Source organism: Acidimicrobiales bacterium (assembly GCA_040219515.1).
Taxonomy (GTDB): domain Bacteria; phylum Actinomycetota; class Acidimicrobiia; order Acidimicrobiales; family Aldehydirespiratoraceae; genus JAJRXC01.
In genome coordinates, this window is record JAVJSI010000005.1 from 284448 (window position 1) to 340734 (window position 56287).

Below are 56287 nucleotides of genomic sequence, written 5' to 3' on the forward strand. Positions count from 1 at the left end.
GCCGCGCCGGTGCCACTGAGCGATCACGGCGTCGGTGTCGTGGTGCGTCATGGCGGCCTGGAGTGCGGCGGCGGCTGCGTCGCCGTCCTTCGCCACGGAATCGCGGTTCTCGAGGCCGGACCGTTCGCGCCATTCGCGGTCGGCCAACTCGGCGTCGAGCTCGGCGCCGACGATGATCGCGAGCGCGGACAGCTGGAACCAGAGCAGGAGCACGATGATCGTGGCCAGCGGGCCGTAGGTCTCGCCGTAGCTGCCGAGATTGGCGGTGTAGAAACTGAACAGAATCGACAAGACGACGAAGAGCACGGTCGCGGTGAGACCACCGGCGGTGAAGAGCTTCGGCGACAGCGGCCGGTCGTTGCCGTCGTGGTCGGGCCCGACGCGGTAGAGCACCGACAGCGATGCCGCCATCACGAGTCCGAGCGCGGGATAACGAACGATGTTGACGAGCAGGCGCGTATTGTCGCCGAGCCCCCAATCACTGAGGAGGGGAGGGAGCGCGGCCATGAGGAACATGGTCACGGTGAGCACGACGACGCCGCCGAGCATCAGCAGGAGGGCAGTGCCCCGCAGCGTCCATGGCTTGCGGGTGTCCTCGATCTCGTAGGCGACGTTCAGCGACTTGAGCAGGTTCGCCACTGCCCCCGAGGCGCTGAAGAGCGCGATCGCCAGGCCGACGCCGACGCTCAGCCCGAGGGCACCGGAGCTGCCGGCCGCGATCTCGGTCATCTGTGTCGTGAGGAACTCCCGCGTGGAGTCGGGCGCCCCGGAGAGCGTGTTGGTGATCTGGCGAGTGACCTCGTCCGGGTCGGCGACCAGGCCGTAGACACCGATGACGGCGGTGAGTGCGGGAATGAGTGCCAGAAAGGCGAAAAAGGCAACGGCCGCTGCGAAAATCGTCACACGGTGGCGGGAGATCCGGTCCTTCAGGGCAAGGGCGAGGTCTTTCACATCGGTCATGAGGTCCCCTCCCCGCAGCGTAACGATGCGACTGTCATACCCGTGAGGTAGAACTACAAACATGCAACTCGATCCCGACGCCATCGGTCTCGCCGACCCGGTCGACCCGGCCGAGATCGATCTCGGCGATGGCGTGCGTGAGGTCGGTGTGCCCATGCCGCCGCCCCGGCTGTCGCCGTCGGGCGCCGGCACCTTCGAGCAGTGTCCCCGCCGGTGGCGGCATCGCTACGTCGATCGTCTGCCCGATCCGCCGGGTGAGGCCGCGCTGGCCGGGAGCTTCGCCCATCGAGTGCTCGAGCTCCTCATGCAGCGCCCCGGCGATCAGCGCACGCCCGAGGAGGCCAAGCTGATCGCACGCGAGGAGTGGCCCGAGACCGAGGCGACCGACGACTACGCGGCCATGGGCTACGACGAGGAGAAGGGCCGCCACTTCCGTTGGAAGGCGTGGCAGGCGATCGAGGGACTCTGGGCGCTCGAGGACCCCGCCACCGTCGACGTCGCTGCCACCGAGCAGGACATCGAAGCCGACCTGGCCGGGGTTCCCTTCCGGGGCATCGTCGACCGGCTCGAGCGGGAGGGCGATGGTCTGGTGATCACCGACTACAAGTCGGGCAAGGCACCGTCCCCACGGTTCCGGCGGCCCCGACTCGATCAGGTGTTGCTCTACGCCGCCGCCGTCGAGGCCGACTCCGGCGAGATGCCGGTGCGGGCGCGCCTGCTCTATCTCGGCCAACGCCCGGTCGGTATCGATGTCACCCGGAAGGAACTCGACGTCGTCACGGAGAAACTCGCGACCACCTGGGCCGACATCAACACCGCCTGCGAGACCGACGTGTTCGAGCCCCGCACCGGCCCACTCTGCGGCTGGTGCCCGTATCTCGACCGCTGCCCGGAAGGAGCAAAGGCCGTCGCGAAGCGAGCCGAGGGCAAGGCCGCCGAGGAAGCGGCGTATCTCCAGGCCGCCGGCTGAACGAGCGGTTCAGTCCTCGTTGGTGGTGGGGCGTCGACGTCGCCACAACTGGCGCAGCGTCACCAGGGCGATGAGCGCACCGATCGCCGTGGCCAGCCCGGAGCTGACCAGCAGCTTGTCCGACGGCGGGTCGGCGGGTTGCGGCGTGACGCCGGGCGCGGGCGGGGGATCGTCGGGCACGGATTTCGGCGCGAGCGGCGTGTGCCGATCGCCGAGGAGCGCATCGACGGGCGCCGCTTCGGCCGGGGCGGGCTTGGGCCGACGACGGCGGGCTTGGGGGTCATAGGCCATGGGCCACCTCCATCGGGAGGACCAGATCGAAGAGTCGGTCGAACTCGGCGGCGGCTTCCTGCGCCCCCGCCCGGGTGCCCAGCGCGTGGATCGGCAGGGAGCCGGCGGATGCCTCGGGCACGGCGGCGCGCAGGTGCACGGCGGGCAACACGATGTCGCCGTGATCGGCCCGCAGTTGCTCGTCCCAGTAGCGGGCGTCGCGGGTGCGGCCCAGTCGATTCACGGCGACACCGGCCACGGTCAGCGGGTCGGACCGGCGCGCCGCGATGCGTTCGACCGTTCGCAGGATCTGGCCGACGCCGTCCGATGCCCAGGCGCCGGGCTCGGTGACGATGAGTGCGCGGTCTGCCGCGAAGAGTCCGTTGACCGTCAGGAGTCCGAGCGACGGCGGACAGTCGATGATCACGACCTCGTGCTCGACACCCTCGAGGGCGATGGCAAGCCGATCGTTGGCACCGATCGGGTCGGTGAGCAGTTGGGGTTCGCGCGCGGCGAGTGCGGGGGTGGCCGGCACCACCGACGGCGGGCGGCCTCCTTCGGTCGGCCACCCCGAGGTCACCCGTAGACCGGCGATGGCGCCGGGGCGTTCCTCGGCGAGGGCCTGGTCGACACTGAACGGCGGGTCCCACACGCCCAGCCCCGTCGTGGCGTTGCCCTGTGGATCGAGGTCGATCACGAGAGCGTCGATCCCTCGTGACCAGGCCGTGGCCGCGAGGCCGAGTGCGACGGTCGTCTTGCCGACGCCGCCCTTCTGATTGACCACCGCGAGTACTGGCACGCCGACAACGTAGCCAACACCAGCGGTGCGGGGCCATGACCGGCGTCAGGTAAGGGACCCGCCGATGTGACGAACCACCCCGGAGGTGGTGCACTCGTGCGCGTGCTCCTCCCTCGCAACACCAGTTCGTGAGTCGCCGCGTTCTCGCCGGGCTCATCCTCGCGATGGCGTTGCCGGCGCTCGATCTCATGGCGCTGGGTGCCGCAGCCCCCGAAGTGGCCGACGATCTCGGTCGTCTCGACCAGGTCGCGTGGCTGTTCGTCTCGTACCACCTCGCGCTCGTCGTCTCGGTGCCGCTCTACGGAAAGTTGGGTGACCTCCGCGGGCGACGGGTGGTGTTCATGTCATCGGTCACCGCGTTCACGCTGGCATCGCTCCTCGCCGGCATCGCGTGGTCGTTCCCCGTGCTGGTCATCGCACGCGTCGCGCAGGGCCTCGGCGGCGGGGGGATCATCAGCCAGACCCACGCGGTGATCGCCGACCTCGTGCCCGCCCGCGAGCGGGGCCGCTACTCCTGGGTGACCCCGACGGTGTGGACGATCGCCTCCTTCCTCGGTCCGGTGTTCGGCGGGGCCCTGGCCGAGCACGCGAGCTGGCGTTGGATCTTCCTGCTCAATCTTCCCTTCGGTGTGTTGTCGATGTGGTTCGTGCGCGACGCGTTCCCGGCCATGCGCCCGAGCTTCGAACGGCGCACGTTCGACATGCCGGGCGCCGTGCTCCTCGTGGTCTCCTATGGCGCGCTCGTGTTCTCGGTCTCGGTGGCCGGCGACCTGTTCCAATGGCGGGACCCGATCGTGGTGATCGGCCTCCTCGGTGGCGCCGCCCTCCTGGTGGCGTTCGTCGCCCAGGAGTTGCGGTCATCCGACCCGGTCATGCCCCTCGCGATGTTGCGCATCGCGGTGGTGCGGTCCAGTGCGGCGACCACGTTCCTCATCGGCGCGGTGAACTTCATGACCGTGGCGTTCCTTCCCCTGATGCTGCAGGTGGTCCTGGGAATCGGCAGTACCCAGGCCGGTCTGGCGATCCTCCCGACCACCCTCGGCCTGGCGGTCGTCAGCACCATCGTCGGACGCATCATCGCCCGCACGGGCCACTATCGGATCTTTCCCGCGCTCGGGTGTGCGGTCTTCTCGGCCGGCTACTTCGTCCTGGCCGGACTCGGCCCCGACCCCCGGCTGCCCGTGGTGTGGCTGGGGAGTGCGCTCCTCGGCGTCGGCATGGGTGCCGGGTCACCGGTGTTCATGCTGGCGATGCAGAACGCCGTGCCCCATCGCGACGTCGGCGTGGTGAGCGCCATGGCGATGTTCGCCCGCAACTCCGGCCAGGTGTTCGGTGTGGCCCTCGCCGGGACGTTCTTCACAGCTCGACTGTCGCACCATCTCGGCCGGCTGGTGCCGTCGGATCGCCTCGCCGGGGTGAGCGTCGACGACTTGCGGTCGGACATCGACACCATTCGTGCGCTCGAACCCGACCTCGAAGCCCTTGCCGCCGACGCGTTCCGGCTGGCGGCCACCGATGTGTTCACGATCGCCGCGTGGGGCGCGGTTCTCGCAACGCTCGTGGCGATCACCATTCCGCAGATCCCGCTGCGCGAGACGATCGAGGACTGAGTCAGGCGGCGAGTGAACGCGTCGCGACCCGCACGATGTCGTCGAGCGCGTCGACGAGTTCGGGACATTGCTGGAACAGGGCGTCGACCTCGGCGCCCGACCAGGGTTCGCAGAGCTCGTCAGGTCGGAAGCCGGCGCGGATCCATGCCGTCGCGATACGGCGAATGGCGCTGTCGACGAGCGGGTCGGCCGCGGCGACCGATTGGCTGGCCCGCTGCTCGAGATCCCATGCGGTGCCATCGAGCAGCGGTCGACGAACGAGATTCAGCCGGTAGCGAAGTGCCTCGGTGGTGATTCTCGTGTGGTTCACTCGGGTGCCCTCCCCAGAAAGGCCCTGTGGACAACTCTGGGGATGAAGACTACGAACACCCGCGCGATGAGCGGTGGATACCTGCGCCGCCGTTGTCCTCAGGCCGGGGCGGGGGGCGGGCGCCGCCCCGATGGGCAGCAGCCGGCCGCGCACGGCGTCGGGCGGGCCGGAAGGGCGCTCAGCGCTCGGCGCGGACCGTCGGTGAGCTGTTCCTCGAGCAGCTCACGCCACATGGTCACGAACCGGGGATCGGGTGTCGTCCCCGGCGTGGGCGTGCGGATCATGGTCATTCCGAGCTCGTCGGCGGTGGCCTGAGCCTCGGTGTCGAGGTCCCAGATCACCTCCATGTGATCCGACACGAAGCCGATGGGGGCGACGACGACCGAGGAATGTCCCGCCCCTTCGAGGTCGCGCAGGTGGTCGCTGATGTCGGGTTCGAGCCAGGGCACGGTCGGTGGTCCCGACCGGCTCTGCCATGCAAGCGTCCACGGCGATGCTGGCGCGGCCTCCGCCACGAGGGCGGCCGTCGTCCTGAGCTGCTTCTCGTAGTCGGAGGCGTCGGCCATCGCCATCGGGATCGAGTGGGCGGTGAAGACGAGGGGGACCCCCGAGCCGAGTCGGGCGACGCCATCGCGGACGCCGTCGCGAAAGGGCTCGACGAACCCCGGATGATCGAAGTACTGCCTGATCTTGACGACCTCGGGCGCGGAGGGCCCGACCTGGGTCCGGGCGGCGTCGAGGTCCTCGAGGTACTGGCGGCAACCCGAGTACGAGCTGTAGGCGGACGTGACCACGACCAGGGCGCGGGTGATGCCGTCGTCGGCCATCTGCTGCACGGTGTCGACGAGGAACGGTCGCCAGTTCCGGTTGCCCCAGTACACGGGTAGGTCGTGGCCGGCCGCCGTCAGATCGTCGGCGAGGGACTGACGGAGACGTCGGCACTGCTCGTTGATCGGCGACACGCCGTCGAAGTGGGCGTAGTGGGCACCGACGGCGGCCAGGCGATCGTCGGGGATGTCGCGACCTCGTGTGACATTCCGCAGGAACGGGAGGACCTCCTCGGGGCCCTCGGGGCCGCCGAACGACAGGAGAAGCACGGCGTCGAATCTGGTCACGGACCCGAGACTACCGAGCGTGGTGGCGGCTTTCATCGGCGCCGGTGTTGTGGCTAGGGTCCACGGGTCCTCCGGGTGGAGTTCGGTCTCACGACCGCCGTGACGCGCACGCGTCGCCGCCCACGGGTCTTCTGCGATGCGTCTTCTTTCCTCCACTCCTGCCGACGGGTTCCTCTCCCGCCGCCCCGTGCTGCGCCGTTGCGGCGCGCTGCTCGTCGCGAGCGCGGTCGGGGCCGTGTTGATGTTCGGTCCCTTCGCCTCGGCCGACGAGATCGAGGAACTGCGCGACGGCATCCCCACCGGGGCAGTCGTGCGCGCCGAGATCTCTCGTCTGTCCGACGAGCGGGACTCGTTGTTGTCGCAGCTGAGCGCAGCGGAGTCGTTGCTGGCCGCGGAGCTCGAGGAACGGGATCGACTCGACGACAGTCAACGTCTGCTCGCGTCGCAGATCGAGGCCGCAGCAGACCATCTCCGCACGGTTGCGGTGCGGGCGTTCGTCTCCGGCGGGGAGCTCGGGGAACTCCAGTACCTCGTCAACGTCGAGTCGGCCTCCGAGTTGAGTTGGCGTCGACATCTCCTGCACAACCACGCGGACTCATCGCAGCTCGCGCTCGACCGGCTCGAGAGCCTCGAGGCTCTGGCGAGCGACGACGTGCGCGACAGCATCGCCACGGCCGACCGGCTTCGCAGTGACATCGCCGGCCTCGAGTCCGAGATCGCGCGGATCGACCCCCTGATCGCCGAGGAGCTCGCACTCCAACCGCTGGCCGACGCCTGGGATCGCGCCGCCATCGCGATCGAGGAAGGCCGCTACGGCATCGCTCCCGAGGACAAGTGGGAACAGCTCCGTTTCTGCGAGTCGTCCGACAACTACCAGGCCGTCTCGCCCGACGGAAACTATCGGGGTGCCTACCAGTTCGACTTCCCGACATGGCAGACCGTGGGTGGCACCGGTGATCCGGCCGCGGCGCCGCCCGCCGAGCAGGACGCGCGGGCGCGAGAACTCTACGCCCGTCGCGGGCACCAGCCATGGGAGTGCGGACACCACCTCCGATAGGGCGGTGTCCGGTGGTGGACTCAGCCGCCGAGAAGACGGCGGGCGGCCTGCCCCAACCGGCCGGGTTGGGGAGGTTCCCAGCCCTCGGGCACCAGATGGGGCGCTTTCCTGCTGAGGACGGCGAGGACGTCATCGGCGGAGGGGTTCACGAGACCGACGTCGTCGATCACCACCGTGGGAACGGTCTCGTTGCCGTTGGCCCACTCGCGAACCGTCGCGGCGTCGGCCGGGCTGTCCCAGATGTTGTGCTTTCGCAACGGCACGCCGGCCTTGGTGAGTCCCCGGTCGAGCGACGCGCAGAATCCGCAGCCCGGCCGCCAGTAGAAGTCGATGCCGGTGGGTGATGCGTCAGTCATGTCGTTTCGAACCGGTCGACCGTCGGGTTTCTTCCCGCTGACTCCCATGTCTCATACGGAGATCTTGACGGTGAGGGCGTCCATGTCGGCCTCGAGCGACGCCATCACCGTGTCGATCATGGCCCGACGGGCGTTGGCGCGGGTGATCCGGAAGCCGGAGGGACTGAGCGCCGCCGCGTGGGCCCTCGCCGTCTCCATGACGGTGTCCTCCAGCTCGGCAACGGGGACGATCCGGTCGAGATATCCGACGTCGAGCGCCTCATCGGGGGAGTAGACCGTGCCGAGCAGGGTCGCGGCGGTGAAGTGTCGGCGCGAGAGCCGATCCCGGGCCAGCTCGGTGGCGAAGACGGGCAGCGGCATGCCGATGGTCGTTTCGGGAAGCCCGATACGACCCGGGTTGTCCGATGCCACCCTCACATCGCAGGAGAGCAACAACAACGCGCCGGCAGCCAGCGCATGACCGTCGGAGCCGGCCACCACCGGTGCCGGGAAGCCGTAGAGACGCATGCAGAGTTCAGCGCCCTTCTTCATGAGCATCCGGGCGGCCTCCGGGCTCTCCTTCATCACGGCGAGGTCGAACCCGGCGCTGAACTTTCCCTCACGGCCGAATAGCACGACCGCTCTGGCGTCGCGGGCCTCGTCGAGCGCGGCATCGAGTCCGTCGATGGCGGCGTGGCCCAGTGCGTTGGCCTTGCCGTCGTCGATGCGGATGACGGCGATGTCGTCGGTGAGTTCGAGAGTGACGGAATCAGTGGTGCTCATCGCGTCGACGCTAGCTCCCGACCCTCAGCTCGCGGGTTCCCACTCGTCGGGGATCGATGCGAGATCGAGGTCGAGCGCGTCGCAGAACGCCATCACCCACGCGCGGTAGCCGAGGTCGCTCGGGTGGAAGCGGTCGGCCGCCCACCCCTTTCGGCCACCGATCAGATGTGGCACGACATCGGCCACCACCAGACCGCGACGTTCTGCGGATCGCCGCATCGAACGGTTCACCCATCGCCCGGAGGGGCTGGCCGACGGCGCGGGGAGCGTCGAGACGATCGCGTGCGTCGGCAACTCGTCGATCAGCTCGTTCAGCCGGGCCGCAACCGAGGGTGGGTGGGGGTTGCGCATGAGGTCGTTGGACCCGACGCCGCAGGTGATGAGGGCGGCGCGCCGTTCGACGTCGGCGAGAAGCGGCAGTTGTTCCTCGCGGACATGGTGGCTGCGGGCGCCCGACCGGCTGAGGTTCACGATGCCGTGGGGGCGACCGTCGGCCTCGAGCGCACCGGCGATGCGGGCGACCCAGCTCCTCGAGATGGAGCTGGCCCCCACGCCCTGGGCGATCGAGTCGCCGAGCACGACCCAGAGGGGCAGTTCGCCGGCGAGTGCGTCGGCCGCGATATCTCGCCAGTGCGCCTCGCGGGGGTTGACCTGCTCGGCGACCTGGCGCGTGCCGCGGCTCACGACGCTGATCGTGCGGGTGAAGGGTCGCGGTGTCCAGGGCTCGCGCTCGTGGAGCGCGGCGATCACCGGATGGTGATCGGGTTTCTGCGGAAGGGGCTTAGTCTGCGCCACGTGATCCTTGTCGACATCGAGCGTGTCAGCATGAGCCGTCCGAACCGGCCGCTCTTCAGCGACGTGTCGGTGACGGTGTCAGATGGCGACCGTTTGGGGGTCGTGGGCATCAACGGTACCGGCAAATCGACACTGCTCTCCGTCATCGCCGGCACCCGGGAACCGGAGTCGGGCACGATTCGACGTGGTCGCGAGGCCAGCATCGCCGTGGTCGATCAGGTGACGAAGCTGCCGGAGGGCTCCGTGCGCGACGCGGTCGGCGGCGGCTGGCGCGGCGAGGCCGCGCTCGACCGCCTCGGCGTGGGCGATCTCATGGACCGGTCCACCACCGAGTTGTCGGGTGGCCAGGAAAAGCGCGTCGCTCTGGCGCAGGCCGTGGTCGCCGATGCCGATCTGCTGGTGCTCGACGAGCCGACGAACCATCTCGACGTCGACGCGATCGAGTGGCTCGAGAGCGAGCTGCGGGGATTTCGGGGCGGCCTCGTTCTGGTCACCCACGATCGCAAGGTGCTCGACTCGCTCACGACCCGCATTCTCGAACTCGACCGCGGGTCGGCCTACGTGCACGACGGCGGCTACGCCGGCTATCTCGAGGGACGGGCGGCCCGCGAGGAGCGGGCGGCGGCCAGCGAGTCCACGCGTCGCAACCTCGCCCGACGGGAGCTGGCCTGGCTGCGCACGGGAGCAAAGGCCCGCACCCGCAAGAGCCGGTCCCGCATCAACCGGGCCAACGAACTGATTCAGGGCGGCCCGCAGGCCGCGGCCCGCGAAGGCGACCTCGATCTCAAGCGGCTCCACGAGGGCACCCCCCGTCTGGGCGACCAGGTGGTCGAGCTCCACGACGTCACCGTCGGCTTCGCGGGGGCCGCACCGCTCGTCACCGGACTCGATCTCCTGCTCGACCGTCGCGAACGGCTCGGCATCGTCGGTGCCAACGGCAGCGGCAAGTCCACCCTGCTCGACGTGATCGCCGGCCGCCGAGCGCCGCTGGCCGGCGAGGTCGTCGTCGGTCCGACGGCCGAGGTCGGTCTGCACGACCAGCGAGGCCGTGAGCTGCCGCCCACCGCGAAGGTGCGGGAGTTGATGGCGGGCGACGGGGCCGAGCCCGACTGGTGGGACATGGCGCTGCTCGAGCGCTTCTGGTTCGACAGCGACACGCAACACTCGCCGATCGAGCTCCTCTCGGGCGGCGAACGACGTCGCATCCAGCTGGTGTTGACGCTGGCCGACAAGCCGAATGTTCTCCTGCTCGACGAGCCGACCAACGATCTGGACCTCGACACGCTGCGGGCGTTGGAGGACTTCCTCGACGACTGGCCCGGCGCCGTCGTGGTCGTGAGCCACGATCGGACCTTCCTCGATCGCACCGTCGATGATGTGCTCGTGATCGATCACGGGCGGGCCCAGCGCTGGCCCGGCGGGTACGAGCAGTGGCTCGAGGACCGGTCCACCTCCGGGAACCGGGGCAGTGTGGCAACGACGACGTCGACGCCGTCGGTGAAGCCTCGAAAACCGGCGGTCCGCACCGGTGGGCGCAGCCACAGCACCATTCGTCACGACGTCAAAGCAGCCGAGAAGGCCATGGGTCGACTGCAGAAGCGGCGAGAGCAACTCGACGCCGAACTGGCGGACGCGGGCACCGATCATGTTCGACTGGCGGAGGTCGGCGAGGCCATCGCCGGCTGTGATGCGGAGCTGTCGGCGGCGGAGGAACGCTGGTTGGAGCTCTCCGAGGAGCTCGAGAACCGATGACCGGGACCACGTCGCTACCCTGAACGTCATGACTGACACCGTCACCACCGAGGCTGAATCCGGCGCCGACGAGGTGCTCATCGTCACCGATGCGGCCCGCGCCACCGTGCTCGAGATCCGGGCCAAGGAGGACGATGGCGAGAGCCTGGGCCTGCGGGTCGAGGTCACCGGCGCGTCGGGGGTCGACTACACCTACGACCTCTCGCTCGAACCGGTGGCCGAGGCGGCCGACGACGACCACGTCCGCGACGACGACGGGCTCTCCATCATCGTGCCCGCAGCCAGCGTTTCCGCCCTGACCGGGGCCACACTCGACCTGCCGGCGACCGCAGGTCAGGGCGGGCTGGTGATCCGCAACCCGAACCGGCCGAACCCGCTCGGTGAGCTCGGTCAGCTCGAACTCACCGGCGATGCGGCCAACAAGATCACGATCCTGCTGGCGGAGCGCATCAACCCCGCGCTCGCCTCGCACGGCGGATTCGCCGAACTCGTCGGGGTCGAGGGCGAGAAGGCCTTCGTCACCATGGGCGGCGGATGTCAGGGGTGCGCGATGAGTGCCGCCACGCTGCGCGAGGGCATCACCAAGGCGATCCTCGAGGCGATCCCCGAGATCACCGAAGTGGTCGACACGACCGACCATGACGAGGGCGAGAACCCCTACTACAGCTGATCTCGGTTCGTCTGCAGCGAGCGCCGGGCGCTCTCGGCGATACCCGCGGCGTCGAGACCGAAGCCGGCGTGGATGTCGTCGGGGTTGCCGTGGGGCACGTACTCGGTGGGCACACCGAGTACCCGGACCCGACAGTCGGCGTCTCGCTCACCCAGCGCGTCGCGCACTCCGGCGCCGGCCCCGCCGATACGGAGTCCGTCTTCGATGGTGACGACGGCGCGGTGGCCGGCGATGTCTTCGATCATGGCCGGGTCGAGCGGGGTGACGACGCGGGGGTCGTAGACCGTGGCATCGATGCCCTCGGCGGCGAGCAGGTCGGCGGCGCCCAACGTGGCACCGAGCATCTGGCCGAAGCCGACCAGAGCGACAGAACCGTCGCCGGCGCGGATCTTGCGGGCGTGGAGCCCGGCACCGACCTCGTGGTCGGGTACGTGGGCGGCCTTTCCCCGGGACCAGCGGATGGCGACGGGCCCATCGGTGAGGCCCATGGCGTCGTCCATCATCTGCTGGAGTTCCTGATAGCTCGACGGCGCGAAGACGGTCATCCCGGGGACCTTCGTGAGCAGGACGAGGTCGAGGATGCCGTGGTGGGATGCACCGTCGGGGCCGGTGATGCCGGCCCGGTCGAGACAGAAGATCACGGGCTGTCCGTGGAGGCCGACATCGAGGTTCACCTGGTCGAACGCCCGAGTGAGGAAGGTGGCGTAGACCGCGATCAGTGGCCGGAGACCGCCCATGGCCATGCCGGTCGCCGCAGTGACGGCATGCTGTTCGGCGATGCCGACGTCGATGCAGCGATCGGGGAAGCGCTCACGGAAGGGGATGAGACCAGTGGAGTCGGGCATCGCCGCGGTGATGGCCACGAGCTCGGGGTGCTGGTCGCCGAGCTTCACGAGGGCTTCGGAGAACGCGGCCGTGTAGCTGCCCTCCTTCATCTTGGAGCCGGTGTCGGCGAGGCCCGGCTTTGCGTCGTGCATGTTCTTGACGTCGTCCTGCTCGGCGGGCAGGTAGCCCCGCCCCTTCTGGGTGAGGACGTGGACGACGACCGGACCCTCGAACTCCTTCGCGTTCTGGAGGGCTTCCTCTACCGAGGCGATGTCGTGGCCGTCGAAAGGGCCCATGTAGCGCACGCCGAGATCCTCGAAGAACGCCGATGGCTCCCACATCTCGCGGATGGCCGCCTTTGACATCTTGACGCCTCGGCCGATCTGTTCGCCGACCCACGGGATGCGCTCGGCGATCTCCTCGATCTTGGCCTGACGGCGCATGTAGGTGGGGTTGTTGCGGATCTTCACGAGGCTCTCCGAGAGCTTCGAGACGGTCGGAGCGTAGGAACGGCCGTTGTCGTTGAGCACGACCACGACATCGCGTCCACTGTGGCCGAGATTGTTCAGTCCCTCGAACGCCATCCCGCCGGTGAGCGCGCCGTCGCCGATCACCGCCACCACTTCGCGTCGCGCGTCGGTGGCGTGGAACGCAGTGGCGAGGCCGTGGGCGTAGGACAGCACGGTGGATGCGTGGCTGTTCTCGATCCAGTCGTGCTCGGACTCGGCCCGCGAGGGGTAACCCGACAGGCCCCCGGCCTCGCGTAGGCCGGCGAAGTCGCGAACCCGTCCCGTGAGCATCTTGTGGACGTAGGTCTGGTGACCGGTGTCCCACAGGATGACGTCGTGAGGTGAGCGGAACACCCGGTGCAACGCGATCGTGAGTTCGACCGCACCCAGGTTCGAGCCGAGGTGGCCGCCGTGCTCGTTGACGGCTTCGATGACCTGGTGGCGGATCTGTTCGGCGAGATCGCCGAGTTCGGCGAAGCTGCGTCCTTGGAGATCTTCGGGGCCGTTGACGGCGTCGAGCAACATGAAGCCTCTGGCGAGAGATGGGCGAGGTGCCTCTGGCGAGACCCGGGCGGCGCGTGCCGCAGCCGTTACCCGGCGTCCAGGGTACCCGCAGGCTCGGGCTCATGGAGGACGCGGCCCGGGAGCAACCGCGACAGCGGTCGCGCGACCAGCAAGCCGAACCCCAGCGCGGCGAGTCCGCCGATGGCGTCGATCCAGTAGTGGTTGGCGGTGACGATGATGGCGAACAGGGTGATGAAGGGGTAGGCGGCGATCGAGAGCCGGGCCCATCGCCGCTTCAGCACCGGGTAGAGGCCGACCGCGCACCAGGTCGCCCAGGCGATGTGGAGGCTGGGCATCGCCGCGTACTGGTTGGAGATGGATTCCATGGTGCCGGACTCGAACGACCAGAGCCCCCCCGGGTCGACGAGCGTGTCGACATAAGCGTGGTCGAGTTCGCACGCGCCGTACGAGGACTGGGGTTGGCATGCCGACAACAGCCGGGGCGGCATCAGCGGGAAGAATGCGAAGCCGAAGAGGGCCACGGCTGTGGTGGCGGCGAGGGCCGAGCGCATGAACATGTAGCGCTGGGGAAACCGCAGGAAAAGGAAGACCATCACGAAGATGGTCACCACGAAATGGAACGAGCCGTAGAAGACGTTCCAGAACACGATGAAGGGGTCGATGTCGAGGAAGCGGGCCTGGATCCACTCCTCGTGGTAGAGGCCGAGTGCCTTCTCGAGATCGATGACCTTGATCGCGTTGTCGAACGACCGGTCGAGGATGTTGCCGCCGAGAGCCGAACCGAACTGGTTCCGGACCGCCGAATAGACCACGTAGAAGCCCAGCGTGATGAGGCCCTCGACCCACCACCGGATACCGGTGTCAGCCGTGGACGGCGCGGGGGTACTGGTCGGAGAAGGCATGACGGTGTCGACGGGGGTGGACACCTGTCTAGCCCGCAGTGCGCTCGAGAAACCGGTCGCGATCGACGAGGACCCGCACGACCCGACCCGCCGCCACGGTGCCCCGTCGGTCGGTCGCGTCGACCACGAAGGTCAGGCGGCGTCCTTCGACCCGTTCGATCTCGGCGGTGATGGTGACGATGCCGCCCACGGCGACCGGCTGGACGTGGTCGATCTGCATGCGCATCCCGACGGTGGTCTGGCCCGGCTCGAGCTCTTCCTGGATGGCTTCGATGCAGGCGGCCTCGGCCCACGCGAGCACTCGAGGGGTGGCGAGAACCTCGACATCACCGGACCCCAGCGCCACCGCGGTGTCGAGGTCGGTGACCTCTCGTTCGATACAGGCGGACAACCCGGCGTCGACGGACATCGGCGGTACCATACCCAACCCCGGACCAGGGAGGTCTCTGTGCTCGATCACGAGCTCGTCAACCGCACGCTCGGCACCGCACTGCGCACGGGCGGTGAGTTCGCCGAGGTCTTCGTCGAGGACAAGCGTTCGACGTCGGCCACGCTCGACGACGGCCGGGTCGAGGAGCTCACGAGTGGGCGTGATCGAGGCGCCGGGATCCGCGTCGTCGTGGGCGACACGACCGGTTTTGCGCACACCGCGGATCTGTCCGAGTCCGGACTCGCCACTGCGGCGACCGCTGCGGCCGCCGCCGCGCGCGGGGGCGGCGGGGGTGTGAAGGAGGTGGCGGTCCGGCCGTCCGCCGGACCTGCGCCCCGACCCGTGCGAATTTCTCCGGAGGATGTCGCGAAGGCCACCAAGGTCGAGTTGTTGTCGCTGGCCGATGCCGCGGCGCGTGGCGAGAGTGCATCGATCACCCAGGTGTCGGCCCGCTACGGCGACAGCCGGCGACGCATTCTCGTGGCGAACAGCGACGGGCTGCTGGCCGAGGACGACCAGGTCCGCACCCTGTTCTCGGTGTCCTGCGTGGCAACCGGCGACACCGGTTTGCAGACGGGGCGCGAGTCCACCGGGCGCACGGTGGGGTTCGAGCTGTTCGACGACGCCGATGTGGAGGCAATGGCGCGCCGCGCCGCAGGTCGCGCGATCACCAAGCTCGCCGCCCGCCCGGCGCCGTCCGGCGCCATGCCGGTGGTGGTCGGCCCCGGCGGGGGCGGAGTGCTCTTCCACGAGGCCTGTGGCCACGGTCTCGAGGCCGACCTGGTCGCCAAGTCCGCCAGCGTCTTCGCCGGTCGGGTCGGTGAGACGGTCGCCACCCCGCTCGTCACCCTCATCGACGACGGCACCATGGCCGGCGAATGGGGTCACTTCACGATCGATGACGAAGGACGCCCCGCCGGTCACAACGTGTTGATCCAGGACGGGGTCCTCACCGACTACATGTGGGACCACCTCCGGGCCCGCAAGGAAGGCCGCCCGAGCTCGGGCAACGGCCGCCGGCAGAGCTACCAGCACCTTCCCATGGTGCGCATGACCAACACCTTCATCTCCAACGGCACCGATGAACCCGACGACATCGTCGGCAGCACCGAGTCCGGTGTCTACGTGGCCCAGCTGGGCGGCGGTCAGGTCAACACCGCCACCGGCGACTTCGTGTTCGGCATGACCGAGGCCTACCTGATCGAGAACGGCGAGATCACCGAACCGATCCGAGAGGGCAACCTGATCGGCAACGGGCCCGAGGTGCTCACCCGCATCGATGCGCTGGGCAACGACTTCTCGATGGGGTCACCCGGCACCTGCGGCAAGGACGGTCAGGGGGTGCCCGTCGGGGATGGCACCCCGACGCTGCGGGTTACCAGCCTCACCATCGGTGGCACGGCGGCCTGAGGCGACCGGCATGTCCGAACTGATCGACATCGCCGCCCGCGTCGTCGGGTGGGCCCAGCGCGGCGAGCAGGTCGAGGCGTTCGTCGTCCACGCGAACGAATCCGAGATCCGCGCCTACGAGGGCGAGGTCGAGTCCCTCACGTCGGCGGAGAGCCGCGGCATCGGCGTGCGGGTCGTGGCCGACGGCCGTCAGGGCTACGCCTATGCCGGCACGCTCGACGAGGGCGCGCTGGCGGAGACCCTGCGCGAAGCACGCGACAACGCCACGTTCGCCGAACCCGACGAGTTCAACGGCGTCGCCGAGCCCGACGGACACACGCCGGCCGAGCTCGACCTCTTCGATCCGACGATGGCGTCCTTCAGCACCGACGCCAAGGTCGCGTTGGCCATCGAGCTCGAGCGGGCGACGAGGGCCGCCGATCCGCGCATCAGCGGCATCGAGTCGGCCGAGTACGTCGACACCGTCTTCGAGTCCGCGGTGGCGACCACCACCGGGATCGCGAGCACGACCCGCGAGACGGGCTGCTATCTGTCGGCCTATTCGCTGGCCGAGAACGGGGACGAGACCCAGACCGGCTTCGGGTTCTCGATCGGGCGCGGACCCTCGGCCCTCGATCCGGCCAAGGCCGCGGCCGACGCGGCCGAGCGGGCCACACGGCTGCTCGGCGCGGTCAAACCGGAGACCGGGCGGGTGACGGTCGTGCTCGATCCGTGGGTCACCGCGCAGATGCTCCAGATCATCGGCCACACGCTCACCGGCGACGCGATCCAGCGGGGACGATCGCTGTTCGTCGACCGACTCGGCGACGCGGTGGCGGTGCCGGCCTTCACCCTGATCGACGACGCGACCGACGCCGAGGCCTTCACCGCGTCGATGGTCGACGGCGAGGGACTGGCCACCCGCCCCACGCCGTTGATCGCCGATGGAGTCCTGCAGGGTTTCCTCCACAACAGCTACTCGGCGCGGCGGGGCGGTACCCGCTCGACCGGCAGCGCCGTTCGTGGCGGGTTCAAGGGCGCGCCGGGCGTCGGTGCCCAGGCGTTGGCGCTGCGGCCCGGCACCGCCACCCAGACCGAACTCATCGCCGGGATCGACGACGGCCTGCTCGTGCAGGGCGTGTCCGGTCTGCATTCGGGGGTCAACCCGGTTTCGGGCGATTTCTCGACGGGCGCCGAGGGTCTGCGCATCCGCCACGGTGAGATCGCCGAGCCGGTGCGCGAGTTCACCATCGCCTCGACGATCCAGCGGTTGCTGCTCGACATCCAGGGCGTCGGATCCGATCTCGAGTGGCTGCCCATGAGCGCCGCCGGTGTCAGCCTGGTCGTCGCCGATGTGATGATGTCGGGCGTCTGAGTCGATGGTCGAACTCGCGGAACTCGCCCGGAAGATCCTCGCGTCCGCCCCGCCGGGCGACGACGTCGAGGTGTGCGTGGGGCGCGCGGTCGAGACCTCGGTCCGGGTCCACGGGGGCCAGGTGGAGTCGCTGACCGTTGCGGAATCCCACGCCGTGGGCGTCCGTGTGGTGACGGGAAGTCGCGAAGGGCACGCCCATGCCGGCAGCTTCGATGCCGACGTGACCGAGGGTCTGGTGGGCGAGGCCCGCGACAACGCGTCCTTCGCCGAGGTCGACGAACGCGTCGGGTTGGCCGTGCCCGACGGTGTCGCCGCGGTTCCGGTCGACCGGTGGGACCCGACCGTCGAGTCGACCTCGGTCGACGACAAGATCGCCCTCGCCGTCGCGCTCGAAGCGGCCGTACTCGCCGCCGACCCCCGGGTGCGCGGTGTCCGGGCATCCGTCTACGGCGACACCCGCAGCGAGCGGGTGGTCATGAGCAGCACCGGCATCGACAGCCACACCGTGGGCACCATGGCGTCGTTGTCGACCAGCGTCATGGTGGACGACGTCGACGGTGGCACTCGCACGGGTGGGGCGGTCGATGCAGCCCGCGGGCCGGTCGGACTCGATGTCGACAAGGTGGCCGACCTCGCCGTCATCCGGGGCCTGCAGCTTCTCGGCGCCGTGGCACCGAGCACCGCCCGGCCGACCGTCGTGTTCGAGCCTCGGTTCGCGGCGACGGTCCTGGGCCTCGTGGCGTCGATGCTCTCGGGAGAACGGGTGGTCAAGGGACGCACCCCGTTCGCCGACCGGGTGGGTGCACCGATCGCCGCCGACCTCCTCACGATGTTCGACGACCCGACCGACCCGATGTCGCTCGCGGCGGCTGCATTCGACGGCGAAGGCCTCGCCTGCCGCCATGTGCCGCTGCTCAGCGACGGGGTTCTCGATGGATTCCTCCACGACACCCGCAGCGCGAGGGGCCTGGGTGTGCGCAGCACGGGCTCGGCGTCCCGCAGCGTCCGGGGTGCGCCGTCGCCCAGCCATCGGTCGTTGCACGTCGTTCCCGGCACGGGAGACCTGGCCTCGTTCATCGCGGGAATCGATGACGGGCTGCTCGTGGCCTCCCTGCAGGGTCTGCATTCTGGCGTCAACGCGGTCAGCGGCGATCTCTCCGTCGGGGTCGAGGGCATCCGGATCCGCAACGGCGAGCTCGCCGAGCCGATCAGGGAAGGCACACTCGCCGGCGCCATTCCTGCCATGTTGCGTCACATCGTGGGCGTCGGTGCCGATCTCGAACATCAACCGGGTGGGTCGATCGTGCCGACCGTGGTGGTCGACGGATTGACCCTCGGAGGTGGAGGCTGACATGGAGATCCTGCACGCGATCGTGCTGGGCGTGGTCCAAGGGCTCTCGGAGTTCCTGCCGATCTCGTCGAGCGGCCACCTCGAACTCACTCGCTGGCTGTTCGGCTGGGACGACCTGCCGGCCGAACTCGAAACGGCCTTCGACGTGTCCGTGCATCTGGGCACCCTGCTGGGTGCGATCGCCTACCTGCGGCACGATGTGGCGCGCTACATCGCCGCCGGATTCGCGCCCTTGCGACGACAGCGGCTGGAGACCGATGGCCGTATCGCCTGGTTCCTCGTCGCCTCCGCCGTTCCCGCCGGCCTCACGGGGGTCGTGTTGAAGGACCAGCTCGCCGATCTCGACAGCATCGCCTTGATCGCCGTGATGCTGATCGTGTTCGGCTTCGTGCTCATGGTCGCCGATCGGTTGCCGGAACGGCGTTCGCTCGACGAGTTCACCCTCCGCGACGCACTGATGATGGGGGTGGGTCAGGCCCTGGCGCTCCAGCCGGGGGTGTCGCGTTCGGGGGCGACCCTGACGGTGGCTCGCTTCGTCGGCTTCGAACGCGACGCGGCCGCCCGCCTCGTGTTCCTCATGAGCCTGCCGATCATCGCCGGGGCCGGCGTCTTCTCCCTCGCCGACGCGGACATTCCGAGCGACTTCTGGCCGCCCTTCCTCTGGGGAATGGCCGCATCCGCAGTCACCGGCTGGGTGGCCGTGTGGGGAACCCTGCGGATGGTGCGATCGCGGACGTTCCGGCCGTTCGTGATCTATCGCATCGGTCTGGGCGTGGTCGTGTTGGCGATTCTCGCCACGAACTGGCGCTGAGTTCAGCCGACCAGGACGGGTACGAGCTCGCCGACGGAGAGGGCGCCGATCACCGACGGCACGTACTCGTCGGCCACCGCGACGACCGCCAGCCCATCGACCACCGACAGCACTTCCGCGTCCGCTCCCACTCGGGCACCGGTGAACAGCGCGTAGAGGTCGACGCGATCACCGACCTGGAGGTGGGGGCTCGGCGTCGGGAGGCCGACCGCGCCGCGTCCCGGGCCGACGAGCGAACTGTTGGCGGTCGCGGCCGGGTCGCCGAGACGACCGTCGCGCAGGATCTCGCCCTCGCCCACGGCGTCGGCGAGATGGCGTCCGACCGGTGAATCCACGGTTGCGTCGCGGGGCAGCGCGCCGGCGGGAAGGGGACGGCGCACGACATCGCCCTCGGCGAGTCGGTGGCCCGCCGCCAGCTCGCCGGTCGTGACCCACGCGTCGAGGTGCGGTGTCCAGGCGGCGGCTGCGATCTCGCTCCGCTGCTGTGCAGACCTCACCGTCGACAGGCAGATCGCCACGAGCAGCACGGCCAGCAGCGGTCGGCTCCATCGGTGATGGCGAAGCGTCGCCGGCAACGCGCCCGGGTCGAACCGGGGCGGCCGCGTCGGACGTCGGATCTCCATGTACAGCACTCCCTCGAGGTCACCGGGGGGAAGTGGGGTCGGAGGAAGTCGGTCGGATCAGTCGGTGGCGCCGGACTTGTTCGACGCCGACGACGACTTCTTCTTCGGCGAGGACTTGCCCGACGACGTGTCGCTCGACGAGGTCGTGGTCGACGTGTCGCTGGTCGACGAACTGCTGCTCGACGAGGACTCCGACGAGCTGTTCGCGCCGGATTCCTTCGGCGGCTTCGACGAGCTGCCGTGGTCGTTCTTGTAGAAGCCATCGCCCTTGAACGCGATGCCGACCTTGCTGAAGACCTTCTTCACGGGCGCCTTGCAGATCTTCTTCTCGCCCTTGTGGGTCTGTGGGCATTCGGTGAGGGCGTCGTCGCTGAACGACTGCCACAGTTCGAACATCTCGCCGGTGCGTTCGCATCGGTAGTCGTAGGTCGGCACGGGAATGGAGGATACCGAGCGACCGCGAACCAGCCACCCCACCCGACCGACCGGCGCCAGCCTCTACCATGTGGCGGTGTCCCTCGCCGTCGTTCTCGTCATCGGTGCGTATGTCATCGGGATGTTCCCGACCGCACAGATCGTCGGGCGCCGACTGGGGGTCAATCCGACGGTCGAAGGCTCGCGGAACCCCGGCGCCAGCAACGTCTACCGGCTCGGGGGCAGGAGAGCCGGTCTGATCGTCGGTGTGATCGACATGCTCAAGGGCGCCATCCCTGCCGGTGTGGCCCTGCTGGTGGCGGGGGTCCCCGAGGCCCACGCGGTCTGGGTGGCGGCGGTCGCCGGTCATGTCTGGCCGGTCACTCGTGGCTTCCGTGGTGGCAAGGGCGTGGCCACCGCCGGCGGCGCCGGGCTCGTGATCAATCCCGCGATCGGACTCGCCTGCGCGCTCCTGTTTCTGGCGCTGGTGAAGGTGGGTCGGATCGCCGCCCTGGGTTCGCTCGGCATCGCAGTGGCCTACCCGGTCATCGCCGCGTTGGCCGGCCGTCCGGGCTACGAGGTCGCCGTTTCCGCCGGTGTCGCGGCGATTCTCGTGATCCGGCACCAGAGCAACATCCGCCGCATGATGCGACGCGACGAGAACCGTCTGGGCGAGTCGGGCTCGGCCGCCGCCTGAGATCGCTCAACTCGCTCGTCCCCACGCCGATCGAGACAGTGACCTCGGCTGCGGAAGCTCGAAAAACACCGTACGTTTGGCGGGGGTTCGGGACCTGCACGCGCACGAAGGGCAAGATGCTGATGGAAAACAAGGTTCGCACTGCCGTCATCCCCGCCGCGGGTCTCGGTACCCGCTTCCTCCCGGCCACGAAGTCACAGCCGAAGGAGATGCTGACCGTTGTCGACCGCCCGGCGATCCAGTGGGTCGTCGAAGAAGCGGTCGCCGCCGGCATCGAAGACGTGCTCATCATCACCAGCCCCACGAAGAAGGGCGTCGAAGACCACTTCGACCGGATGGCGGAGCTCGAATCGCTCCTCGAGGCCAAGGGCAAGGTCGAGATGCTGGCCAGCGTGCGTCGCATCACGGAGATGGCGACGTTCCACTTCACCCGCCAGGGTGCCCCGCTCGGCCTCGGCCACGCCGTGTCCATGGCCGCGCGTCACGTGCGCGACGAACCCTTCGCCGTGCTGCTGCCCGACGAACTCCTGCCCGACGGCGGCGTCACCCTGCGGCGCATGATCGACGAGTGTGAATCCTCGGGCTCGAGCGTCATCTCCCTGTTCGAGGTCGAAGGACCCGACATCTCGAACTACGGATGTGCCGGTTTCTCCCGTCGCGACGGCGACGTGGTCGAGATCGACGCCATCGTCGAGAAGCCCAGGTACGAGGACGCGCCGTCCAACCTGAAGGTGACCGGCCGCTACGTGTTCACCCCGGACATCTTCGCGAAGCTCGCGATCACCGAGCCGGGCAAGGGCGGTGAGATCCAGCTCACCGACGCGATGGCGATGCTCATCGGCGACCCCGGACTGCGCGGTCTCGTGATCAAGGACGCCGGCTACGACGCCGGTCAGAAACTCGACTGGCTGCGGGCCAACGTGGAGCTGTCACTCGACGACCCCGGCGGTGGGTCGAAGGTGGCGGAGATGCTCCTCGAGATCATGCGGACGCGCGGCCTCTCCTGAGTTCGCCGCGGCGATCGTTCGGCACAGGTCGTGCCCGGCGGCCGGCTCTGGCACGCTGACGGCATGATCTCGCTCGACGCTGCACGGTCCCACGTTCTCGAACGGGTGCGCCCCGCGGCGCCCAGATCCGTCGAGCTGTCCGAGGCCGCCGGACTGGTTCTCGCCAACGACGTGGTCGCGGCAGAGGCCGTGCCCCCGTTCGCCAACACGGCGATGGACGGTTTCGCGGTGGTCGCGGCGGACACCGATGCTGCACCTGTGACCCTCACCGTCGTCGGCACCGTGGCGGCAGGTTCGGCGGCGGAACACCCCATGCACGCCGGTCAGGCCATGCGGATCATGACGGGCGCGCCCATGCCGCCGGGGGCCGACGCGGTCGTGATGGTCGAGCGCACGACCTACGAGGAGGCCCGCGGCGAGGTGACGATCGAGATCACCGTGCCACCGGGCAACCACGTGCGTGGTGCGGGTGAGGACGTCCGGCCTGGCGATCCGCTGTTCGCCGCCGGTACGACGCTGACCGCCGGCCACCTCGGGGTGCTGGCGAGCGTCGGGATGTCGACGGTCGAGGTGCTGCCGCGTCCCGTGGTCGGCGTCCTCTCCACCGGCGACGAGTTGATCGACGATGGCGGTCCGCTCGCACCCGGCCAGATCCGTGATTCCAACCGGCTCACCCTGCTCACCCTGCTCGAGGAGTCCGGGTTCGAGGCCGTCGACCTCGGTCTCGTCCGCGACGACGAAGCCGCGATCGAAACCGCCTTCCTCGACGGCGCGGCCCGCTGCGATGCCGTGCTGTCCTCCGGTGGCGTCTCGATGGGGGCATTCGACTACGTGAAGGTCGTGCTCGACCGGGTCGGCGACATGCGGTGGATGCAGATCGAGATCAAGCCGGCCAAGCCGTTCGCCTTCGGCCTGATCGGCGAGACGCCGATCTTCGGACTTCCCGGCAACCCGGTGTCGTCCATGGTCAGTTTCGAGCTGCTCGCCCGACCGGCGTTGCGCAAGCTCGCGGGTCGTATGCCCTTCGACCGCCCCACTCGGCTCGCGATCACCGCCGACGACCTCGGCCGCCACGACGATGGAAAGACCCACTTCCTACGCGTCGAGGGTGGACCCGACGAGACCGGTCGGTGGCACGTGCGCAAGCTGAGCGGCCAGGGGTCGCACCAGCTGACCGCCATGGCCCGGGCAACCGCACTCGCGATCGTGCCCGATCAGGTCGATGTCGGCGCAGGCGACGAGGTCGAGATCATCCCCCTCGGTACTCTGGGACCATGACATCGCAGCTGGTCGACGGGTTCGGACGGGTGCACCGCGACCTCCGCATCTCGGTCACCGATCGCTGCAACTTCCGCTGCGCCTACTGCATGCCCGAGGAGGGGATGCAGTGGCAACGACGCGAAGATCTGCTCACCTTCGAGGAGATCGAGCGTGTGGCCCGCATCATGGTCGAGCGCTACGGCGTCGACGGCATCCGACTCACCGGTGGCGAACCCACGGTGCGAGCCAAGCTCCCGGTTCTCGTCGAGAAGCTCGCGGCGTTGGGCGTCGACCTCTCGATGACCACCAACGGGGTCAGTCTGGCGGTGTTGGCCGCCGACCTGAAGGCGGCGGGACTGCGGCGCGTCAACATCTCGCTCGATTCGTTGCGGGCCGATCGCTTCCTGGAGCTCACCCGGCGCGACGAACTCGATCGTGTCCTCGCCGGCATCGAGGCCGCCAAGGAAGCCGGATTCGATCCGGTGAAGATCAATGTCGTCGTGATGAAGGGCATCAACGACGACGAGGTGATCGACTTCGCCCACTTCGGGCGCACCCACGGGGTCGTCGTTCGTTTCATCGAGTTCATGCCCCTCGATGCCGACGAGATCTGGAACAACGATCGGGTGCTCACCCAGGACGAGATCCTCACCACGCTGCGTACCGAGTTCGAGTTGGAGCCCGTCGAACGAACTTCGGCGCCCGCCACACGATGGCGCTACGTCGATGGGGGAGCATCCGACGGCGGCGGCGAGATCGGCGTCGTCGCCAGCGTCAGCCAGTCGTTCTGCGACACCTGCGATCGGGTCCGCATCACCGCCGACGGCCAGTTTCGCAACTGCCTCTTCGCGACCGACGAGACCGACGTGCGGGCCCTGCTGCGCGACGGGTCCTCCGACGGCGTCGTGGCCGATGCGCTCGCCCGCTCGGTCGCATCGAAGTGGGCCGGTCACCAGATCAACCAGGTGCAGTTCATCCGCCCCCGACGGTCGATGTCGGAGATCGGCGGCTGAACCCTCCGGGTCTCTTAGACTCCGGAGATGTCTGACCACGGATTCACCCACCTCGACCCGCTCGGCCGGGCCCGGATGGTCGATGTCACTCCGAAGGAGCCGACTCATCGCCGCGCCATCGCTCGCGGACGGGTGACGATGACCGCCGACACCGCATCGGCGGTCGCCCAGGGCGCCATCAAGAAGGGCGACGTGCTGGCGGTCGCTCGCGTGGCGGGCATTCAGGCGGCCAAGCGTGCGTCCGACCTCCTGCCGCTCTGTCACCCGTTGCTGGTGGGAGCCGTGAGCGTGAACTTCGAGATCCTCGAGGAGAGCATCGAGATCGAGGCTGCCGTCGAGACCGTCGACCGCACGGGCGTCGAGATGGAAGCGCTCACCGCGTGCAGCGTGGCGGCACTCACCGTCTACGACATGTGCAAGTCCAAGGACCGGGCGATGGTCATCGGCGAGATCGCGCTCTGGGAGAAGACAGGCGGCCGCAGCGGCCACTTCAAGCGGTCCGAGGCGTGAGCCTCGTCGGCACCCGGTCCGCGAGGTTGACCTCACTGCCTGTGACTTTTGTCGCCGGTCGTTGCCCTCGCGTTGCATTCGTAGTACAACCGTAACTTGGAGTACGGGCCCCTCTCCCGAGGAGGCCTCATTCCGGTGCACCCGCACCGCACCCTGGAGGAGACCTCATCCGATGAAGGAATCGATCGTTCTCCTGATTCTCGGCGCTTGCTGGGCCGGATATCTCGGCTGGTACTGGCGTGAGAATCGGAAGACGTCGCACCGCCGTTCCGATGGCATCCGTTCGTTCTCGAGCGGACTCGGCTCACTCGGTGGCGCCCTCGGCGGGTCAGCTCCGCGATCGCTCGCGTTCGGCCCGTCGGTCTCCTCGTTCGCTCCTCGTTCCGTGGGCGAAGCGGCCCGACGTCGGCGTGAGGTACTGGTCGCCCTCTGTGGCGCGGCCGGCGTCACGTTCCTCGCGGCCGTCGCACTCGGCGGCATCGCCGTGCTGTTGCACGTCGTGATCGACATCGCGCTGGCGGCCTACGCCTACGCCCTCGTGCAGCGACGCAACGACGAAGCCGAGCGCGAGATCAAGGTGCACATGCTCTATCCCGAGCGCGCGCCCGAGCCCGCGCTCCGTCCCCAGCGGGTCGTCAACGGCTGAGTCGAATCGCCGGGTGAGCCGCTACCATGGCGGCTCCAACGGGGGTGTAGCTCAGTTGGTAGAGCGCCTCGGTCGCATCGAGGAGGCCAGGGGTTCAACTCCCCTCACCTCCACCCCGTGAAGTCTCAGGTTTCGGGTTCGCCCGGCCTGGGATTTCCTCGTTTTGGGCCCGCCGCCGCTCGGCGGCCTCGGGCAGATCGACCACGGCTCTCACCCGATTCGAGAACAACGTCGAGTTCCCCACTACGCCGACGACCCGGTATGGGATGTGTGCCCGAATCGAGGGTGCTCGCCGAGTTGCGATTGCTCGTCTTGGTGACGATCTCGACCCGCACGCGTACGCCGCGAGTGCAGGTCGAGGATGAAGAAGAATTCCATCGACGCAGCTTCCATCCGGACGCGAAGGATCCCGGCCCATCGGGCCGGGATCCCAGCTCACTGCGGCGGTGTGCGGGTCAGCGTGGTGCCGGCCGCCAGTCGCCGCGGCCGGTGATGCAGATCGGCTCGCCGCTGTCCCGCGTGAAGGGCAGCGGTTGCTCGCACGGGTACGCCCAGTCGAGTGTCTGGATGGCGTCGGCCGACTGGGTCTTGCCCGGGGTGATCGATGCCGGGGTCAACGTGTTGTTGTCGATCGGTCCCAGGTTCGCCAGCGAGGCCTGGATGTCGGCGATCGTCGGGTTGTCGCCCGCGTCGTAGACGGCTCGTGCCATCGCTCGCACGATGGCGCAGACGCTACCGACCATCGAGTAGCCGGTCTCGCCGGAGACGTCCCAGTCATGTGATGTGCCGCTCGGGCTGAACTCCGAGTAGATCCGGTTGCATTCGCTGATGAACGGATTCGGCACGTAGTCGGGATCGCGGAACTCACCCGTCGAACGGAAGTCGACGATGATCGCGCCGTCGTACAGCGCACCGGCGTCGGGGTTGTTGGCGATCTGACTCGACACCAGTTCACCGGACTGGGAGTTGAAGTCGGTGGCGTAGAACTGGACGTCGCCGGGCTCGAAGCCCCGGGTGACCATCTCGTTGATGTAGCCCGGCGCCGACAGGATGTTCAGCACGTTGAAGAACACGTCGACGTCGGCATCGATCATGTTCTGGACCGACTCCGGCACGCCGCCGACGCACGAGGTACCACCGGCGCAATCGAGTTCGTCGAAGACGACATCGAAACCGGCGTCGGTCAGCGTCTGCACGAGTCCGGTCTCCACGGCTTCGTACTGGCCGGGGGTGTTCGGCGCGGCAACGCCGAGGGACTTGCCCTCGAGGGCGCCCGTCGCGATGAGGTCTTCGGCCAGGAAGCGGAGGTTCTCCTCGAGCGTCGCGGACATCGAGATCAGGCGGTCTTCACCACGGGCCATGAACTCGTCGGTCTGGCCCTGGGTGGAGATGAAGGAGGTGTTCTGTTCCTCCACGATGCACAACGTGGCGGACCCCTGAAAGCCCGTGCTGTTCATCACGATCACGTTGTTCTGATCCTCGGTCATCTCGAGACAGGCGCGGTTGCGACTTGCCTCGACCTCGGCGCCCAGAAGGTCGGCCTCGGCGTAACCGAGGTTGAGCTGGCGTCCACGGATGCCGCCGCACTCGGTGTTGATGTAGTCGACGAGGACTTCGAACATCTCCTTCGGATCGCCGACCGGGATGCCGAAGCCGATCTCCACCGCATCCTCGAGACGGCTGCGCAGATGGCCGACGTTGATCGAGTCAGCCGTGATGCCGGTGTCGGTGTCGACGCGGTCAGCGGCTGCATCGTGCGAGAGGCAGAACTGGTCGACCTGGGTGAACGGGTGGTCGCCGCGGTCGTAGGTCTGCTGAAACTCGTCGAAGATCCCGTCGCGCGGGTCGTCGTAGATGTTGGCGTCACCGGTGTCGGTGTCACCGGTGTCGGTGTCGCCGTCATCGGTGTCGGTGTCGTCCGTGTCGGTGTCGGTATCGCCGCCGGTGTCGTCCGTGTCACCGGTGTCGGTGTCGGGGGTGTCGGCGGCATCGCCGTCAGAGCTCTCGCCGCCGCACGACGCGGCGAGGAAGCTGAATGCGAGCACGATGGCGAGCCAGCGAATGATGGGCTTTCTCATGGGATCCTCCAGGGTTCCGGCCGTTGTGGCAACGGCACCGCGACAGTGTGGTGCGCAACCGTCGTGTGACACAAGCCACGACCAAAAGATTGAGTCATTGGCGCGGGCGGCGGATTGGCGTAAGAATGTCGCCGCGCTCGACCGAGCCCGGGGGGATGATGACGGACGAGAATCACGAGGGCGTCGAGTCCGGTCCTGCGGCGGCGCTCGCCGCGGCCGTGCTGGACGAGGAAGCCAAGCGGCAGGAGGCACAGGCCGCGCGAGACCTGGCCGTCATCCTCCCCGACGACGTGCTCCCGGGTGTCGGCGTCGAACCGATGACGCTGCGCGAAGCGATGAAGGCCGGCGGCAAGACCACCGTCGTCCTGCTGTTCCTCCTGAACTTCATCGACGACCTACCCCGCGCCATCCGGGTCATCGGTCCCGACATCCAGGACACGCTCAGGATCTCCGACACCGTGTTGGCCGGCGTGCTCGGCTTCGGTGGTGTCGCCCTGGTACTCGGCGCGGTGCCCATGGCCTCGCTGGCCGACCGCGTCACCCGGGTCCGCATCATCCCGTTCGCGTCACTGTTCTGGGCAGCGACCCTGGCGCTGTCGGGTTTCATCGTCAATGCGTTCCAGCTGTTCTGGACCAACGCGGCGACGGGCTTCGGCCAGGCCTACCGGATCCCCGTCTCCAACTCGCTGCTCACCGACGCCTATCCGATCCCGGCCCGCTCTCGCGTCTTCGCGTTCGAGGGGCTCGGCCGTCCGCTGGGACAGCTGCTCGGCCCGCTGACGATCGGCCTCATCGCCACCACCGCCGGCGGCGACGAAGGTTGGCGGTGGGCGTTCTATCTGCTCGCCATCCCGCCGGTGATCGTCGGCCTGGCGTCCTTCATCATGAAGGAACCGGTCCGTGGCAAGAACGAGCAGGACGCGCTGCTCACCGAGGACGCCATCGAGGTCGACGAACTCGAGCCGTCGATGAGCACCGCGCTCGCCCGGCTGCGCAAGATCCGCACCTTCTACTTCTTCGCCACCGGCGTCGGAGTGCTCGGCTTCGCCCTGATCGCGGTGCCGGGTCAGTTCAACCTGCTGCTCGACGACAAGTACGGGCTCGATGCGCTCGACCGTGGCATCGTCGAAGCCCTGCTCTGGGTCCCCTCGCTCGCCGCGATCCCGCTGGCGGGGCGCGCCTTCGACAGGAAGTTCCGTGAAGATCCGGAAACCATGGTGCGTTTCACCGGCAGTCTGATCGCGGCTGCCGGCGCCATCTACCTGGTCGCGCTGCCGATGAAGCCGCTGTGGCTGCTGGTCCTGCTCGTCGGCCTGGCCCAGGCCTGCATCTCGGCGGCGTTCGTCGCCGCTCCGACCATCATCGCCGCGGTGGCCCCTTACCGGATTCGCGCCCAGGCCTTCGCCCTGCTCCCGGTGTTCATCTTCCTCATGGGAGGGTTCATCGGCGGCGTCGTGGCCGGTCAGATCTCCGATGCGTACAACAACCGCACGGCGATGCTCATCCTCGCTCCCTGGACCGCGATGCTCGGTGGCTGGCTCATCCGACGCGGCGCCTTCCACATTCGCCGGGACATCTCGCTCGCCGTGGAAGAGCTCCTCGAGGAGCAGGAGGAGGCCCGCAAGATCGCAGGCGGCGAGGAAGTCCCTGCGTTGCAGGTGCGCAACCTGGACTTCAGCTACGGCCCCGTGCAGGTGTTGTTCGACGTCGAGATCGAGGTCGCCAAGGGCGAGGTCGTGGCGCTGTTGGGCACCAATGGTGCGGGCAAGTCGACCCTCCTTCGTGCCATCTCCGGTCTGGGCATCCCCGACCGCGGCGTGGTGCGGCTCAACGGGCGCACGATCACCTACGCCGAGGCCGAGACCCGGTTCCGGGTCGGCATCGTGCAGTTGCGTGGTGGGTCCGGCATCTTCCCGAGCCTGTCGATCGGCGACAACCTCCGAGCCGCGTTGCTCGGCAGCACGATCGATCCGGCCGAGGTCGAGCCCCGTATCAAGAGGACCCTCGAGACCTTCCCGGCCCTCCAGGGCCGGTTGAGCGAGCCCGCCGGCGACCTGTCGGGTGGACAGCAGCAGATGCTGGCGCTGGCGATGGCGTTGCTGCACGATCCCGAGGTGCTGCTCATCGACGAGTTGAGTCTCGGTCTCGCGCCGGTCGTCGTGCAGGAGTTGTTGACGGTGATCGAGAACCTGAAGGCCCGAGGACAGACCATGGTCATCGTCGAGCAGTCGCTCAACGTCGCCCTCGCGTTCGCCGACCGGGCGATCTTCATGGAGAAGGGCATCGTGAGATTCGAAGGTCCGGCCAGAGAGTTGGCCGAGCGAGACGATCTCGCCCGGGCCGTGTTCCTCGGAGGTGAGGGCGGATGATCGAGTTCCTCGGCTTCCAATTCGGCCAACAGGACCTGGTGATCGGGCTGATCACCGGCCTGAGCTACGCCGCGCTCGCCGCGGGGTTCGTGCTGGTCTATCGATCGACGGGCGTACTCAACTTCGCGCACGGCGAGATCGGTTTCTTCGGCCTTGCCCTGTTCGTGATGATGGTCGTGAACTACGGCGTCAGCTGGTGGCTCGCCTTCTTCGTCGCTGTCATCGGCACCTCGGTCATCGGGATGTTGGTCGAACTGATCGTCGTGCGAAGACTCTTCACCTCGCCGCGGCTGGTCTTGCTGATCGCCACGATCGGCGTCGGCCAGATCCTGACGCTGGCGCGAGTGGCCTGGATCCCCGACATCACTGCCGGTGGTCCGATCCCGACGGCGTTCACCGCCAGCTGGAACCCGACCGATGACATCTCGCTGGCGGCCCGAGAGCTGGTCGTACTGCTCGTGGTCCCACTCCTGATCCTGTTGTTGGCGCTGTTCATGACGCGCACCAAGTTCGGCCTCGCAGTGAGGGCATCGGCCGACAACGCCGACACCGCTCGCGTCTACGGAACCTCGCCGCGGCGGGTCTCCACGATCGTCTGGACGATCGCCGCCGGCTTCGCCGCGGTCACGGCCATCCTCACGGCCCCGTTCACGATCTTCAGTGCGGCGGCCGTCGACGACACGGGCAACCTGCTCGTCGAACAGCTGTTGTTGCGGGTGCTGGTCGTCTCGCTACTGGCCCGGATGCGTTCGCTCCCCGGGGTGGTCGCCGCCGGCCTCGCCGTCGGCGTGGTGGAGAAGTTCGTCCGTGAGAACGTCGAGAACGGCGACATCGTCAACGCCTGGATGTTCGTCGCCGTCCTGGCCGCCGTGCTGTGGGTGGTTCGTGGTGAACGCCAGGACGGCTGGTCGCTCTCGCCCGCCAACCGACCGATTCCCGAACGCCTGCGCGGGGTGTGGTGGGTTCGCAACATCAACGGCCTCGGCCTCGCCGTGCTGTTCGCCGGTCTCGCCCTCGTGCCGGTGTTCGTCACGTCGTCGGGGGGCATCTCGATCTGGACCCAGATCGTGCTGTTCGCGATGGTGGCGCTCTCGTTGTCGATCCTCACCGGCTGGGCCGGCCAGCTGTCGCTCGGTCAGTTCGCGTTCGTGGGTGTCGGGGCGTTGTCCACCGTTGCCTTCACCAAGGGTCACGACATCCCCATCCCCTTCGACCTGTTCGACGCGAGTCTGACGGCGCCGTGGGGAGTGGCGCTGGTGCTCTCGGTTGCCATGGGGGTGATCGGTGCGTTGCTGATCGGCTTGCCCGCGTTGCGCGTCCGCGGCCTGTTCCTCGCGGTGACGACCCTGGCGTTCGCCGTCGCCGCGAGCTCCTGGCTGTTCGACCAGTCCTTCTTCAGTGGCGGCACCAGCTTCCCGCGGCCGCCCCGGCCCCCGTCGTTCCTCGGTCTCGACTTCGGCGCATCCCGCCGCAGCCTCTACCTGCTGTGCCTCGTCGCCCTGATCGTTGTCTCGTGGATCGCGAGCCGGGTGCGCGCGTCGGGCATCGGCCGCACGCTGATCGCCGTGCGCGACAACGAGGAGATGGCCGCCGCATCGACGGTGTCGCCGGCCCGGGCCAAGCTGTCGGCGTTCGCGATCTCCGGCGGTATCAGCGCGCTGGCCGGCTCGCTGTTCGTGATCTCCGCCGGTTCGTTGTCGCCGGGTACCGACTTCGCTCCCGCCCAGTCGCTCAAGGTCATCGTGATGGCGATCATCGGCGGACTCGGCTCCGTCGCCGGGCCGATCCTCGGCGCGTTGTGGATCCTCGGCATCGGTGAGATCACCCCCGAACGTCTCCGCAACCTCCAGCAGTTGCTCACCTCCAACATCGGCCTGCTGGTCCTGCTGATGTACTTCCCCGGCGGTCTGCTCCAGCTCGTCCACGCCGGCCGTGACGGCCTGCTGCGGGTCGCCGATCGGCGCTATACGGCGGCGGAGGATGCCGTCGGCGAGCCCGCGGTGCGAAAGACGGTGCCGGTGCCGACGACGGGGAAGGACAAGCCCGCGATCGACGGTCCTGCACTCTCCGTGCACAACATCACCGTTCGTTTCGGCGGAAACGTCGCCGTCGACAACGTCACATTCGACGTCGCCCCGGGAGAACTCGTCGGCCTCATCGGCACCAACGGCGCAGGCAAGTCGACGCTCATGAACGCGATCAGCGGATTCGTTCCGTCGGAGGGCGTCGTCGAGGTGCTCGGCGTCGACGTGTCGTCCAAGAGCGCCGCGGCCCGACATCGGCTCGGGCTCGGTCGCGGGTTCCAGGCGGCTCGCATCTATCCCGAGCTCACCGTCCGCGAAGCGTTGATGGTGGCGCTCGAGGCTCGTCAGCAGTCGCTGCTCGTGCCGTCGATGCTGGGCATGCCGCCGTCACCGGGCCACGAACGCACCAAGCGAACCGAAGCCGACGAGATCATCGATTATCTCGGGCTCGGCCGCTACGCCGACCAGGTGATCGGTGCGCTGTCGACCGGTACTCGTCGCATCGTCGAGTTGGGGTCGTTGCTGGCGGTCGACGCGCGGGTGCTGTTGCTCGACGAGCCGACCGGTGGTGTCGCTCAGCGGGAGACCGAGGCGTTCGGGCCGCTGATCAAGAAGATCCAGCAGGAGCTCGAAGCGTCGGTGGTCGTGATCGAGCACGACATGCCGCTGGTGATGTCGATCAGTGATCGTGTCTACTGCCTCGAGTCGGGAAGCGTGATCGCCGAGGGTGTGCCCGAGGATGTCCGCAACGACCCGCTGGTGATCGCCAGCTACCTCGGTACCGACGAGCGGGCGATCCAGCGGTCGGGCACGACCGACTGATCCCGACAGGCGATCGGCCGCGACAGTTCGCCGCGCAAACCTTCAGATCCCCGCCGTCGCGACCGACAGGACACCCACGATTCGTGTGGGCCTCTCGGCCGGGGAGCAACAGCAGTGTCAACTGGAGTCCAGAACGATCAGGGCCTTCGCTCGCCCAAGTCGCCCGAGGATCTCGGTGTGCCATACGCGCTCGTCGCCGATCTCGTCCTTCGCCGTTGCCTGCTCGAGGGGAAGACCAACGTCACCGGACTGTCGAATGCGCTCGCGCTCAACGCCGGTCTGGTCGACAAGATCGTCCAGGAACTCCGAGAGAAGAAGGAGATCGAGGTTCTCGGGATGGTGGGGCGTGACTACACGCTCGCGCTGACCAACCACGGCCAGAACCACGCCACCGATCGACTGACCCAGTCCCGCTACGCCGGCGCCTGCCCTGTCTCACTGGAGCAGTATCGAGCGGTCGTGGCCGCCCAGCGCCTTTCGGTCTACGTGAACCGTGAGATGCTGAAGACGGCGTTCTCCGATCTCGTGATCTCCGACGAACTGCTCGACGATCTCGGCCCTGCACTCAACGCCAACGGCGCGATGTTCCTCTACGGCCCCCCGGGCACCGGCAAGACCTCCATCGCCGAGCGCATCGTGCGGATCAGCCCGGACCATGTGCTGGTGCCGAAGGCGATCGAGGTCGATGGCCAGATCATCAGCGTCTACGACTCGACGGTGCACATCCCCGCCGACTCCCAGCCCGAGGACCTCGATCCGCGCTGGATCCTCTGTCATCGGCCGCGGGTGGTGGTCGGTGGTGAACTCGTCGGTTCGATGCTCGACCTGACGTTCGACAAGACCAGCGGCGTGTATCTCGCTCCTCTGCAGATGAAGGCCAACAACGGTGTGATGATCATCGACGACTTCGGTCGCCAGGTGCTCACTCCGGACCAGCTGCTCAACCGTTGGATCGTGCCGCTCGATCGGCGAGTCGACTATCTGTCGCTCGCCTACGGCGTCAGCTTCGAGGTGCCCTTCGACGTGAAAGTCGTGCTCTCGACCAACCTCGACCCCTCCGATCTCGGCGACGAGGCGTTCTTTCGTCGGATCCAGACGAAGATCTACATCGGCGCCATCACCGAGGATTCCTTCGACTGGATCCTGGCGCGGGTCGCCCATGCGATGGGCGTCGCCTGCGACGGCGAGTCGGCCAACTATCTCCGGACGCTGTGCATTGCCGAGGGCGGCGATCTCCGCCCCTACCTCCCGGCCGACGTGTGCAAGCTCGTCAAGGCACTGGCGCTCTACGAGGGCGTCGCGCCGGCCCTCGATCACCATTCGATCGACCGGGTGCTCAGCCTGTACTACACGCGCGGTCTCGGGGCGCCCGGTGGCTACGGCAAGGGCAGTGACGCATCGGTGGAAGAACTCGCCGAGTCGATGTTGCCGATGGACGCGCCGTCGGCGCAGGTCAGCACCTTCTGACATCTCGTCGGCCTGCGGGTCGGCCCGCCGCTACCGTGCGGCGATGGACTTCAGCTTCTGGCCCACGACCGCGCAACCGTGGCCATCCCTCCTGCGCGGGTGCCGATGGGCGGAGGCCCACGGTTGGCACGGGGTCTGGGTGCCGGACCATTTCATGGCCAACACGCCGCCGGGTGTGGAGGCCGACGAGGAACTGGCGCCATGGCTCGAGGCCTGGACGTCGTTGGCTGCTCTTGCCGCGCTCGTGCCCCGGGTTCGGATCGGCACGATGGTCGCCGGCAATCTCTACCGTCACCCTGCCGTGGTGGCGAACATGGCCGGCACGATCGACGAGATCTCGGGCGGTCGCGTGGTCCTCGGCCTCGGTGCCGGCTGGCAGGAGAACGAACACGCTCGCTACGGGATCGATCTGTCGACTCCGGCCGGACGTTCGGATCGCCTGGAAGAGGCCTGCGAGATGATCCGGGGTCTGCTCGACGCTCCCCGGACGGACTTCGCCGGGGCGCACTACGCCCTGGAGGGCGCGCCCTGTGAGCCCAGCGGTCACGGTCGCCGGATCCCGCTGCTGGTCGGCGGCAAGGGTGAGAAGCGCACGCTGCGCACGGTCGCTCGCCACGCCGACGAGTGGAACGTGTGGGCGACGCCCGATGAGGTCGTCCCGATGCGTGAGGTCATCGCCAAATGGTGCGACGAGGTCGACCGGGACCCGGCCGAGATCCGGGTCACCATCTCCGCCATGACGCGGTTCTGTGACACGGCTCGAGAACGTGAGCAGGTGATGGGTCGACTCGGCAACCATGGCGGACTCGTGGGCGCGAGCACACAGGAGATCGTCGACGCGGCCGGTGCCTACGTGGAGGCCGGTGTGGACGAGATGGTGGTCGCCGATTTCAACCTGCCGCTCGATCGTCGTGAGGAGATCCTCGGACGGCTCCAGACCGAGGTGCTCGACCGGTTTCGCTGAGCTGTCCGGTCGCGGTGTCGGATCAGGCGTCGGCGACGCGGTGGCGGGCGTCTTCGGCGTTGACCACCGGAGCCTCGGTCGACCACGGGAAGTTGATCCACTGGTCGGTGCGCTTCCACACGTAGTCGCACTTCACGAGCGAGTGGGACTTCTCGTAGAGCACGGCGGTGCGCACTTCCGCCACGCGGTCGACACAGAAGTCGTAGACCATCTTCAGCGTGTGGCCCGTGTCGGCGACGTCGTCGGCGATGAGGATGCGGGCGTCGTCCATGTCGACGAAGTCGACATAGGGCGGCAGCATCACCGGCACGGGGAGGCGTTCGTCGACGCCGGTGTAGTACTCGCAGTTCATCACGTAGATGTTCTTGACCGACAGGGCGTAGCCCATCGAGCCGGCGACGAAGAGACCGCCGCGGGCGATGGCGAGGATCATCTCGGGTCGGTAGCCGTCGTCGGCGACGGTCTGGGACAGCTCCCGCACGGCGGTGCCGTAGGCGGAGTAGTCGAGGATCTCGCGCTCTTCACTCATCGTCGGAATCTAGCTGGCAGGATGGTCGGATGATTCACGCGGTCATCGACAAGTGGCATGCCCACCTGAGAGGCGATCTCCCCGGCGGGCTCGACGAACTCCTCCACGACGACTGCGTCTTCTGGTCGCCGATCGTGTTCTCGGGCCAGCGGGGCAAGGACCTCACGAAGCTCTATCTGAACGCCGCCGGAAATGTTCTCCCCGGGGAGAGCGCAGGGTCGTCCGGGGCCGGGAAGTTCCGCTACGTCAAGGAGGTGCTCGACGGCAACCACGCAGTGCTGGAGTTCGAGACCACCACCGACGGCATCGCGGTGAACGGCGTCGACATCATCACGTGCGACGACGACGGCAGGATCATCGAGTTCAAGGTGATGATCCGACCGCTCAAGGCCATCAACAAGGTCCACGAGCAGATGGCCGCCATGCTCGAGAAGCTCTCCTGATCATCCGTCCGTTCTGTGAGCTTGAACGGGCATCAGCGTGCCGCTCAAGCTCACAGAAGCGGGGAGGGTCAGTCGCGGCCGTCGAGGAGGCCCGCGACGAGGGCGGCCACCTCGCTGCGTTCGCTACGGGTGAGGGTGACGTGGCCGAAGAGCGGGTGGCCACGGAGATGGTCGACGACCGCGCCGATGCCGTCGTAGCGACCGACCCGGAGGTTGTCGCGCTGGGCGACGTCGTGGGTGAGCACGACCTTGGTGTTCTCGCCGACCCGGGTGAGGGCGGTGAGGAGCACGTTGCGTTCGAGGTTCTGGGCCTCGTCGACGATCACGAAGGTGTCGGTGATCGAACGGCCGCGGATATGGGTGAGGGGGAGCACGTCGAGCAGTTCGCGGCGGATCACCTCGTCGACGACCTCGGGCCCGGCGATCGCCTCGAGCGCGTCGTGGACCGCGGCGGCCCATGGCGACATCTTCTCCGACTCGTTGCCCGGCAGGTAGCCGAGGTCCTGACCACCGACGGCGTAGAGCGGGCGGAAGATGATGATCTTCGAGTGCGAGCGCTGCTCGAGCACGGCGTCGAGGGCGGCGGCCAGGGCGAGCACACTCTTTCCTGTGCCGGCGCGACCGCCGAGTGACACGATGCCGACGCGGTCGTCGGTGAGCAGATCGAGCGCGACGTGCTGTTCGGCGGAACGGGCCCGGACGTCGAAGACGGGGTGATCGACGATGCGATGGATGCGCTTGTCGGCGTGGACCCGGCCGAGCCCGGACTGTGAACCGGCCACGAGGGCGACGCCGGTGTTGACCGGCAGGTCGCGTGCCTCGTCGAGGTCGCATACACCCTCGGCATAGAGATCGTCGATGATCGCGCCGTCGACGACCATGTCGGTGAAGCCCGTCCAGCCGTCGTCGGCCACGTCGTGGTCGCGGAACTCCTCGGCCTCGAGTCCGACCACGCCGGCCTTGAGTCGCAAGGGCAGGTCCTTCGACACCAGCACGACGTCGGCGCCCTCGGCGGCGAGGTTCGCGGCCACGCTGAGGATGCGGTTGTCGTTGGTGTCGGCCCGGAACCCGTCGGGCAACGACTCGCGCGACGTGTGGTTCAACTCGACCCGGACGGTGCCGCCCGAGTCGTTCACGGGCAGCGCGTCGAGCAGGCTCCCGTGTTCCTCCCGCAGCTCCTCGAGGGCGCGCAACGCACTGCGGGCGGCCCACCCGAGCTCGAGATGATGGCGTTTCGCTTCGAGCTCGGTGAGCGTGGCGAGCGGAACGACGACGGCGTGTTCCTCGAAGCGGCGGAGTGCGGAGGGATCGCTCAGCAGCACCGATGTGTCGAGGACGTAGGTACGACTCGTGCCTGTCATGTGATGTCAGAACTTACCGACGCTTTCAGGGGTGGGTGCGGACCCTCGGCGACGTCTCGGGGAACATCAGCTGACGCCCACCTGAATGGCATGCCAACCCTCGGCGCCGTCGGGATCGACCCTCGCCGGACCGACCGGCTGGAGCTCGCCGTCGCCGTCGACGGCCCGGACCCGAAGGACGTGATCGCCGGCCTCGGCGCTCCAATCGGTCTTCCACTGGACCCAGGTCTCGTCGGATCCCGGCGCGGCGATCTCGCACTCTCTCCACTCGCCGTCGTCGATCGAGAGTTCGACGGCGCGGATGCCGCGGGGCGGCGACCAGGCGACGCCGGCGACCGTGGTGGCTCCCGCCGTGATGCTGTCGCGATGCCGAGGTACGTCGATGCGCGACATCGTCTTGATGGGTCCTTCCTTCGACCAGCCTCGGGAGATCCAATAGCCGTCGAACGCGTCCCATGTGGTGAGGTTGATCTCTTCGATCCACTTCGTCGCCGAGACGTAGCCGTAGAGCCCGGCCACCACGAGTCGGGCCGGGAAGCCGTGGATGATCGGCAGCGGTTCGCCGTTCATGCCGACCGCGAGGATGGCAGTGCGGTCGTCGTCGAGGGCGCTGAGCGGGAAGCCGGCGGTCCAATCGTCGACCGATCTACCCACGATCTGCGACGCGCCGTCGTGCACGCCGGCCCGGTCCAGCAGCGAGCGCAGCGGTACGCCGAGCCAGGTCGCCGTGCCGACGAGTCCGCCGCCGACCTCGTTCGACACGCACGACAGCGTGACGGTGTGTTCGTCGAGTTCGGGCATCGCCAGGATCTCGTCGAAGGTGAGGCGGTAGGGATCGTCGACCATGCCGGTGAACGAGAGGGACCAGGAGTCGGGGTCGACCTGGGGCACGCTCAGGGCGGTGTCGATGCGGTAGAAGGTGTCGTTCGGCGTGACGAAGCTGGCGATCCCCGGCACGGTGTCGAAGGAGCCAGGGGTGACCGGCGCGGCCAGCGGTGCCGCATCGGCGAGCGGCGCGGCGGTGGTGGTCGACGACAGCTCGGAGAAGTCGAGGCCGTCGCGCGCGACTTCGGCCGCGCTCTGCCCACCGACCCGACTGGCGATGCCGTAGCCCGTGACGGCCACTGCGCCGGCGCCGGCCGACCAGCTGAGGAACGCCCGACGGGTGGCGCTCTTCTGGCGGGGATCCTCTCGGAACGACGCGAGCCGGGTCGGTCGGTGCATGCGGGCGAGCAGGAAGTGCAGTGTCGCGATGCCGAGCGCGGCGGCAACGGCGGCCCACACCCAGCTGGCGACGGCCGGCGACTGGGGATTTCGGGCACCCGTGAAACCGCCGAGAAGTCCGAACACGACGAATCCGGCTGTGCCGATGTGGGATGACACCCGCTTGGAGAGATCGCCGAGGACGGCGCCGATGACCAGCGCGGTGATGGCGATGCCAGGGAGGAGCGCCGACTTTCCGCCGCTGCCCAGCGTGTCGATGCTCTCCGTGGCGACGTCGCCGGGTGTGATGTCGAGGATCCACTCGCCCATGCCGAGCACGAGCCCCGGAATGTCGTCGTTGAATGACGCGACGAGCTGGCCGAACACGAGGGCGATCGCCGCGGCGATCGCCCCTGCGAGTGCCCCGTACCACCGGGGGTGGTCCCCCCGGGCGGCTTCGTCAGCTTCCATGATGTCCACCATGCCGTGTCCAACCCTACGAGCGATGCTCCCGCCGTGGGTGCGGGGTGTGGTTGCAACGTCGGGCCGTGCCGAATGGTTCCCGTGTCGTCCCCGTTGATCGTCGAGGCGCTGCGCACGCTCGCCCGACCGGGGGAACTCACCGACGCCCAGGCCGACGTTGCCGTGGCCCCGCTCAACGGCCCCGAAGCCGACACATTCATCGGGCTCGTGATGACGCACCGCCTGCACGGGGCACTGGCCGAGGCCTGCCGCGTCGCAGGTCGGTCGGTGGAGGGTCGGGTCGCGGACCGTGTCGACGATGATCGCCTGGTTCGACTGCGGGCGAGCGCCGTGCTCGATGCGGCCGCCGAGGTCCTCGATGACTACGACATCCCGTGGCTCGCGTTCAAGGGCCCGGTGGTGGCGTCGTACCTGGCCCGGCCCGAACTACGCGGATTCAACGATCTCGATCTCCTCGTGGCCCGGGACCGGTTCGGCGATGCGATCGACGCGCTCGTGTCGATCGGCGGCGAGGAGCTGAACCGGAACTGGGACCCCTACGTCACCCACGAGGTGGGCGAGGTCCCGATCGAGGTGGGGACGGTGCCCATCGATCTGCACTGGCACGTGATCGGCCTGGCTCACACCCGCGCCGGGATGCGCTTCGAACCCGACGCGATGCTCGCCCGCCGTCGCCGGGTCATGGTCGGTGGACGCGAGCTCCCGGTGTTCGACCCGATCGATCAGCTGCTGCACCTCTGCACGCACGCCGGGCTGAGTGGGGCGACACGACTCGACCAACTCCGCGACGTCGCAGCGCTCGTGCACGGTGGCGAGATCGATTGGGCCGCCTTCGTCGAACGTTCACGACACGCTCGGGTCGCCGGTCTGGTCGGCCACACGCTCGACCGTGCCGCCATCGCCGCCGGCGCGCCGGTGGATCCCGTCACACTGCGTGATCTCGCCGGCTCCTCGCTGCGGTGGCGACGCCGTGTCGACGGCGATGGTGTGACCGAGCTGCGCCGATCCGGTGTGCACTGGCGACGAGATGACCGCCGCGGCGCAGCTCGGGTGATCGCGCGGACAGTGGTAGCCATGATGCCGGCGCTCCCCGGTCGCCGCCGCGGTTGGGATTTCTCCGATCCGGACAGCGTGCTCTACCACGATCGCCCGAGCGGTGGGGCGGCCCGCCGGCGCGAGTTCCTGCGAATGGTGGAGGATCGCGCCTGAGCCACGACGCGCCGCAGGGACGGCGAGTCGCCGTCCCTGCGGTTTCGAGTACTACTGAGGCTAGATCAGCGGCCGCTACCGCGACGCTTCGGCGGGCGCTTGCGCTTGAGGGACCCCTCGAGGTCGACTTGGCTCTGGATCTGGGGCTTTCCGTACTTCATGTTCCAACCTCTCGTAATTCTGATGTGACTGGCAGATTAACACGGCGCCACTCTCCGTGGGGGAATCAGCGGCAAATGATTCGGGCGACCCATCACGTGTCTTTCGGGTTTCTGTCGGGGCGTCGACGGCGAGACGCGACGGCCAGCAGTCGCCGGACTCGGCGACGTGTGCGCAGCGTGACGGCGGCACGGACTCGGTCGACGGATCCGAAGCGACGGCGCTGACCGGACCAGTGGGATTCGACGACCCGGCCGACCAGTCGCGAGGCGGGAACGGGATCGTCGTCGACCCGGTTGCCCGTGCCGCGCGCGGTCACCGAAGAACCGTCGTACTCGCGGACCCGATGTACGACCACACCACCGTCGTCGTCGACGAATGCCCAGATCTCCCCGCAGCGCGGGTGGGTGGCGGGGCTGAGCACCACGGTCGACCCGGACGCGATCACGCCCGACATGCTCGTGCCGGCGACCGGAATCTCGACGGCCGCGTGCGACAGCCGCCGTCGAAGGAGCGCGGCAATGGCGTCGGGTTCGGTTGTCGACGCGTGATCGCTCTCCACCATCGGGGGGACGGTACCGCGACGGCGTCCCCGCGTCCGACGCCGCCATCGGCTTTCATTGGCGCGATGCACCCGCCGACCCGACCCATCCCCGACGCATGATCGAGTCGGTCCTCGACGTTGGTGGCGTCGCGGTGAGAGTGGTTGCGGAGAGCCGTGGCTACGCAGACTGCGCGGCGGCCCGACTCGGCTCCGTCCCGAGCACCGCGACGCCCGAGGTCGAGGTCTGGCTCGGCGGCGACGTGCCCGACATCCCCGACGACTCGACCGAACAGGAGATGGACGGGTTTCTCGGTTGGGAGTCCGACGACGGACTCTGGATCGGACGGCCCGGGGCTCGAGCCGCCATCGACGACACCTCCGTGAGGGTCGGTGGGCCGATCGATGCCCCCGGCCCACTCGACCTCTTCGACGATCTGTTGCAGTTCGGGATCTCGATCGGCATCGCCCGGCCCGACCGGCTCATGATGCATGCCGCCGTGGTGGCCCAGGGGGACGAGGCCTTGTTGTTGGTCGGTGAGAGCGGTCGGGGAAAGTCGACCCTCAGCGCGGCGGCCCTGGTGGGCGGATGGGACCTGCTCGGCGATGATCTCGCCGTGATCGACACCCGACAGATGATGGCCCGCGGGGTGGCACGGCGACCGATGGTGCCCGCGTCCCTTGCCACCGCACACGGCCTCATCGGTGAGGCCGAGGACGGTCCGCGAAATCGGGTCCGCTTGGCGGTCGACACGCTGGCCCCGGGAGCTCGACGACTCGTCGGCATCGTCACCGTCGACCACGGCGTCGACGGGCACATCGACGCACTCGGCCCGGGCGATCTCTCGGTGCTCGACGACGGCTACGCGGCGCCGCCCTTCCGGCGGGCGCTTCGACGCCAGCTCGCGGCGAGCGCGGCGCTGGTCGCATTGCCCGCCGTGCGCCTCGCCCACGCTCGTGACGAGACCGTTCGTGTCGCCCGAGCGCAGGAACTGCTGCTCGAGGCGTTGCAGCTCTGTCGCTCGTAGGACTGGCTGATCAGTAGGTGCCGAGCGTGCCGGCCCGCTGCGCCACGCCGACCGCCGACCGGAAGGCCAGCATCGACAGGGGGAGCACGACCACGACGAAGGCGAGAAGCACTCCCATCTCACCGACCACATCGGTCAGGCCCGCCTCGGTCTGCACGACCGCCCGAGTGGCCCGGACGCCGTAGGTGGCCGGCACCACGCGGGTGACGACCTCGAGCCAACCGGGGAGCACCGAGAGGGGATACAGGGCACCCGACAGCAGGAGCGTGAGCTGCTGGGCCGGCCCGCTGAACGGGTCACCCCGCTTCACCAGGATGATGAACGCGGCGGAGATCACGCCGAACGGGACGAACGACAACGCGACGAGGAACAGGATGGGTGCGGCCTGCACCATGCCCAGGATGGGGATTCCCGCGCCGAACAGCCCCAGACCCACGAGAACGAGGAGCGCGGTCTCGGCGATCACGAAGACGAAGGCGACGGCGTGGCTCGCCACGAGCACCGTCCAGATCGGTGTCGGTGTCGTGAGGACGGCCTCGAGCGTGCCTTCGTTCTGTTCCTCGCTGATCTGCTCGGGGAAGCTCGACATGCCGACGGCGGCCCAACTGGTGACGATCGAACCGATGAGCGCGAACTCGAAGTAGCCGCCGCGGAACTGGCTTATCGACTCCGGATCACCCACGAATTCCGAGATGAAGTAGAAGCTCACGGCGAAATAGCCGATGTGCAGCACCCGCATCATGAGATCGACCCGGTACGAGGTGAGGGTCGTCAACTCCTTGCGGACCACCGCGGCCATGCGCCGCCGGTTGGCGCTCATGCGTCGTCTCGATCCTCGTCGGCGGCGGTATCGGCCACGAGGGACTCCAGCCGAGCGCCCAGTCCGCCGGGGTCGTCGGCGATCTCCTCGGCCGATCCCTCCCACAGGATGCGGCCGTTGATCAACGCGACCGCCCGGTCGCAGGCGAGAACCACTTCGTCGAGGCGGTGGCTGGCCATCAGCACTGCCCGGCCCTCCCCGGCGAGGCCACGTATCTGATGACAGAGCCGGCGTCCGGCGATCGGGTCGAGGCTGCGCGTGGGTTCGTCGAGGACGATGAGGGGAGGGTCGTGCAGCGTGGCTCGGGCGATGCCGAGCTGGGCGAGCATGCCCGACGAATACCCGAACACGGCCTTGTCGCGGTGGGCGAGGCCGTGGTCGACCATGGCCTGCTCGACGCGCTCCTCGCCGGCCGCGGCATCGAGTCCGGCCATGGCTGCGAAGTAACGCAGGTTCTGTCGCCCGGTGAGCCGCCAGTAGAACGAACGCTCGTTGGGCAACGAGAGGCCGAACTTCGCCCGGACCTCGCGATTGTCGCCGGTGACGCGGACGCCGTCGATGTCGACGGTGCCGGCAGTGGGGACGAGGAGCGCGGTGATCGATCGGATCAGCGTGGACTTCCCGGCGCCGTTGGGTCCGATGATGCCGACGACCTCGCCGGCCTCGACTCGGAGGTCGACGCCGTCGAGGGCGACCACCGGTTCCGGCGAGGCCGAGCGGACCAGCAGACCGAGCAGGCCCGTGGCCGGCTGATAGGTCATGCGCAGGCCGTCGACGACGAGCATGTCGTCAGCTGATGTCGACGAGGTCAGCGGCGGCGAGGTCCTCGATGAAGTCGGCGATGTCGCGCTCGAGCTCGTCGACCGCGACGTCCTCGAATTGGGTGACGAGGTCCTGGGCCAGGGCCGACGCGTCCCGCTCGCCGTCGAGGGCCTGCCAGATCAGCGAGCCCACGGGGTTGAGCGTGGTCATCTCGGTGCCGTCGGCGTTGAGGATCACCACGGAGTCGCCGCTCGGCTCGAAGCTGACTCCTGTGCGTCGTCGGGTAGCCATGGGAAGAGCCTTTCACTCGCCGGCGCGTGAGCCGTTCATCCGCGGTTCTGGTCCCATCGGCACCACCGGTGACGATACGAGGCTGTCGGGCGACAATCTCCGACCCTAGGCTCGGTGTCATGCCCGACCGGATCCCTCGACGATCACGAAGCTCCACCGGATGACTGATCTCGGCCCGTGGGGGCGCGACCGCTACGAGGCCGAGCTGACGCCGGTCGAGGGTGTTCTCGGTCGCGTGGTCAGGGTCGACCGGGGCGAGTGCGACGCGATGACCGACGATGGTCGGGTCCGGGTGCTCTCGGATTCGGTGCGCTCGCAGGACGAGATCGCACCCGTCACCGGCGACTGGGTCGACATCGTCGAGGACGACGAACTGGGCCCGGTCATCGATCGGGTGTTCCCGCGCGTGACATCGGTCAGCCGCCGTGATCCGGCCGAACGCGACCTCGTGCAGGTGCTGGCGGCCAACCTCGACGTCGTCGCCGTGGTCCACGGCCTCGATCGGCCGCTGCCGCCGGGTCGGCTCGAACGGTTCCTGGTGATCGCCCACCAATCCGGCGCGCGACCCGTCGTGATCCTCACCAAGGTCGACGCGGTCCAGTCGGGCGACGAGGCCGAGTCGACGCAGTCGCTCGTGCGCGCGCTGGCCGGCGACATGGCCGTCATCGCGTCGAGCATCGTCGACGGTCGCGGGCTCGACGATGTCCGGTCGCTGATCGGTTCGGGTCGCACGCTGGCGCTGGTCGGTCCGAGCGGCGTGGGAAAGTCCGCCCTCGTCAATGCGCTCGCCGGTCACGAGGTGCTGGAGGTCGGCGAGGTGCGCGACGCCGATGCCAAGGGTCGACACACCACGACGGCCCGAGAGTTGGTTTTGCTGCCCGACGACGCCGGACTCGTGCTCGACACTCCCGGCATTCGCGCCATCGGCCTCTGGGAGGCGGAGAACGCCCTCGATCTCGTCTTCGGCGATCTCGAGGCGCTCGCCACCGAATGCCGGTTCGGCGACTGTGCCCACGCGGGTGAGCCGGGGTGCGCGATCACCGACGGTGTGGCGTCCGGCGCGGTCGACGAGCGCCGGGTCCAGCGCTATCGGGCCCTCGTTGCGGAACTCGCCGCGCAGCGCGAGCGCGAAGCCGAGCGCGAACGCCGCGACCAGAAGGACGGTCGCGGACGAGGGCGGGGACGCGGCCGTCGGCGGCGTCGCTAGCTTCCGCCGAGCTCCATTGCGGCGAGGGATCGTCGATCGACCTTGTCGCTCGAGTTGCGGGGGAGTTCGTCCACCGTGCGCAGGGCCTCGGGCAGCTTGTACTTCGCCAGTTCGTCGGCGCCGAACTCGCGCAGTGCGTCGAGCGTCGGGGTGTCGTGGCCGTCGGCCGTCACCACGACGGCGACCCCGATCTCGCCCATGACGTCGTCGGGCCGGGGGACGATCGCCACCTCCGCCACCGCAGGGTGGGCGATCAGTACCGACTCGACCTCCATGGGATAGACGTTGTAGCCACCCCGGATGAACATCTCCTTCACCCGGCCGGCGAGGCGATAGCACCCCGCGTCGTCGACCCGGGCGAGATCGCCGGTGCGCAACCAGCCGTCGACCAGGGTCTCCGCAGTCGTCTCGGGATCGTTCCAGTAGCCCGACATGACACAGTCGGAACGAAGCCAGAGTTCACCGATGTCGCCGTCGCCGACGGGCGCACCGTCGCCATCGCGGATCGAGGCCTCGACGCCGGGGCGAGGTCGGCCGATCGTGTGGAGGGCCTCCTCGTCGTCGGCGTCGAGCGCAGTGCCGAGCCCGATGCCCCCACTCTCGGTGGACGAATAGCGGATCGAGTAGGGCGCGCCGAAGCGTTCCCGGCACTCTCGCACGAGCGCGGGTGGCGACGCCGCTCCACCCGCGACGACGGCCTGGACGGCGGAGAAGTCGAGTTCGTCCATGAGCGGATGCCGCAACATCAGCGCCAGCTGAGGGGCGACCCCGGTGACGGCGGGCATCCGGTGGTCGGCGATCAGGCGCAGCACCGGCCCGGCCGACCATCGTTCGAGGAGATGGGTCGTTCGTCCGCTGGCCAGCAACCACGGGAGCTTGGTCATGAAACCCACGTGGGCGAACTGGGTGGAGGAGATGCCGTGCCCGCCGCCGCCCCAGGCGCCGCCGGTGTCGAGTTCGGCGATGCGGGAGAGCTGTCGGTTCGTGTACCAGGCGCCCTTCGGTTGGCCGGTCGAGCCGCTGGTGAAACACACGCAGACCGCCCGGCTCTCGTCCTCGGCGAGGGTTGGTGCCGGTCCGGCGCCGGACAGCCGGAACGCCGCGGCGACGGATGCGGCCTCGTTGCCGACGATGATCACCTCGGTGGGGAAGCGGTCGGTGTCGACGGCGTCGAGCAGCTCGGCGGTGGCCACGACGAGCCGGGGGTCGAGGACATCGAGGCAGCCGGCGATCTCGCGTGGTCGCAGTTTCGGGTTGAGTCCCGCCGTGACCGCGCCCAGGCGGGCGAGAGCGAGGAAGATCACCACGTAGTCGATGGTCGACGGGAGCACGAGGGCCACGGCATCGCCCGCGCCGACTCCTCGGGCCGTGAGACCGGCGGCCACCTCGTCGGCGGCGCGATCGAGTTCGGCGTAGGTGATGCCCCACCCCTCCTCGGTGACGTAGGCCGCGGTGTCGGCGAAGTCGGTGGCGGCGCGTCGAGAAATGTCCGTGAGCACCCATCGATCGTAGGGTGGGGCGAGGACGACGGCGAGACCGCCAGGGGGAAAGATGAGCGACAAACCATGGGGAGGCGACGTGGTGTCGCTCGTCGACGCGTTCCGCGCCGGCGAGCGACACCCTCGAGAAGAGGTGGCGGCCACGTTGGCGGCGGTCGAGTCCGACCCGCTCAACACGGTGTGTCATGTCGACGCCGAGGCCGCGTTGGCGGCAGCCGAGCACGCCGACGTCGCACTCCCTTTCGGTGGTGTGCCGCTGGCGGTGAAGGAATTGCTGACGGTGGCCGGGTGGCCCGACACCGAAGCCTCGGTCGCGCTCGCGGACCGCGTGGCCACTGCCGACAGCATTCCGGTCGAGCGGCTCCGGGCCGGCGGCGCAATCCCGACGGTGCAGACGACCTCGAGCGAGTTCGGCGGCGTCAACCAGACCACCACGAAGCTCCACGGCGTCACCCGCAACCCGTGGGGTCCCGATCGAACGCCCGGCGGTTCGTCGGGCGGTTCGGCGGCCGGGGTGGCGGCCGGGTTGTTCGCACTCGCGTCGGCGAGCGACGGCGGTGGTTCGATCCGTATCCCGGCCGGGTTCTGCGGCCTGGTGGGTCTCAAGCCCACCTACGGGCGGGTCCCGAAGGGTCCGCAGATCGGGAACCTCACGGCGGTCGAGGGCTGTGTCAGCCGTAGCGTCCGCGACACCGCCCGGTGGCTCGACGTCACCAACGGGTTCGATCGACGAGACCCCTTCAGTCTGCCACGAGTCGACGACTACGAAGCCCGGCTCGGCGAGGGCATCGCCGGTCTCGCGTCACTCCGGGTCGCGATCGTTCCCGATCTCGGCTGTGCCGTCGTGGCGCCGGAAACCGAGGAGATCGTCGTCGCGGCGGCCGAGGCCCTGATCGCGGCGATGGGCGCCACGCGGGTCGACATCGAACTGCGGCTGCCCAACATCATGGGGGCCTGGGGTCTCACCGGCGGCATCGGCATCCGCAAGGAACTGGGCGACCGGTGGCCCGACTGTGCGGGTGACCTGACCTCGATGATGCGGGAGGGTGTAGTGCGCGCGGAGAAGCGGATCGACCTCTCCTCGATGGTCAAGGCCGAGACCCGGCGCCAGGAGCTCAATGTGGCCATGGCCGAGATGTTCGACCGGGTCGACCTGGTGCTGGCGGCCACCAATCCGTCGACGGCCTTCGATGCCGAGGGACACCTGCCGAGCCTGTTCGGTGGCCGCGAGTCGAACCCCGGCAACAATGGTGCGCTGACCGCGCCGTCGAACATCTACGGCAACGCGGCGATCTCACTCCCTGCCGGTCTTGCCAGCGACGGACTGCCCGTCGGCCTCCAGGTCGTGGCTCCCCACCACGCCGAGCGGGTACTCCTCGACACCGGCCTCGTCTGGGAACGCACCCAGCCGTGGCCCCTCACCGCCTGACCGGCGACGTCGTTCAGTCCTCGATGAAGGTGTTCTCGGACTCACCGGCGACGACGGCCTTCAGGATCTTCCCACTGGCGTTGCGGGGCAGCGGCTCGGTGCGGATCTCCCAGTGCGCGGGCACCTTGTAGACGGCCAGGGTCTGGGCCACCCATTCCCCGAGCGCAGCCGGTTCGAGCGTGGCGCCGGGGCGCGGGACCACCACGGCCTTCACCTCCTGGCCGAGCTCGCGATGGTCGACGCCGATCACGGCGACCTCGTGGACATCGGGGTGCTCGTCGAGGCGGTTCTCGATCTCGGTCGGGTAGATGTTCTCGCCGCCGCGGATGATCAGGTCCTTGCGTCGGCTCGCGAGGAAGAGCAGGCCGTCGCGCATGTGGCCGAAGTCGCCGGTCCGGAGCCAACCGCCCGGTCGAATGGTCTCGGCGGTGGCCTCGGGGTTGTCCCAGTAGCCGGGGATCACCATCGGCCCGCGCACACACACGTTGCCGATCTCGCCGTCGGGGAGCGGGTGGTCCTCGTCGTCGAGGATCGCGACATCCGCGGTGGGGATCGGGTATCCCACGCTGTCGGGATGCGCGGCGAGCACGTCGTTCGAGGCGTGGGTGGCGAGCCCGGCACACTCGGTGAGTCCGTAGCCCACGGCGACCGCCTGGGTGACGTGGGGGAGCGCGGCGCGGCAGGCCCGTTGGAGTTCCGGGGACCACACCGACCCACCGCCGCCGATCGACTGGACGCTCGACGTGTCGTACTCGTGGAAGTCGGGATGCTCGATGATGCGCCACATCTGGGTGGTGACGCCGCCCCACCCCGTGATGCGATGCTCCTCGGTGAGCCGTAGCACCTTCTCCGGATCGAAACGGCCGGTGGTCCACACGGCGCCCATACCGGACGCCACGGCCATGATCGCCGCCGAATGAAGGCCGGAGATGTGGAACAGCGGACTGGCGGCGAGCCGCATCGGCGGGTGCGCCGGGGGCTCGCCGGTGGACGGGAAGCGCACACCGTCGCGGGCACCGGTGATGTACGCGCACGAGACATACGCGAGGAAGTTGCGGTGGGTGGTGATCGCACCCTTCGGTCGGCCGGTGGTGCCACTGGTGAACAGGATCGCTGCGGGGTCGTCCTCGTTGATGGTCAGCTCTGGCAACTCGGCCGGTGTGAACTCGGCGATGAGTCCGTCGAGTGCGTCCTCCATGACGACGATCGGCATGTCGGGGTCCCAGTCGCTCTGCTCGATGCGTTCGAGACGTCGCCGGTCGGTGATGAGGACCTTCGGTGTCGTCAGCTCCAGGCCGTAGCGGATCTCGTCGGCCGTCCACCAGCCGTTCATCGCCACCGCGATGGCACCCTGGCCGACCGACGCCCAGAACGACTGGATCCACTCGGGCGAGTTGGCACCCAGGATCGCCACACGGTCGCCGGGACCGACACCGAACCGTTCGTGCAACGCGGCGCCGAGGGCGGCCGCGTGGTCGATGTTCTCGGTGAACGTGGCCGCCCGGCCGTCGTCGAAGAGGTAGTAGCGGGCCGCACCGTCGCCGTGGTCGGCCGAGGCGCGCAGGAGCTCGACGAGGTTGGCCGGGCGGTTCTTCACGACCCGCATCTCGATGCCGTTGACCGTCTCGGTGGTCGTTTCGAGAAAGCCGCCCTCGCCGGTGAGGAAGGCGTCCGCTTCAGGAACCGTCATTGTCGGCTGCGGGGTTGGCTGCGGGGTCGAGGAGGGCGTCGAATCTGCATGGGTGGGAGTCATCGGCCTCGAAACTAGTCCAGCGCCCGAATCTGATGCACCGTCAGATCCTGGCTACGCTCCGACGCCATGGACGTCCGGCTCGACCCCTCGCTCGAAACCTTCCAGGACGAAGTGCGCACATGGCTCGAAGAGCATGTCGTCGGTGAATTCGCCAAGTGGCGGGGAAAGGGACTCACGGCGCAGGAGGACATCCCGATCGAGGTGCAGCTCGCCTGGGAGCGGGAGATGGCGACCGGCGGATGGCTCGGCATCGACTTTCCGGAGTGGATCGGCGGCCGCGGCTGCACCCTCGCCGAACAGGTGGTCTTCTTCAAGACGTATGTGGAGGCTCGGGCGCCGGGTCGGCTCGCCAATGTCGGCGTGACGTTGCTCGGACCGACCCTCATGGCGTTCGGCGACGAGGCGCTCCAACGACGCTTCGTGCCCCCGATCCTGTCCGGCGAAGAGATGTGGTGCCAGGGCTACAGCGAGCCCGACGCCGGCTCCGACCTGGCCAACGTCAAGACGCGAGCCGAGCTGGTCGACGGTCAATGGGTGGTGAACGGCCAGAAGGTGTGGACGTCGCTGGCCCAGTTCGCCGACTACGCCTTCGTCGTCGCCCGCACCGAACCCGGTTCACAGCGTCACCAGGGGCTCAGCTATCTGCTCGTGCCGATGGAGCAGCCCGGCGTGGACATCCGCCCGATCGTCCAGATCACCGGCGGCAGCGAGTTCAACGAGACGTTCTTCAGCGATGCGGTCACCGACGGGTCGATGGTGGTCGGCGGGGTCGGCAACGGGTGGAAGGTGGCGATGGGCACGCTCGCGTTCGAGCGCGGTGCGTCGACGCTCGGCCAGCAGGTGTCGTTCCGTCAGGAGTTCGACGACATGATCGAGATGGCGAAGGCCAACGGTCGCTGGGACGACCCGGTGCTGCGGCAGGAGTTGATGGAGAGCTACATCCGCCTGGAGATCCTGAGGTTCAACCAGCTCCGCATGCTCACCGCCCTCACGAGCGACGGTGTGCCCGGACCCGAGATGTCGATCGGCAAGCTCTACTGGGCGGGCTGGCACCGCCGGATGGGTGAGCTGCTCATGGACGTGAAGGGTGCGGCGGCCATGGTCGGCGACGAGTCGGCCCACACTGGTCATGCGATCAGCGGCGACGGCGACTATCCCGAGTATCGCGTCGACAAGGAACAGCGCACTTTCCTCTACAGCCGAGCGCACACGATCTACGGTGGCTCCAATCAGGTGCAGCGCAACGTGATCGGCGAGCGCGTCCTCGGGCTTCCTCGCGAACCCCGGTAGTGGCCTGGCGCAATGGGCAGAATCAAGAACACCTGGTCGTTGGCGAAGGTGTCGTGGGCGGTGCTGCGTCAAGACCGGGAGCTGTTGCTGATCCCGGTGCTCTCCTTCGTCTCGGCGCTCGTCGTGCTCGGGGCCCTGCTCATCCCGACGATCGCGCTCCTCGACACCGGATCCGCTGAGGAGTCCTCGAACCCGGCACTGGTCGTGCTCGGCATCGTGGCAGCGCTCGCCATGAGCATCATCAGCGTGTTCTTCAACGGCGCCCTGGTGGCCGGGGCCCACGAACGGATGTCGGGTGGCGACCCCACCGTCGGTTCCGCGATGCGCCGGGCCACGGCCCGTCTCGGCGGACTGCTTCCATGGGCGTTGCTCACCGGCACGGTCGGCCTCGTGCTCCAAGCCGTGCGGGAGCGAGCCGGCTTCATCGGTTCCTTCATCGTCAACCTGGCCGGGGCGGCGTGGGAGGTCGTCACGTTCCTCGTCGTGCCGGCCATCGTCATCGACGACCATTCCGCCGTTGACGGACTCAAGCGCTCGGGCGCCCTCCTCAAGGCCACGTGGGGCGAGAACCTCGCCGCCCGGGTCGGGTTCGGCCTGCTCGGCCTGCTGGCGATGATCCCCGCCGTGGTCCTCGTCGCCGTGATGAGCGCTCTGGGCAGCGCCGCACTCGTCGTGGGTGTCGGGGTCGCCGTGATCTACGTGGCCGTCGTGATCGTCGTACTCACGGCCCTCAACGCCGTCTTCCAGACAGCGCTCTATCTCTACGCCACCACCGGCTCGGTGCCGAGTGGCTACGAGCACTCCAACCTGCCGGAGAGCTTCACCCGCAAGTAGTCGACCCTCAGCCGAGCTGGGAGACGGCTTCGGACATCGATGCCGACGTGGTCTCGCCCAGTGCGGTCACCGCAGCGATGCAGACCATCGCGATCAACGCGACCAGCAGCGCGTATTCGACCAGGCTGGCGCCACGCTCCTCCTCGTCGAGTGTGGACCAGTGGTGAAGTAGCCAGCTCTGGAATTGACGGATCGCGCTCATGTTGCCTGCTCTCAAACTGTGGATTGGACTCCAGTGTTTTTGTCGGCAGGCGGGCGCCCGGGACTTGATGGGCCGTTCGACCCACCGTCGGCCTCTCCCTCAGGCCAGTTCGTCGACGAGACCCCACGCGAGGGCGGTGGTGGCGTCGATCTCCTCGTCGGCGAGAAGCCATTCGAGGGTCCGCTGGCGGCCGATGCGAGCGGGAATGCTCACGGTGCCACCGGCGCCGGGCATGAGTCCCATACGTGTCTCGGGGAGACGGAAGCGGGTGCCGGGGTGGGCCACCACCCGACGGCAGAAGGCGGCCAGTTCCACGCCGGCGCCGACGCAGGGACCGTGCACCATCGCCGTCGTCCGGTCGGCCACGGCCATCAGCCACGGCGCCACGTTGGCGCTCGAACGAATGAGGTGTGCGCTACTCGTGTCCTCGGTGGTGCCGAATTCGGCGGGGTCGCCGCCCGCGCAGAAGGCCGGCCCGGCACCCCGCAGCACGATCGGGCGGGCGGGGCCGAGGGCGAGGACCCGGAACGCGTCCACGAGCTCGTCCCTCATGCGGGCGTCGAGCAGGTTGCGCAAGCGGGGCCGGTTCAGGGTGACCGTGGCGTGAGGATCGTCGTCGGCGTCGACCAGTACCCGGGGCGACTCGTCGTTGCGGACGCGGCGGCCCCGACCGGCGAGCCACGCGGCGAACTCCGGTCCGCCCTGGAGGGTGGCGTAGGCCAGCGACTCGACGACGAGTCCCTGCTCGGGGGTCAGCGACCCGGCGAGGCGCAGCGTCTGCGCGGTGATCACCGCGGCGCGTGGGGCCGCGTCGATGCCGTGGATCGCGGCGGCGGCGTCGGTCGTGCCGATGTCCCATGCGGCATCCGCGACGGGCCCGCATCCGATGCTGACGATGGGCAGCTCGGCGGTGGCGGCCGCGATGTCGGCGCCCGGATCGTCGTCGGCGAGGTCGACCACGAGGGCCGCGACACCGTGGACGACGCCGAGGGTTCGGTCGAGGTCAGGGCTCGCGAGCGCAGCACGGGCTCTGTCACCCGTCCAGCGCTCGATTCGCATGTCAGTCGACGGGATCGTCGCCGAGATGGGCGTGGTCGGTGCGCAGAATGCGACGCAACAGCTTGCCGGTGTCGTTGTAGGGCAGCTCCTCGACGACGACGATGTGGGCCGGTACACGGCTCGAGCGGAGCCGGGAGCGAACCAGCTCCTGCAGCTCGGTCTCCGGGCAGACGTCGTGGAGGACGACCACGGCCACGACCTTCTCGCCCCACTCGATGTCGGGCACGCCGATCGCGGCGGCTTCCTTCACCCGATGGTCGGTCAGGAGCACATCCTCGATCTCGCCTGGTGACATGTTCTCGCCGCCGCGGATGATGACGTCGTCGTTGCGACCCTGGATGAAGAGGTAGCCGCCCTCGTCGATGAACCCACCGTCGCGGGTGGGGAACCAGCCCTCGTTGTCGAGCAGCGAACCCTTTTCGAGGTACTCGCCCGACACTTGCTCGCCGCGGACGAAGATCTCGCCGACCTGGCCGATCGGGAGCTCGTTGAACTGGTCGTCGCGGATCGACACCTCGATGCCCGGGAGTGGGCGTCCGGCCGAGCGCAGGCGGGCACGCTCGCCGTGATCCTCGCTGTACTGGGCCACTCGGTGATCGTCGGGACCGAGGAGTGCGATCGTCGAACTGGTCTCGGTGAGGCCGTAGGCGTTGACGAAGTTGGAGATGGGGAAGAGCTCGAGTGCCCGTCGAATCACCGGCTCGGGCATCTTGCCACCCCCGTAGGAGAGGGCCCGGACGCCGAGCAGCGGCTCACCGCCACGTGCATCGAGTGCTTCGACGATGCGCGCGAGCATGGTCGGCACGACCATCGCGTGGGTGACGCCTTCGGCTTCGACCGTGTCGATCCACGTGTCGGCATCGAACTTCGCCAGCTGCACGATGCGCCGGCCGGCGTAGACCGACGACAGCATCGCGGACACGCCGGCCACGTGGTAGGGCGGCACGCTGACGATGGTCGCCTCGTCCTCGCCCGCGCCCATGAACTCGACCGAACCGAGGATGTAGGACACCAGGTGCTTGTGGCGCAGCACGGCCGACTTCGGCGTGCCGGTGGTGCCGCTCGTGAAGAGCAGCACGGCGATGTCGTCGGGGTCCATCGACCAATCGCCGGGTGAGGCGGCGGGTGCCGCACCGGCGCGGTCGGCGAGGAAGGCATCACGGGTCACCGCACCGACGTCGGCGATGCCGGCGAGGCGGGCAGTGCCGGCGTCGTCGCTGATGGCGATGGCCGGTGCACTTCGCTCGGCCAGCGAACGAAGGTCGTCGTCGGGCAGCCGATAGTTGAGCGGGACGTAGGGCATTCCGGCCCAGGCGGCACCGAAGAGGGCGATGGGCACGGCCGGGCTCGACTCGTCGCACAACACGACCCGTTCGCCGGGCGCGGCCCGGAATCGGGCCGCGGCTTCGCCGGCCTGCTCGAAGAGTTGCCGGTAGGTGATGCCACCGTCGACCGAACCGACCGCTACCCGGTCCTCGAGCCCGTTCGCCGCCATCTCCAGCAGCATCATGAGGTTCATGGGAGAACTCCGCGCGACCCGGGCTCAGTCGGACGCGGGGAGCGTCTTGGCCTGGGCGACCGCGAGAGGTTCGCCACCGAGCGCGATGGACCCGGGTCCGGCCTTGGTCGCGAGCAGTTCGAGCGATTCGGCCTCGTCGGAGTAGCGCTTGCCGAGCAACGTGCCCTCGGCCGCGTCGGCAGCCGGTTCTCCGGTGATCTCACCCGTGCCGGCGGGCACCATCGGCGCACCGCCGCACGTGAGATCGGCCTCGCCGGCTCCCTTCACCACGATGACCTCCGTCGTGCAGACGGTGCTCTGGAATCGGGCGCCGGGCTTCAGTTCGACCATGTGGTTCTCTCCTCGGGAGATGTCGTTGTTCGCGCGAAGTGGTCAGCGCGAGTTCGCGCGTTGAATCGGCGCGAGGCACCAGTATGGAGCGCCTGCGCCCGGGAGGGCCAACCGGTCGCCGCGGGATCCTCGCGCTAGCGTCACCCGGGATGCGCAGTACTGCAGCCGACGTCGCGGGCTGGGCCGGCAGTGGCGCAATGGCACTCACGGGCCCCGCCGACGGCCCCCCGTCGGTGGTCCCGGCCGGGGTGGCCTCGGCGGCCGCGGCCGCGGCGAGCGATGTCGCCGTGCAGACGGCGCGATGGGGGACGGCGGTCGAGGTCGACGGGCCGGCCCTGCTCGGCGAACGCGCCGCGATCACCGGTATGGGTCGCAACGGTTCTGTCTCGGTGGGCGGTGCGAGCCGGTTCGTCGCCGCGGCCGATGGCTGGTTCGCGCTGTCGCTCCCACGACCCGACGACGTGGCGGCACTCCCGGCGCTCGTCTCGCGCGATGTGCGTCCCGACGATTGGTCGACGATCGAGCGCGCCCTCGGCTCCATGACCGGAGCGGAAGTGGTTGCCCAGGCCACCTTGCTGGGCCTCGCCGTCGGTGTTCCCGGCGGCGACCCTTCGCCGGTGTCACCGGGGCGCGAGCTGGCCCGCGGGGGACCCCGGCAACCGACCGCCACGCCACTCGTCCTCGACCTGACATCGCTCTGGGCAGGCCCTCTGGCGACAAGCCTGCTGATGCAGGCCGGTGCCCGCGTCATCAAGGTCGAGGGCCGGAACCGGCCCGACGGGGCACGACGCGGCGCGCCCGCCTTCTTCGACCTCTTGAATCACGGCAAGGAGTGCGTCGCACTCGACTTCTCGGCGCCGGCCGACCTCCGGCTCCTGCGGTGCCTCGTCGCGGCCGCT

General features: G+C 68.6%; 54 protein-coding genes and 1 tRNA gene (2 of these 55 only partly in view). 28 read left to right on the forward strand and 27 right to left on the reverse strand.

Annotation, left to right across the window (positions count from 1 at the left end):
• Positions 1-960: the 5' portion of a YhjD/YihY/BrkB family envelope integrity protein gene (locus RIB98_03945; GenBank protein ID MEQ8840110.1), read on the reverse strand. The gene continues 384 nt to the left of window position 1, outside the view; 960 of the gene's 1344 nt are visible here — the first part of the coding sequence; it begins with the start codon at positions 958-960; its stop codon lies off the left edge, out of view.
• 61 nt (positions 961-1021) lie between these two features.
• Between RIB98_03945 and RIB98_03950 the strand changes: the two genes are divergently transcribed.
• Positions 1022-1930: a PD-(D/E)XK nuclease family protein gene (locus RIB98_03950; protein ID MEQ8840111.1), complete on the forward strand. Its 909-nt coding sequence runs from the start codon at positions 1022-1024 to the stop codon at positions 1928-1930.
• 9 nt (positions 1931-1939) lie between these two features.
• Here the strand turns inward: RIB98_03950 and RIB98_03955 are convergent, their stop codons facing one another.
• Positions 1940-2221 carry a hypothetical protein gene (locus RIB98_03955; protein MEQ8840112.1) on the reverse strand — a complete coding sequence of 94 codons (282 nt, stop codon included), beginning with the start codon at positions 2219-2221 and terminating at the stop codon, positions 1940-1942.
• Positions 2211-2999 carry a ParA family protein gene (locus RIB98_03960; GenBank protein MEQ8840113.1) on the reverse strand — a complete coding sequence of 263 codons (789 nt, stop codon included), beginning with the start codon at positions 2997-2999 and terminating at the stop codon, positions 2211-2213. The genes RIB98_03955 and RIB98_03960 overlap by 11 nt, the downstream gene beginning before the upstream one ends.
• Before the next feature lie 128 nt (positions 3000-3127).
• Here RIB98_03960 and RIB98_03965 point away from each other — a divergent pair, with 128 nt between their 5' ends.
• Positions 3128-4609 carry an MDR family MFS transporter gene (locus RIB98_03965; GenBank protein MEQ8840114.1) on the forward strand — a complete coding sequence of 494 codons (1482 nt, stop codon included), beginning with the start codon at positions 3128-3130 and terminating at the stop codon, positions 4607-4609.
• A gap of 1 nt (position 4610) precedes the next feature.
• Here the strand turns inward: RIB98_03965 and RIB98_03970 are convergent, their stop codons facing one another.
• Both RIB98_03970 and RIB98_03975 read right to left on the reverse strand, forming a co-directional pair.
• On the reverse strand, positions 4611-4919 hold the full coding sequence (locus RIB98_03970) for a hypothetical protein (protein ID MEQ8840115.1): 309 nt from the start codon (positions 4917-4919) through the stop codon (positions 4611-4613).
• Positions 4920-5017: 98 nt separating this feature from the next.
• Positions 5018-6034, reverse strand: a complete 1017-nt coding sequence (locus RIB98_03975) for a ferrochelatase (protein MEQ8840116.1) — start codon at positions 6032-6034, stop codon at positions 5018-5020.
• 136 nt (positions 6035-6170) lie between these two features.
• Here RIB98_03975 and RIB98_03980 point away from each other — a divergent pair, with 136 nt between their 5' ends.
• Positions 6171-7091 carry a transglycosylase family protein gene (locus RIB98_03980; protein MEQ8840117.1) on the forward strand — a complete coding sequence of 307 codons (921 nt, stop codon included), beginning with the start codon at positions 6171-6173 and terminating at the stop codon, positions 7089-7091.
• A 20-nt stretch (positions 7092-7111) separates the two neighbouring features.
• Here the strand turns inward: RIB98_03980 and RIB98_03985 are convergent, their stop codons facing one another.
• The 3 genes from RIB98_03985 to RIB98_03995 are packed head-to-tail and all read right to left on the reverse strand — an operon-like array spanning position 7112 to position 9004.
• Positions 7112-7447 carry a glutaredoxin domain-containing protein gene (locus tag RIB98_03985; GenBank protein ID MEQ8840118.1) on the reverse strand — a complete coding sequence of 112 codons (336 nt, stop codon included), beginning with the start codon at positions 7445-7447 and terminating at the stop codon, positions 7112-7114.
• A 51-nt stretch (positions 7448-7498) separates the two neighbouring features.
• On the reverse strand, positions 7499-8209 hold the full coding sequence (locus RIB98_03990) for a crotonase/enoyl-CoA hydratase family protein (protein MEQ8840119.1): 711 nt from the start codon (positions 8207-8209) through the stop codon (positions 7499-7501).
• Positions 8210-8233: 24 nt separating this feature from the next.
• Positions 8234-9004 carry an SGNH/GDSL hydrolase family protein gene (locus tag RIB98_03995; protein MEQ8840120.1) on the reverse strand — a complete coding sequence of 257 codons (771 nt, stop codon included), beginning with the start codon at positions 9002-9004 and terminating at the stop codon, positions 8234-8236.
• Between the two features lie 30 nt (positions 9005-9034).
• Here RIB98_03995 and RIB98_04000 point away from each other — a divergent pair, with 30 nt between their 5' ends.
• Entirely contained in the window at positions 9035-10756 is a 1722-nt protein-coding gene (locus tag RIB98_04000; GenBank protein MEQ8840121.1) for an ABC-F family ATP-binding cassette domain-containing protein, read from the forward strand.
• 28 nt (positions 10757-10784) lie between these two features.
• On the forward strand, positions 10785-11426 hold the full coding sequence (locus tag RIB98_04005; GenBank protein MEQ8840122.1) for a NifU family protein: 642 nt from the start codon (positions 10785-10787) through the stop codon (positions 11424-11426).
• Here the strand turns inward: RIB98_04005 and dxs are convergent.
• The 3 genes from dxs to RIB98_04020 all read right to left on the reverse strand — a co-directional run bounded on the left by dxs (position 11417) and on the right by RIB98_04020 (position 14596).
• Positions 11417-13285, reverse strand: a complete 1869-nt coding sequence (gene dxs / locus RIB98_04010) for a 1-deoxy-D-xylulose-5-phosphate synthase (GenBank protein ID MEQ8840123.1) — start codon at positions 13283-13285, stop codon at positions 11417-11419. The genes RIB98_04005 and dxs overlap by 10 nt on opposite strands.
• A gap of 65 nt (positions 13286-13350) precedes the next feature.
• Positions 13351-14187 (reverse strand): phosphatase PAP2 family protein, encoded by an 837-nt coding sequence (locus tag RIB98_04015; protein ID MEQ8840124.1) that lies wholly within the window; start codon positions 14185-14187, stop codon positions 13351-13353.
• A gap of 28 nt (positions 14188-14215) precedes the next feature.
• Positions 14216-14596 (reverse strand): hotdog domain-containing protein, encoded by a 381-nt coding sequence (locus RIB98_04020; protein MEQ8840125.1) that lies wholly within the window; start codon positions 14594-14596, stop codon positions 14216-14218.
• 39 nt (positions 14597-14635) lie between these two features.
• On the opposite strand from RIB98_04020, the gene RIB98_04025 reads away from it, so the two are divergent.
• Genes RIB98_04025 through RIB98_04040 form a run of 4 tightly spaced genes read left to right on the forward strand, consistent with a single transcriptional unit; the run spans position 14636 to position 19543 of the window.
• Positions 14636-16027: a TldD/PmbA family protein gene (locus tag RIB98_04025; protein ID MEQ8840126.1), complete on the forward strand. Its 1392-nt coding sequence runs from the start codon at positions 14636-14638 to the stop codon at positions 16025-16027.
• A 10-nt stretch (positions 16028-16037) separates the two neighbouring features.
• Positions 16038-17381: a TldD/PmbA family protein gene (locus RIB98_04030; GenBank protein MEQ8840127.1), complete on the forward strand. Its 1344-nt coding sequence runs from the start codon at positions 16038-16040 to the stop codon at positions 17379-17381.
• Between the two features lie 4 nt (positions 17382-17385).
• Complete coding sequence (locus tag RIB98_04035) at positions 17386-18732, forward strand: TldD/PmbA family protein (protein ID MEQ8840128.1); 1347 nt, start codon at positions 17386-17388, stop codon at positions 18730-18732.
• 1 nt (position 18733) lies between these two features.
• The gene (locus tag RIB98_04040; GenBank protein ID MEQ8840129.1) at positions 18734-19543 is read left to right on the forward strand and encodes an undecaprenyl-diphosphate phosphatase; all 810 of its coding nucleotides are present in this window, start codon (positions 18734-18736) and stop codon (positions 19541-19543) included.
• A 2-nt stretch (positions 19544-19545) separates the two neighbouring features.
• Here the strand turns inward: RIB98_04040 and RIB98_04045 are convergent, their stop codons facing one another.
• Positions 19546-20166 (reverse strand): hypothetical protein, encoded by a 621-nt coding sequence (locus RIB98_04045; protein ID MEQ8840130.1) that lies wholly within the window; start codon positions 20164-20166, stop codon positions 19546-19548.
• Between the two features lie 57 nt (positions 20167-20223).
• Positions 20224-20601, reverse strand: coding sequence for a zinc ribbon domain-containing protein (locus RIB98_04050; GenBank protein ID MEQ8840131.1), 378 nt, complete (start codon positions 20599-20601; stop codon positions 20224-20226).
• A 76-nt stretch (positions 20602-20677) separates the two neighbouring features.
• On the opposite strand from RIB98_04050, the gene RIB98_04055 reads away from it, so the two are divergent.
• The 7 genes from RIB98_04055 (at position 20678) to RIB98_04085 (ending at position 25826) form a co-directional block, all read left to right on the forward strand.
• Positions 20678-21277 (forward strand): glycerol-3-phosphate acyltransferase, encoded by a 600-nt coding sequence (locus RIB98_04055; GenBank protein ID MEQ8840132.1) that lies wholly within the window; start codon positions 20678-20680, stop codon positions 21275-21277.
• A gap of 122 nt (positions 21278-21399) precedes the next feature.
• A complete protein-coding gene (locus RIB98_04060; protein ID MEQ8840133.1) occupies positions 21400-22284 on the forward strand; it encodes a UTP--glucose-1-phosphate uridylyltransferase in 885 nt (294 codons plus the stop codon).
• 63 nt (positions 22285-22347) lie between these two features.
• The gene (locus RIB98_04065) at positions 22348-23562 is read left to right on the forward strand and encodes a molybdopterin molybdotransferase MoeA (protein ID MEQ8840134.1); all 1215 of its coding nucleotides are present in this window, start codon (positions 22348-22350) and stop codon (positions 23560-23562) included.
• A complete protein-coding gene (gene moaA / locus RIB98_04070) occupies positions 23559-24557 on the forward strand; it encodes a GTP 3',8-cyclase MoaA (GenBank protein ID MEQ8840135.1) in 999 nt (332 codons plus the stop codon). The genes RIB98_04065 and moaA overlap by 4 nt, the downstream gene beginning before the upstream one ends.
• Positions 24558-24584: 27 nt before the next feature.
• On the forward strand, positions 24585-25067 hold the full coding sequence (gene moaC, locus RIB98_04075; GenBank protein ID MEQ8840136.1) for a cyclic pyranopterin monophosphate synthase MoaC: 483 nt from the start codon (positions 24585-24587) through the stop codon (positions 25065-25067).
• 172 nt (positions 25068-25239) lie between these two features.
• A complete protein-coding gene (locus tag RIB98_04080; GenBank protein ID MEQ8840137.1) occupies positions 25240-25713 on the forward strand; it encodes a hypothetical protein in 474 nt (157 codons plus the stop codon).
• 40 nt (positions 25714-25753) lie between these two features.
• Positions 25754-25826: transfer RNA gene (locus tag RIB98_04085), tRNA-Ala, on the forward strand.
• Positions 25827-26168: 342 nt separating this feature from the next.
• Here the strand turns inward: RIB98_04085 and RIB98_04090 are convergent.
• Positions 26169-27791, reverse strand: coding sequence for a hypothetical protein (locus tag RIB98_04090; GenBank protein MEQ8840138.1), 1623 nt, complete (start codon positions 27789-27791; stop codon positions 26169-26171).
• Positions 27792-27949: 158 nt separating this feature from the next.
• On the opposite strand from RIB98_04090, the gene RIB98_04095 reads away from it, so the two are divergent.
• The 4 genes from RIB98_04095 (at position 27950) to RIB98_04110 (ending at position 35437) form a co-directional block, all read left to right on the forward strand.
• Positions 27950-30160, forward strand: coding sequence for an ATP-binding protein (locus RIB98_04095; protein ID MEQ8840139.1), 2211 nt, complete (start codon positions 27950-27952; stop codon positions 30158-30160).
• A complete protein-coding gene (locus tag RIB98_04100) occupies positions 30157-33006 on the forward strand; it encodes an ATP-binding cassette domain-containing protein (protein ID MEQ8840140.1) in 2850 nt (949 codons plus the stop codon). The genes RIB98_04095 and RIB98_04100 overlap by 4 nt, the downstream gene beginning before the upstream one ends.
• A gap of 177 nt (positions 33007-33183) precedes the next feature.
• A complete protein-coding gene (locus RIB98_04105) occupies positions 33184-34473 on the forward strand; it encodes an AAA family ATPase (protein MEQ8840141.1) in 1290 nt (429 codons plus the stop codon).
• A gap of 43 nt (positions 34474-34516) precedes the next feature.
• The gene (locus tag RIB98_04110) at positions 34517-35437 is read left to right on the forward strand and encodes an LLM class flavin-dependent oxidoreductase (GenBank protein ID MEQ8840142.1); all 921 of its coding nucleotides are present in this window, start codon (positions 34517-34519) and stop codon (positions 35435-35437) included.
• A 22-nt stretch (positions 35438-35459) separates the two neighbouring features.
• On the opposite strand, the gene RIB98_04115 is transcribed toward RIB98_04110, so the two are convergent.
• Positions 35460-35966, reverse strand: a complete 507-nt coding sequence (locus RIB98_04115; protein MEQ8840143.1) for a phosphoribosyltransferase family protein — start codon at positions 35964-35966, stop codon at positions 35460-35462.
• A gap of 29 nt (positions 35967-35995) precedes the next feature.
• Here RIB98_04115 and RIB98_04120 point away from each other — a divergent pair, with 29 nt between their 5' ends.
• On the forward strand, positions 35996-36409 hold the full coding sequence (locus RIB98_04120; protein ID MEQ8840144.1) for a nuclear transport factor 2 family protein: 414 nt from the start codon (positions 35996-35998) through the stop codon (positions 36407-36409).
• Positions 36410-36477: 68 nt separating this feature from the next.
• Here RIB98_04120 and RIB98_04125 read toward each other — a convergent pair whose 3' ends face one another.
• Positions 36478-37770 (reverse strand): PhoH family protein, encoded by a 1293-nt coding sequence (locus RIB98_04125; protein ID MEQ8840145.1) that lies wholly within the window; start codon positions 37768-37770, stop codon positions 36478-36480.
• A gap of 66 nt (positions 37771-37836) precedes the next feature.
• On the reverse strand, positions 37837-39444 hold the full coding sequence (locus RIB98_04130) for a molybdopterin-dependent oxidoreductase (GenBank protein ID MEQ8840146.1): 1608 nt from the start codon (positions 39442-39444) through the stop codon (positions 37837-37839).
• 93 nt (positions 39445-39537) lie between these two features.
• Between RIB98_04130 and RIB98_04135 the strand changes: the two genes are divergently transcribed.
• The gene (locus RIB98_04135) at positions 39538-40665 is read left to right on the forward strand and encodes a nucleotidyltransferase family protein (GenBank protein MEQ8840147.1); all 1128 of its coding nucleotides are present in this window, start codon (positions 39538-39540) and stop codon (positions 40663-40665) included.
• A gap of 253 nt (positions 40666-40918) precedes the next feature.
• On the opposite strand, the gene RIB98_04140 is transcribed toward RIB98_04135, so the two are convergent.
• Entirely contained in the window at positions 40919-41389 is a 471-nt protein-coding gene (locus RIB98_04140; protein MEQ8840148.1) for a S24/S26 family peptidase, read from the reverse strand.
• 95 nt (positions 41390-41484) lie between these two features.
• Between RIB98_04140 and RIB98_04145 the strand changes: the two genes are divergently transcribed.
• The gene (locus tag RIB98_04145) at positions 41485-42393 is read left to right on the forward strand and encodes a hypothetical protein (protein MEQ8840149.1); all 909 of its coding nucleotides are present in this window, start codon (positions 41485-41487) and stop codon (positions 42391-42393) included.
• A gap of 10 nt (positions 42394-42403) precedes the next feature.
• Here RIB98_04145 and RIB98_04150 read toward each other — a convergent pair whose 3' ends face one another.
• From RIB98_04150 to RIB98_04160, 3 genes are read right to left on the reverse strand one after another with little or no spacing between them, the layout of a single operon-like run.
• Positions 42404-43213, reverse strand: coding sequence for an ABC transporter permease (locus tag RIB98_04150; protein ID MEQ8840150.1), 810 nt, complete (start codon positions 43211-43213; stop codon positions 42404-42406).
• A complete protein-coding gene (locus RIB98_04155; GenBank protein MEQ8840151.1) occupies positions 43210-43998 on the reverse strand; it encodes an ABC transporter ATP-binding protein in 789 nt (262 codons plus the stop codon). The genes RIB98_04150 and RIB98_04155 overlap by 4 nt, the downstream gene beginning before the upstream one ends.
• Positions 43999-44002: 4 nt before the next feature.
• Complete coding sequence (locus RIB98_04160) at positions 44003-44266, reverse strand: PqqD family protein (protein MEQ8840152.1); 264 nt, start codon at positions 44264-44266, stop codon at positions 44003-44005.
• A 160-nt stretch (positions 44267-44426) separates the two neighbouring features.
• On the opposite strand from RIB98_04160, the gene rsgA reads away from it, so the two are divergent.
• Positions 44427-45473, forward strand: a complete 1047-nt coding sequence (gene rsgA / locus RIB98_04165) for a ribosome small subunit-dependent GTPase A (GenBank protein ID MEQ8840153.1) — start codon at positions 44427-44429, stop codon at positions 45471-45473.
• On the opposite strand, the gene RIB98_04170 is transcribed toward rsgA, so the two are convergent.
• Entirely contained in the window at positions 45470-46972 is a 1503-nt protein-coding gene (locus tag RIB98_04170; protein MEQ8840154.1) for a class I adenylate-forming enzyme family protein, read from the reverse strand. The genes rsgA and RIB98_04170 overlap by 4 nt on opposite strands.
• 52 nt (positions 46973-47024) lie before the next feature.
• Here RIB98_04170 and RIB98_04175 point away from each other — a divergent pair, with 52 nt between their 5' ends.
• Complete coding sequence (locus RIB98_04175) at positions 47025-48401, forward strand: amidase (GenBank protein ID MEQ8840155.1); 1377 nt, start codon at positions 47025-47027, stop codon at positions 48399-48401.
• 13 nt (positions 48402-48414) lie between these two features.
• Here RIB98_04175 and RIB98_04180 read toward each other — a convergent pair whose 3' ends face one another.
• Positions 48415-50091 (reverse strand): class I adenylate-forming enzyme family protein, encoded by a 1677-nt coding sequence (locus RIB98_04180; GenBank protein MEQ8840156.1) that lies wholly within the window; start codon positions 50089-50091, stop codon positions 48415-48417.
• 129 nt (positions 50092-50220) lie between these two features.
• On the opposite strand from RIB98_04180, the gene RIB98_04185 reads away from it, so the two are divergent.
• Positions 50221-51444, forward strand: a complete 1224-nt coding sequence (locus RIB98_04185) for an acyl-CoA dehydrogenase family protein (GenBank protein MEQ8840157.1) — start codon at positions 50221-50223, stop codon at positions 51442-51444.
• Positions 51445-51456: 12 nt separating this feature from the next.
• The gene (locus tag RIB98_04190) at positions 51457-52278 is read left to right on the forward strand and encodes a DUF6159 family protein (protein MEQ8840158.1); all 822 of its coding nucleotides are present in this window, start codon (positions 51457-51459) and stop codon (positions 52276-52278) included.
• Positions 52279-52285: 7 nt separating this feature from the next.
• Here the strand turns inward: RIB98_04190 and RIB98_04195 are convergent, their stop codons facing one another.
• From RIB98_04195 to RIB98_04210, 4 genes are all read right to left on the reverse strand, one after another.
• Entirely contained in the window at positions 52286-52480 is a 195-nt protein-coding gene (locus RIB98_04195; GenBank protein MEQ8840159.1) for a Flp family type IVb pilin, read from the reverse strand.
• A gap of 99 nt (positions 52481-52579) precedes the next feature.
• The gene (locus tag RIB98_04200) at positions 52580-53539 is read right to left on the reverse strand and encodes an enoyl-CoA hydratase/isomerase family protein (GenBank protein MEQ8840160.1); all 960 of its coding nucleotides are present in this window, start codon (positions 53537-53539) and stop codon (positions 52580-52582) included.
• A gap of 1 nt (position 53540) precedes the next feature.
• A complete protein-coding gene (locus tag RIB98_04205; GenBank protein ID MEQ8840161.1) occupies positions 53541-55058 on the reverse strand; it encodes a class I adenylate-forming enzyme family protein in 1518 nt (505 codons plus the stop codon).
• Between the two features lie 24 nt (positions 55059-55082).
• The gene (locus tag RIB98_04210) at positions 55083-55388 is read right to left on the reverse strand and encodes a hypothetical protein (protein ID MEQ8840162.1); all 306 of its coding nucleotides are present in this window, start codon (positions 55386-55388) and stop codon (positions 55083-55085) included.
• Between the two features lie 149 nt (positions 55389-55537).
• Here RIB98_04210 and RIB98_04215 point away from each other — a divergent pair, with 149 nt between their 5' ends.
• On the forward strand, positions 55538-56287 hold the 5' portion of the coding sequence (locus tag RIB98_04215) for a CoA transferase (GenBank protein MEQ8840163.1). Its footprint extends 510 nt past the window's final position; 750 of the gene's 1260 nt are visible here — the first part of the coding sequence; its start codon is at positions 55538-55540; the stop codon falls past the right edge of the window.

Coding starts and splice junctions, on each gene's coding strand:
- RIB98_03950 (MEQ8840111.1), top strand. CDS start 1,022: ATGCAACTCGATCCCGACGCCATCGGTCTCGCCGACCCGGTCGACCCG.
- RIB98_03955 (MEQ8840112.1), bottom strand. CDS start 2,221: ATGGCCTATGACCCCCAAGCCCGCCGTCGTCGGCCCAAGCCCGCCCCG.
- RIB98_03980 (MEQ8840117.1), top strand. CDS start 6,171: ATGCGTCTTCTTTCCTCCACTCCTGCCGACGGGTTCCTCTCCCGCCGC.
- RIB98_03985 (MEQ8840118.1), bottom strand. CDS start 7,447: ATGACTGACGCATCACCCACCGGCATCGACTTCTACTGGCGGCCGGGC.
- RIB98_03990 (MEQ8840119.1), bottom strand. CDS start 8,209: ATGAGCACCACTGATTCCGTCACTCTCGAACTCACCGACGACATCGCC.
- RIB98_04000 (MEQ8840121.1), top strand. CDS start 9,035: ATGAGCCGTCCGAACCGGCCGCTCTTCAGCGACGTGTCGGTGACGGTG.
- RIB98_04005 (MEQ8840122.1), top strand. CDS start 10,785: ATGACTGACACCGTCACCACCGAGGCTGAATCCGGCGCCGACGAGGTG.
- dxs (MEQ8840123.1), bottom strand. CDS start 13,285: ATGTTGCTCGACGCCGTCAACGGCCCCGAAGATCTCCAAGGACGCAGC.
- RIB98_04015 (MEQ8840124.1), bottom strand. CDS start 14,187: ATGCCTTCTCCGACCAGTACCCCCGCGCCGTCCACGGCTGACACCGGT.
- RIB98_04020 (MEQ8840125.1), bottom strand. CDS start 14,596: ATGTCCGTCGACGCCGGGTTGTCCGCCTGTATCGAACGAGAGGTCACC.
- RIB98_04030 (MEQ8840127.1), top strand. CDS start 16,038: ATGTCCGAACTGATCGACATCGCCGCCCGCGTCGTCGGGTGGGCCCAG.
- RIB98_04035 (MEQ8840128.1), top strand. CDS start 17,386: ATGGTCGAACTCGCGGAACTCGCCCGGAAGATCCTCGCGTCCGCCCCG.
- RIB98_04040 (MEQ8840129.1), top strand. CDS start 18,734: ATGGAGATCCTGCACGCGATCGTGCTGGGCGTGGTCCAAGGGCTCTCG.
- RIB98_04045 (MEQ8840130.1), bottom strand. CDS start 20,166: ATGGAGATCCGACGTCCGACGCGGCCGCCCCGGTTCGACCCGGGCGCG.
- RIB98_04060 (MEQ8840133.1), top strand. CDS start 21,400: ATGGAAAACAAGGTTCGCACTGCCGTCATCCCCGCCGCGGGTCTCGGT.
- RIB98_04065 (MEQ8840134.1), top strand. CDS start 22,348: ATGATCTCGCTCGACGCTGCACGGTCCCACGTTCTCGAACGGGTGCGC.
- moaA (MEQ8840135.1), top strand. CDS start 23,559: ATGACATCGCAGCTGGTCGACGGGTTCGGACGGGTGCACCGCGACCTC.
- moaC (MEQ8840136.1), top strand. CDS start 24,585: ATGTCTGACCACGGATTCACCCACCTCGACCCGCTCGGCCGGGCCCGG.
- RIB98_04080 (MEQ8840137.1), top strand. CDS start 25,240: ATGAAGGAATCGATCGTTCTCCTGATTCTCGGCGCTTGCTGGGCCGGA.
- RIB98_04090 (MEQ8840138.1), bottom strand. CDS start 27,791: ATGAGAAAGCCCATCATTCGCTGGCTCGCCATCGTGCTCGCATTCAGC.
- RIB98_04095 (MEQ8840139.1), top strand. CDS start 27,950: ATGACGGACGAGAATCACGAGGGCGTCGAGTCCGGTCCTGCGGCGGCG.
- RIB98_04100 (MEQ8840140.1), top strand. CDS start 30,157: ATGATCGAGTTCCTCGGCTTCCAATTCGGCCAACAGGACCTGGTGATC.
- RIB98_04110 (MEQ8840142.1), top strand. CDS start 34,517: ATGGACTTCAGCTTCTGGCCCACGACCGCGCAACCGTGGCCATCCCTC.
- RIB98_04115 (MEQ8840143.1), bottom strand. CDS start 35,966: ATGAGTGAAGAGCGCGAGATCCTCGACTACTCCGCCTACGGCACCGCC.
- RIB98_04120 (MEQ8840144.1), top strand. CDS start 35,996: ATGATTCACGCGGTCATCGACAAGTGGCATGCCCACCTGAGAGGCGAT.
- RIB98_04125 (MEQ8840145.1), bottom strand. CDS start 37,770: ATGACAGGCACGAGTCGTACCTACGTCCTCGACACATCGGTGCTGCTG.
- RIB98_04130 (MEQ8840146.1), bottom strand. CDS start 39,444: ATGGAAGCTGACGAAGCCGCCCGGGGGGACCACCCCCGGTGGTACGGG.
- RIB98_04140 (MEQ8840148.1), bottom strand. CDS start 41,389: ATGGTGGAGAGCGATCACGCGTCGACAACCGAACCCGACGCCATTGCC.
- RIB98_04145 (MEQ8840149.1), top strand. CDS start 41,485: ATGATCGAGTCGGTCCTCGACGTTGGTGGCGTCGCGGTGAGAGTGGTT.
- RIB98_04150 (MEQ8840150.1), bottom strand. CDS start 43,213: ATGAGCGCCAACCGGCGGCGCATGGCCGCGGTGGTCCGCAAGGAGTTG.
- RIB98_04155 (MEQ8840151.1), bottom strand. CDS start 43,998: ATGCTCGTCGTCGACGGCCTGCGCATGACCTATCAGCCGGCCACGGGC.
- RIB98_04160 (MEQ8840152.1), bottom strand. CDS start 44,266: ATGGCTACCCGACGACGCACAGGAGTCAGCTTCGAGCCGAGCGGCGAC.
- rsgA (MEQ8840153.1), top strand. CDS start 44,427: ATGACTGATCTCGGCCCGTGGGGGCGCGACCGCTACGAGGCCGAGCTG.
- RIB98_04175 (MEQ8840155.1), top strand. CDS start 47,025: ATGAGCGACAAACCATGGGGAGGCGACGTGGTGTCGCTCGTCGACGCG.
- RIB98_04180 (MEQ8840156.1), bottom strand. CDS start 50,091: ATGACGGTTCCTGAAGCGGACGCCTTCCTCACCGGCGAGGGCGGCTTT.
- RIB98_04185 (MEQ8840157.1), top strand. CDS start 50,221: ATGGACGTCCGGCTCGACCCCTCGCTCGAAACCTTCCAGGACGAAGTG.
- RIB98_04190 (MEQ8840158.1), top strand. CDS start 51,457: ATGGGCAGAATCAAGAACACCTGGTCGTTGGCGAAGGTGTCGTGGGCG.
- RIB98_04195 (MEQ8840159.1), bottom strand. CDS start 52,480: ATGAGCGCGATCCGTCAATTCCAGAGCTGGCTACTTCACCACTGGTCC.
- RIB98_04200 (MEQ8840160.1), bottom strand. CDS start 53,539: ATGCGAATCGAGCGCTGGACGGGTGACAGAGCCCGTGCTGCGCTCGCG.
- RIB98_04205 (MEQ8840161.1), bottom strand. CDS start 55,058: ATGAACCTCATGATGCTGCTGGAGATGGCGGCGAACGGGCTCGAGGAC.
- RIB98_04210 (MEQ8840162.1), bottom strand. CDS start 55,388: ATGGTCGAACTGAAGCCCGGCGCCCGATTCCAGAGCACCGTCTGCACG.